Genomic DNA, 54,242 nt, shown 5'->3' on the forward strand with positions numbered 1-54,242 from the left:
CTGCCTATCTTTTTTTACCACAAGTTGGCTCAATCCTTACTAGCTATGGGTTTTGGGTGGGTTGTCACCCCCCCAGGATTATACCGTTGATTTGTTTAGCAATAGTATTTATGGAACGAACCGCGAAGACGCGAAGGAAGAGAAGAGAAGAGAAGATGATAGGTAATCTCGACTGAGTTAATCTGAATGAATTTTTGTAAAAGATTTGCTGAGACTTACACGATCGACTAAACTATGTCTAACCAGTCGGTTCTAATGGGGAGCAGCCGTTAGAGGAAACGGGGAAAGTTCGGTGCAAGTCCGGCGCTGTCCCGCAACTGTAATGAAAGTCTTGTCGCTTTCTGAGTCAGGATGCCCGCCGATGTGTTAGTTTACATAGTCTCATCTGCGAGGTTCAGTGTGAAGGCCAGAAATCGGAAATTAGTCAGCTTAGGATTGATGGCTGGCTTGAGTTGTTATATTGTCCTGGGTTCGGCAACGCCCGCCGCAGCTATGCACATTTCGGAAGGTTTTTTGCCGGTGCAGTGGGCTGCGTTTTGGTGGATGGTGGCGTTGCCTTTTTTTGCAGTAGGTTTGCGATCGATTACTCGTATTACAAAAGAACACCCCGAACTTAAACTATTGTTGGCTTTGGCGGGTGCGTTTACTTTTGTGCTTTCTGCTTTAAAAATTCCCTCGGTAACGGGCAGTTGTTCTCACCCGACGGGTACGGGTTTGGGGGCAATTTTATTCGGCCCTTCGGTGATGGCTGTACTGGGGGCTTTAGTCCTGTTGTTTCAAACGTTACTGTTAGCGCATGGTGGCTTGACAACGCTGGGAGCGAATATGTTTTCGATGGCGATTGTCGGCCCTTTCGCGGCGTATTTTATCTATCAATTGCTGTTGCGAACTGGTAGCCAGCGGGCGGCAATTTTTTGTGCTGCGGCTTTGGCCGATTTACTGACTTATGTGACGACTTCGATTCAATTAGCATTAGCTTTCCCAGCAGCTAGTGGCGGTTTTATAGCTTCGTTTCTCAAGTTTGCTGGCATCTTTGCTATCACTCAAGTACCTCTGGCTATCAGTGAGGGATTGCTGACTCTATTGGTCTGGAACTGGCTGCATTCTTACGGGAAGCCGGAGTTAGAAACTTTGAAATTATTGAGACAGGAGTGAGGCGCCGTGAGTCAAAAAACTACAAAAAATCACCAATCTACTTCGCGGCAAAATTGGCTGTTGGCTGGCGCTGTGATTGTTCTGGCAGCGTTTCCTCTCGTTTTTGTCCGGGGTGAATATGGCGGTGCCGATGACCAAGCTAAGAAAGCAATTACTGAAATTCAACCGGGCTATAAACCTTGGTTCAATCACTTGTTTGAGCCGGCTAGCGGAGAAATTTCAAGTTTATTGTTTGCGTCTCAAGCGGCGCTCGGGGCTGGCGTAGTTGGGTACGTCATTGGGTTGTATAAAGGCCGATCGCAATCTCGGCAGCAGTCTGATAATAAATCGTCGGAATGAACCATCAGATTGATAGTCTGGCTTATACAAATCGCTTGCGGGGGTTGCCGCCATCTCACAAGTTATCATTTGCGATCGCCCTTTTAATGCTGTCTCTAGTTTCTGGGGCGATCGTCCAATTGTTGATCGGCCTTTGGTTGGCAGTCTGGATCGTCGTCTATGCGGGTATTCCGGGGAAACTGTATTTGCGGTTGCTGTCGCTACCGTTGATGTTTTTGCTGACAAGTTTGCCTGCTTTGGCGATGGGTGCGGTTGGGGGCGATCGTATCCCTGCAATTGGGTGGGATATTTGGCAAGGTTGGGGGATTAGCATCGGCACTTTTTATCTGTATGTGAGCCGCACTGGAATATACCAAGTGAGCTTGTTATTTGCCCGCGCCTTCGCATCGACAAGCTGTATGTATTTCATTCTCTTGACGGTTCCATTTACCGAAATCTTGCAGATTCTCAGACAATTACGCTGTCCAGAGTTGGTCACAGAACTGCTATTACTAATGTATCGGTTTATTTTTAGCTTATTGGCGATCGCCGATGAACTTTGGATCGCCCAAAACTCCCGCTGTGGCTACCGCACTTGGAAGCGGGGAATGCAGAGTTTAGGCATTTTAATCGGGCAATTGCTTCAGCGAACTTTGGAAAAATACCGTCAAGTTTCGTTGAGTTTAGCGTCGCGTGGCTTTAATGGAGAACTGCGCGTTTGGAATTCTTACCCTTACAAACCTTCACGAAGATATACATTTGAAGCCGTGTTTGGTTGCACCGTTTTAAGTTTGTTAAGTGTCGTATTTCAACGCTAAATTTATTAGGAATATTAATATAACCCACAGTTAGTACACGGCACTGCCGTATCCCTACAATTAATCGGGCGATGGTTACATCTTTAGCGGGGATGAGCAATGATTGTGAGGTAGGGAAACGGCACTGCCGTGTCCTCCGACAATTAATCGGGTGATGGTTAGATGCGAGGGGAGCGATCGATTATTTTGGGGTAGGAAAACGGCACTGCCGCGTCCTCCGTTACTATTTAGGGGTACGGGTTTCAACCCCTGCTGGACTGAAGGTATGACTTTTATGAACTTAATTAATGAATTTAATGAATTGACCTAAAAAGACAAGTGTTGAATACTAATAGTAATCAACACTTGTCCTATACAAATTATATGATAAATAAAAGACTCGTCAAAAAAATAGTTTTTTTCTTAATAGCTTCATTAAGCCTATTTCTGGTAACTGTTACCCATGCAGCAGCCCAACAACTACCGTTTTACTGGGATAATATCAACGTCACACTCGACGTTCAGACAAACGGAGATATGTTAGTTACCGAAACGCAAAAATATGTGTTCACAGCAGACTACAAAACTGAACGATATCGCTATATTCCTCTAGGTAAGGTCGATGAAATTAAAGATGTCATAGTTCAAGAAAATAATCAAATAATTCCGAGTAGCACGGGAATTGAAAACAATGAACTTTGGATTCGTTGGCAACATCGATTAAAAGCGCCAGAATCACATATTTTTGTCATCAAATATCGCGTGGTAGGTGGATTGCAGGTAGATGGTGAGAATACTCTAGTTTATTGGAAAGCTATTGCAGCGGGTCGCAAATCTCCAATTAATAGCGGAAAAGTTACGGTTAAATTACCCGAAGCTTTGTCAGGTAAAGTTCTCTCGTTTACGAATTTTGGTACAGCCGCAGTTCCTCGTCAAGTAGATCCTAAAACATTTGAGTTTGTGGCAAGTCAGCCTATTCCACCGGAACAAGAATTAGAAGTGCAAATTGCATTTCCGCAGGCGATTCTGAATGTACCTCAAGCTGGTTGGCAACAAAGTGGTAATCAATCTCAATCGACTTCGGGACAAAGCTCTTTGACAAAACCCAGACTTCCTTCTCCAGTGCTTTGGATATTTGGAATAATCATTACTATATTCATGATTAATGGCGGTGGCGGTGGGAGTGGCGGTAGTATCGGTGGTGGTAGTTGGGGTGGTGGTGGTGGTTGGGGTGGTGGTGGTGATGGCGGTGGTGATGGCGGTGGTGGTGGTGGTGGTGATGGCGGTGGTGGTGGTGATGGCGGTTAATATCACGGCCCTGGACGCATCACAACCAAAGAAACCGGGTTTTTACTGAATCTGTGGACTATAACGAAGCATTCTCGCAAAAAACCCGGTTTCTGATCACCCGTTGATATATGGATATTACCCAGATTCAGGACACTGCCGTGCCGTTTCCCTACAAATAATCGGGGTAGGGACACGGCATTGCCGTCTCCTCTTTTAAGCATTTGGTGAAACTTTGATTCCCTGATTTTGAGATGAACCGATCGCACTTCCTGCACAATCATATTCCAAATATGACTTTTATGAACATAATTAATGAATTTAATGAATTGACGTTCAAAGAAATCTATTGAATACTGATTGTAGTTAACAATTTTTCAGTACATTTGAGCTTAAAACCAGTTAAAAACTATGACTAAATCACGTTGGCTTCGCAAACTTTTACCCTTAGCAGTATCTTTCGCAACCACGATCGCAGCAGCAGGCGCTTTTGCCCCACCAACTTCAGCCCAAGTCAAATCGCCACCTCCGCAAGCTCAAGAAGTTCAACTAGCCCAAGTTGAAGGAATTAGCATTCCGATTTGGATATATCCCGTAGGAGCAATTTTCTTAATTTTCATCTTTATACCCAAGATTGGCTGGACTTTGGGACTGATCGCGATCGGCGAACGAGAAGTGGGAATTGTTGTCAAGAAATTCTCCCGCAAAAATTTGCCATCCAGTAGATTGATTGCTCTCGATGGCGAAGGAGGTTTGCAAGCAGATACCCTTCCTCCCGGCTGGCATTTTGGTTATTTCCCCTGGCAATATAGCATTCGCAAAGAACCAGTTGTGGTTGTCCCTCAAGATGAAATCGGTTTAATTATTGCCAATGACGGAGCCACCATTCCTCCCGATCGCATTTTAGGCAAAGTCGTCGATTGCGACAATTTCCAAAATGCCCGCAAATTCCTCACCGACGGTGGAGAAAAAGGACGGCAACTAGCAATTATTACAACTGGCACTTATCGGATTAATACGGCTGTATTTGAAGTCATTACTTCAGCTAATGCCACTGCAAAGGGTATGCAGCCGTCGGAATTTCAACTATACAAACTTGCTCCAGATCGCGTGGGAATTGCGAACGTGCTAGACGGGATTCCGATTGATGAAGGTGAAATTGCCGGGCCGATAATTCCCGGTCACGACAATTTCCAAAAAGCGCAATCTTTCATCAAGGGTGGCGGGCGCAGGGGCTTGCAAGAACAGGTGATTTTATCCGGTTCTTGGAACCTCAATCCCTGGTTTGTGCAAGTAGAACAGGTAAAAATGACAGAAGTGCCGATCGGTTATGTAGGGGTCGTAATTTCCTATGTGGGAAAATCGCACCAAGATGTAAGCGGCGTGGCTTTTACCCACGGCAATCTTGTCAATAAAGGCGATAAAGGTGTGTGGGTCGAACCGCTTTACCCAGGCAAACATCCCATCAATACAAAAGTGATGAAAGTAGAACTTGTCCCCACTACGGATGTTGTTTTAAACTTCACATCGCGGTTCAGCGGAGAACACGGCTACGACTCCAAGTTAAGTGCTTTGAAATTGCTTTCTTTTGACGGATTCACCTTTGAGTTAGAAGTTTTTCAGATCATTCATGTCGGTACTTTGGATGCACCGAGAGTCATTTCGCGGCAAGGTTCGATGCAAAATCTAATCGACCAAGTGCTGCGTCCAATTGTGGGCAATTATTTTCGCAATTCTTCTCAAGAATATACAATACTCGATTTTCTAATCGCGCGCAGCGAACGCCAAGCAGAGGCGGCAGAACACGTTCGTCAAGCCCTGCGGGCCTATGATGTGCAGGCTGTTGACACGCTGATCGGTTTGATTTCGCCGCCAGGAGAGTTAATGCAAACATTGACCGATCGCAAAATTGCTCAGGAACAAGAAAAAACTTACGAAGTGCAGCGCATTTCAGAGTCGCAACGTCAAGAATTGGTGCGTGCAACTGCGATCGCAAACATTCAAAATCAGGTGGTGGCGGCAGAACAAGGGGTGAAAATTGCCCAACTGAGTGCAACTGCTGCGATCGAACACGCTAGTGGTGAAGCAGAAGGGATTCGCCTGATGGGACAAGCAAAAGCGGATGCTTATCAAGTTGGTGTCAACGCTTTGGGTACGCAGAGTTACACGCTGTTGCAACTGATGCAAGCTGTCTCAGATGGTAGCGTTCGCGTCGTTCCCGATGTCACAGTGAATGGTAACGGCGGTAGTGGGGGTTTGCTGGACGGTTTGATGGCAATGTTGCTGCGGAATGAAACCAGTAAGAATGGAGAAAATGGAGCACATTCACCTGTAATTAATGTCAAGAAATCTAAGTCTGTAGTTGTGGAAAATGGGGTCAAATCACCAGTAGTAAATGTGCATTCGGTGAAGTCGCCGGAGTCTCCTAATCATTCACCAGTTGCTCAATCTGTGGCTGTTGCGGAGATTGATATCGATTCGGCATTTGGTGAATTGTTAGATATTTGAGTTGATGTGTGCAGTTTGTAGAGAGGACGATCGTCCTCTCTGAAAGCTTTTCGTCTAAAAATTTACTTTTCAGAGAATTAGAGGTGCAAGATTATGAAGTTTCTAGTTGGAGACAAAGAGATGAATTTACCCAAGTCGATCGCAATTACTTGTTTTACTCTCCTAGCATTATCTGGAAATGGGTTATCTGCGCTCGCGGCACAAACGCAACCCGCAAACAAAAAATTTGGTGATTGGTGTCGCACAAAAGCTTCTTTAAGTCCAGAAGCTAGACATACTGTTGAGGTGATGTTGAAGGAAGCAGGGACTACTGAGTGCAATGCAGCTAATCAGAAACTTTCGAGTCTCACGCAACTCACCCTCGACAACAAGAAAATCAGCGATATTACACCGCTAAAATCCTTGACTAACCTGACTATGCTTGGTCTCAATAATAATCAAATCAGCGATCTCAAGCCCTTGCAATCCTTGACTAACTTGATTGCGCTCAGTCTCGGAAAGAATAAAATCAGTGACATTAAACCCTTGGGCTCCTTGACTAAGCTGATTTCGCTTGCTCTGACCAATAATAAAATCAGCGACATCACACCGCTAAAATCCTTGACAAACCTGCATCAGCTCTTCCTCAATGGTAATCAAATCAGCAACATTACACCCTTGCAATCCTTGACTAAACTGAGTGTACTCTACATCAGTAGCAATAAAATCAGTAACACAAAACCCTTGCAGTCTTTGACTCAACTGACGAATATCTTTCTGGGCGACAATCCGATCGCTCCGGAAACTTGCCCTGTCAAGCCAGAGTCTATCTGTAATTGGCAAGAAGTATTGGTGTTCTAAAATTTTACATTTCCGAAAATGACGAGTACAAAATTATGACGTTTATAGTTGGAGACAAACACATGAATTTACCAAGGTTGATCGTGGTAGTTGCTTTTAGTGCGATCGGTCTAGGATCATGTGGAAATGGACTTTCGGTTTTAGCAGCAGAAACGCAAAGCGCAAACAAAACATTTGGTGATTGGTGTCGCGAAAAAGCTTCTTTGAGTCCGGAAGCTAAACATACTGTTGAAGTGTTGTTGAAGGAGGCTGAGACTACTGAGTGCGATGCAGCTAGTCAAAAAATTTCGAGTCTCACGGAACTCGAACTCAGGAACAAAGAAATCAGCGATATTAAACCATTGCAATCCTTGACTAAACTGACTTGGCTCGAACTCAGCGGTAATCAAATCAGCGACCTCAAACCGCTAGAATCCTTGACTAACCTGTCTATTCTCGAACTCCAATATAATCAAATCAGCGACATCAAGCCATTACAATTTTTGACTAAATTGAATACTCTCTTACTCAGCGGTAATCAAATCAGTGACATTCAAGCCTTGCAATCTTTGACTCAACTGAATACTCTCTTCCTCAGCAACAATAAAATCAGCGACATCAAACCCTTGCAATCTTTGACGAACCTGGTGGACAATCTCTCCCTCAGCAACAATCAAATCATTGACATTCAACCCTTGCAATCTTTGACTCAACTGATTGATCTCTCCCTCAGCAACAATAAAATCAGTGACATTCAACCCTTGCAATCTTTGACTAACTTGTATAATCTCTCCCTTAGCGATAATCAAATCAGCGACATCCAACCCTTGCAATCTTTGACTAAACTGTCTGGACTCGTCCTTGAAAACAATCAAATCCGCGATATTAAACCCTTACAATCTTTGACTAGACTGACTTTGCTCAATCTCAACAACAATCAAATCCGCGATATTAAACCCTTGCAATATTTGACTGAACTGACTAATCTGTACCTCAAAAATAATCAAATTAGCGATATCAAACCCTTGCAATTTTTAACTAACTTGACTCAGATAAAGCTGCACGGAAATGCGGTTGCCGTTATAGAATTATCTAGAAATAGATCTTCTTCAGTCACTCAGAAACAATCAGAATACACTGGACAAACATTTGGTGATTGGTGTCGCGAAAAAGCAAATTTGAGCGCTGAAGCTAAACATACTGTTGAAGTTTTGTTGGAAAAAGCTGAAACTACTGAGTGCGATGCAGCTAATCAGAAACTTTCGAGTCTAATGGAACTAGACCTCAATAGTAATGAAATCACTGACATCAAACCCTTGCAATCCTTAACTAACCTGACTAAACTTTTAGTCCACAAAAATCAAATCAGCGATATAAAACCCTTGCAATCATTGACTAATCTGACTCATCTCGGTCTCAGCGATAATCAAATCAGTGATATCAAACCATTGCAATCTTTAACCAAGCTGACTAATCTCGGCCTCTACAACAATAGGGTCGGCGATATCCAACCATTGCAATCTTTGACGAACCTCACTGAACTCGGTCTTGAAAACAATCAAATCAGCGACATCCAACCATTGCAATCCTTAACTAACCTGACTAGGCTCGGTCTCATAAACAATGAAATCAGCGATATAAAACCCTTAGAATCCTTGACTAACTTAACTACTCTAAACCTCCACGTCAATGAAATTACTGACATCAAACCATTGCAATCCTTGACTAACCTGACTGTTCTCGGACTCAGCGACAATAAAATAGGCGATCTCAAACCTTTAGAATCTTTGACTAAACTTGAATGGCTCGAACTCCAAAACAATCAAATTAGCGACATCAAACCGCTAGAATCTTTGACCAACCTGACTAATCTCATCCTTAAAAACAATAAAATCAACGACATTAAACCCTTGCAATCCTTGAATAAGCTTGTGTGGCTCGAACTTAATGACAATAAAATCAGCGATATCAAACCCTTACAATCCTTGACTAACCTGATGTTATTTCACATTGGTGGAAATCCGATTTATCCCAAAATTTGCCCGATAAATCCCGAGTCTACCTGCGATTGGGCACACTGGAATTAAATGCTCAAACTTTACAGTTCGGAAAACTAGAGACACAAGATGATGACATTTACAGTTGGACACAAATACATAAATTCACCAAAGTCGATCGCAATTACTTGTTCTACGATCCTAGCATTATCCGGAAATGCACTGTCTGCGATCGCACCAGAAACGCGATCGCGAAACAGCCCATTTCCCTGAAACTCTTGTGGGGTGGGCATCCTGCCCGCCCCAAAGATACAAATATGACTTTTATGAACTTAATTAATGAATTTAATGAATTGACTTTCACTTGGGCTTGTTTGATTATGTTAATAACATTAGCTGGAAATTAATTAAATATGAAATCATGAAAGAAACATCAGACAAGCTGGAACTGCGAGAGACGGCGGGATTTTGGATGAATCTATTCGTTGGGGGTAGTTTTTTGGCATTTGGTTTGCCTTTTGGTTGGTATTCCGGCAGTGTTTTCCTTTATTTATTTGCTGTAATTGGTTTGATGTTGGTGATATTCTCACAGATTGAGAGCGTTACATTTGATAAAAATCTCGGTCATCTGACTTTCAAGTGGGAACAACCACTCATTTTCAAAATCAAAGTGGTCAAACACCTGATTCAAGATATTTCAGGTGTGGAAATACAGAAGATTGAGGATAGTGAGAGTATTAAGTATCGTGTATGTCTGGTGCTGGAGTCAGGCAAGCGGTCTGTGCCTTTAACTTCATACTTCACCACTGGTTTGGGAGACAAGCATAAAAAAGCCGAAGTCATTGCGACATTTCTGAATATCAAAAATTACGGTCTCGAAGGCTTTCCCAGACAACAAAATTCTAGTGAAGAACTTCAATGGGAGACTATAGAGGAGGAGATTGTTCACTGGGAAAGTGCAATTAGAAGTGACTCCAATGATGCTGATGCTCACATCAGATTGGCATCGGCTTTGCTCAACCAAGACCAAATAAAAAACAAACAACAAGCAATAAGCCACCTAAAACAGGCAGAGGCTATTTTCAAAACTAAAGGCTATGACGAGGAAGCAATGCAGGTTTTCCAACTTTGGGGCGCGCTCTATTGGGGACTTCTGGGAAAGTGAGGTTTAGATGGAATTTTCTCTTCCCAGGCTCTGCTGGGAATACTTACCCCGAGGTTCGGCCTCCAAACACTATCAAAATAAGGAGAAAAAATCATGTATCAAGATACTAACAAAAGAAACAGCCCGCCGCCCATTGTTTTTATTATTGTACTCGGTTTAATTGGGTTTGGCGCATACAAGTTCCTTCCCGGTTTATTGAATGCCAAAAGTTCAAATACATCTACACCGACAACGAGCGCATCGGGAGCGATCGCAAGTCGCATCAGTTTAGGAAATCGGCTATTGGTGACATCCCAAACAACAGCAGAAAAAAAAGCCGGCGTTGAAGCTTTTGTCAATGGAGATTACCAAGCAGCCGTCAAAAAATTTCAGGATTCGCTGCAACAAAATCGCAACGATCCCGAAACGATTATTTATTTGAATAATGCCATTATTTATTTGAATAAGACCCCAGCCAGCAATGGTTCCCCCTTAAAAATTGCTGTCAGCGTCCCCATTGGTAGCAACCCCAATGTCGCCCAAGAAATCCTTCGAGGTGTCGCCCAAGCTCAGGATGAAATCAATACTAGCGGTGGCATAAACGGCGCCAAACTGCAAGTAGAAATTGTCAACGATGACAACAGTCCCCAAGTGGTCAGAGAAGTTGCAAAGACATTGGCACAAGATCAGAATATACTAGCAGTAATTGGACACAACGCTAGCAATGCGTCTCTGGAAGCTGCTCCCATATATCAGCAAGAAAAACTGGTAATGGTGACACCGACGAGCTTTGCCAACAATCTATCAGGATTTGGCAGCTATATCTTTCGGACAGTACCCAATATTAGCTTAATGGCTGCTCCCTTAGCAGAATATGCAGTGAAAACAGCAGGCCAAACTAATATTGCCATTTGTTATGACTCCCAAGCACCGGATAACATATCATTTAAAGATGAATTTGTTGCCTCTCTTACTGCTGCTGGTGGCAAATTAGTTCCCACTGTTTGTGACTTTTCGTTACCCTCTTTTAATCCCGAAAATGCCCTCGCCGATGCTGTCAGCAAAGGTGCACAAGGATTGATGGTAGCGCCCCACATCGATCGCATTGACCGTGCGATTTCTCTGGCTCGCAGCAATCGAGGCAAATTGCCACTCTACGGCAGCACTACGCTCTACACCTTTCAAACTTTAAAAGATGGGCAAAAAGACGTTGACGGGCTTGTTTTGCCCGTTCCCTGGCATCCTGAAACTAATCCCGGTAGCCGTTTCCCAGAAAATGCCCGCCAGCGTTGGGGAGGCATTGTGAATTGGCGAACAGCAACGAGTTTTGATGCGACTCAAGCTGTGATCGCTGGCTTGCGGCAAAGCAATACGCGGGAAGGATTGCAACAAGCACTCAGAAATGCGAGTTTTTCGACAGCAGGATCAAGCGAGGATGTGAAGTTTTTGCCCACGGGCGATCGGGCGGGGAAGCCGATTTTAGTACAAGTTAAGCAAGGAGGAAGCACTGGCTATAACTTTGTCCCGCTGCGGTAAGTTTGTTAAGTGCGATCGCACTCACATCTTGCATATTCTCAATCAGCCTTTCAGGGGCGGGCAGAATGCCCACCCCACAAAAAAATTCCCTCTTTGTGGAACAGGCATCTTGCCTGTTTCTTAGCATGATTAAATTCTCCTTTTCTGTTGAATTAGCAGAATTTTTAAGATAAAATGAAATGAGTAGATAAAAGGAGAGCGTCGTTTATGATCGCGCCAGTTGAAACCAAAACCTACACGGCTGAGGAATATCTAGAATTGGAAATCAATTCCCAGGAGCGGCATGAATTCATCAATGGGGAGATTGTTCTGATGGCTGGTGGCGCACCGAATCATAATGAAATTACAAGCATCTTAAATGCTATTTTGAGGGTGAGTCTCAAGGGTAAACCTTACAGTATTTTTGCATCGGATCAGCGGCTTTGGGTTCCGCAGCTTAATAATTATACTTACCCGGATGTGATGGTGGTAGCGCGCCCGATAGAACTGCAATCTGGACGGACGGATACAATTACCAATCCTCTGCTCATTGCTGAGGTGCTGTCTAAAGGTACCAGAGCTTACGATCGCGATGAAAAGTTTGCTGCTTATCGCACTATTCCTAGTTTTAAGGAATATTTATTAATCGACCAATATCGGCTACAGGTGGAGCAATACTCGAAAACTGATGCGAATAAGTGGATTTTTTCGGAATATAGCTGTATGGGCGATCGGCTGACTTTAACCTCTATTCCTGTGGAAATTTCGCTGACCGATTTGTATGAAAATATTGAGTTTGGTGAATAGGCGGACGCTTTTTTGTCAAATATCCCAAATAGTGGTAATATCCCCGTATATCGATCGGCTCTGATGGAGAACAGCCATCAGACGTAAGGGGGAAAGTTCGGTGCGAATCCGGCGCTGTCCCGCAACTGTAAGGAGATTCTTGCTTCTCTGAGTCAGAATGCCCGCCGATTTGTTTACCTGTTGTTTTTCATCTGCGAGGTATGGATGATGGTGAGTTTATTATTTTTTAAATTATTGGATTGGGTTTTTTTAACCGCAGATATCAGCAGATAAACACAGATGAACGCTGATGTAATTCGATTTGTGTTCTGAAGGGTATCTTATTTTAAGGGAAATGAAAAGAAATGCGAGTTGAAGATAGTGTTTGGCAGGGTAGTTTTGGCTACTGGCAAAACTTATTTATTCACCAGAATATTTTGCCGATCGGACATACTGCTTGGAATGGCTTTTTGCATCAAGGACGAGGCTTGGTTGCTTGCAAAATCAATACTCCCATTAACGGTTCTGTGAATTGGAGCGTAGATACTATCAAGTACGATCTGCAATTTATTTCTGACTTGGAGGCAACCGTTTATTTGCAGCAACTAGAAATAGAGGAAAACACTGTTTCTAATTTGCTCCAAATCATTGCTGGCTACGAACCTAAGAAAGTAATTATATTTTTGTCGATCGCCAACGGTCAGATTGATATCAATTTGTTGCAAAACTTGGCAATTTCTCCTGTTGAGTGCTATGAACAAGTATGCAAGCGCTGGGAAGAATTTCAACTCTGCCCGAAATCCTAAAACTTACTAAATTTTCCGAATGTCGCAGCCAAAATCCATCGAAATTTCCAAAGTAACTCGCTACCAAAATGCAGCGCTTAATTACTATTTGGGCCTGACAGATTCGCCCTACCTTCACTACGGCTATTGGGAAACCCTACCTGTGCCCGCTGACGAACTAACGATCGCACGATTGCGCCTGGCTCAGCAAGCTTATACTGTAAAACTGTTGGATGCAATCCCCAAAGGCACTCATACGATACTGGATGTGGGCTGCGGGATTGGCGGAAATGCTGCTTATTTGCTCGATCGAGGTTTTGGAGTGGAAGGGCTCGCACCCGATCCGTTTCAACAGCAGCGCTTTCTTAAGTGTACTGGCGATCGGGCAATCTTCCACCTCACGAGGTTTGAAGACTTCAAAGCAACCCATTTCTACGATCTTATTCTCTTTAGCGAAAGTAGCCAGTATATGTCGGCTGTTGATATTGCTAACGGTGCCGCCAAAATCCTCAATCAGGGTGGATACGTGTTGCTGGCCGATATGCTGCGATCTGATGCTAATTATAAAGAGGGAATGTTCTCTAATTGTCATGTTGTTACGGAACTTCATGCAGCATTAAAGCAGGCTGGATTCACTTTAGTAAAAACTGAGGATATTTCCGCCCATATTTTGCCAACAATCGATTTGTATGTCGATACTTTCCGCAGGTATGGACTGAATACAATGATATATGTTGCCGATTTGATTGCGATTACAGTTCCCCCCGTCCACAAATTCCTGCGCTGGATATTTCGCCGCTGGTTCAAGAAGTTGGTGGTTGAAGGATTGGAAGCGGGCAAACTTTTTGAGCAACATCTTTGTTATGAAATGCAACTTTGGCAGTTGTCAAAATAAGATCGAGGCTGACACAAATATAGCAATCCTAAATCATTTGTGAATTTCTTACTCCCTCCTTATCAAGGGGAGGGTTGGGGTGGGGTAAAAAGTTGACGACTGCTGCAAGGATTGCTATACAATGGAAATCGGTAATCGGTAATTGGAGGCCGAGCCTCCGGGTATTTATTCCCAGGCAGAGCCTGGGAACAAGGCTATAAAAAATAAAAAATAACGAATATGTCTGAATGGATTCTCGAATTCGCTGGCACTTCCTACTCCTATCCCTGCGGTTCGCGAGTGGCAATTCAGGGTTTAAATCTAAAAGTCCCCGCTGGCAAACGGTGCGGGCTGATCGGTCAAAATGGCTGTGGCAAAACTACCTTTTTTCTGTTAGCAAATGGCTTATATCAACCGCAACAGGGAATCATTAGCTGGCAAGGTGAACCCTTTCGCTACGATCGCAAATCCTTGATGCAACTGCGCCAACAAATCGGACTCGTCTTTCAAAATCCAGAACATCAATTAGTAGCTTCGACGGTAGAAGAAGATATTTCTTATGGATTGTACAATTTAGGCTTAAAAGAATCCGAAATTGCTCAACAGGTGCAGGAGGCGATCGAGCAATTCGATCTAAGCGAACTCGCCCGCGAACCAATTCACAATCTCAGTTTGGGCCAGAAAAAGCGGGTTTCCATCGCCGATATCATGGTTCTCAAGCCCAAACTGCTGCTGTTAGATGAACCTACCGCCTATCTCGATCCGCGTCACACCCGACAACTGATCGGTTTACTTCAACAAATTCACAGCGCTGGAACCACTATTCTTTTAGCAAGTCACGACCTCGATTTCATCTACCGCTGGGCTGATTGGGTGTTTGTAATGGATCGGGGAAAACTAATTTTAGAAGGAACACCGGAAACCGTTTTTGCTCAGCGGGATGTCTTGGAACAATTGCAGCTTGGCGTACCGCTGGCGATCGAGCTTATGGAGCAAATAAGGGCGGTGTTTCCAACAGACGATCGCTCAAAAATCCCCGCTTTCGAGCAATGGCAACAACAAATTTTACAAGCACGTCGGCTGCTTTAACGAGACTTAGACAATTGATAATTGGCGTTGCTGATTCACGGGATGAATCACCTGTGATCGGAAGTTACAAAACTCATCCTCAAGCAGGTTTATAGCAATTGCGAAATCTTGAATTCATACCTGTATCCAGCAAATATTGTTAAATTCACGGCTCAAGAGTTGGCATTGTTCAAAAGAAGTAAAGGCTATCGCGTCAAGGCTTCTCGGAGCTTGAGCTTGCAGTTCAGAGTCGTTTGATGGCATGAGAACAAGAAGGCTGATTGCACAGAAATTATGTTCCCACAAATTCTCTGCAATCAGCGATCGTAATTAATGGGAGATAGAAATTCCGCCAGAAATAAAAGCAGCAGGGAAGCTGTCTGTTGGCTGATTACAAAGTTGCAAAGCTTGTTCTCTTGAAGTATCTAAAAAACGAATGCTGTCAGGACTTGAGTCTCTGATTCCAATAAATACCCATCTTTGTTTCCCAGTTACTTGTGAAGATCCGCTAACAATCGGCCCTGCAATAGTAACGATCGGTGTTCTGTTACTCCCCAGAAGAAAGCTCTTTACGCACTGGGCTTGAATACCCATCTGAAGACCATCTTGTTCTCCCCTATATTGAGCTGTCCCAGAACCAGTTCCAGATGAGTCTCCAAGAACGTTAATGTTAACCGAAAAAGTTAAATTCCCAGCTTTTGCTCGACCAGACCCCTGAATAGAAGTAGATTCAAAAAATGTTGGACGCAATGCCTGACTATTCGCTTGCTCTACCTGGGCAAACAAAGTAGTCATTGCGATGCCTGCAACTATCAGGCTCGAAAGCTTGTTCTTCACGGTTATCTCCTTTTGCGGTCTAACGTTTCTGGTCAGTGGCTGATAATAACCTTTGCAACACCACAAAAGAATTGGGTCAGTCCGCTGCACCAGGGTTGTTAGGCGGTACGTTAACATCTTAACTCAATGTGCAGTGACATCTTAATAAGAATTTGGGCGTTGCTGATTCACGGTATGAATTACCTTTTCGGTTGAATTTACAAAACTCACCCTCAAGCAGGTTTATAGCAATTGCGAAATCTTGAATTCATACCTGTATCCAGCAACGCCCCCCGTGGGGGTAAGTTCAGATTACACATTACCAATTATCAAAAATTGATTTAGGAAAAAGGCGATCGCCCCACTGCCGATGGGCACAGTCAGATTGTCAATTCCCAGCTTGGAAACCGACTCCAAAGTAGCAGCAGCCAAAGCTACAACAGCAGACACAGCCCAAGTTTGCCAAATATTGCCTTGAACCGCCAGCAAAATCAAACTGCTAACAGCAAAACTCACCAAATACATAGTTGCAGAACCTTCCCAACTCTTCTGTATTCCCCAAACTCGATAAATATGTTTGCCGTATTTCTGGCCGATGACAGCAGCCAATCCGTCGCCCCAAGTCATGACTAAAATGCCCAAAGCAGCGTACTCCTGATGCTGTAGCGGCCAAAACCAAGCTACGAGAACGCTGATACTAACAGCATAGAAAAAAGTCCCCAAACTCTTCCGGTTGATACTGTTAAGACTGGGCAAAATCGGAACTTGGTAAGAAATTAGGGCGATCGCACCTGCTAAAACCCCCGCCGAAATCCCCACCCAACCGGGTATTTCCAGCCACCAAGCCAGCAAAATCACGTTCCCAGTACCGATGTGAACCACCTTCCGCGATACCTCAGCATCCACAGAAGTAAAGCGATTTAACCCTTCAGCTACCAGTAAAATCAAACCCAACCAGACTCCCACGAGGGAAATTTGCAACCACACAGTCGGAATTTCAGAAAATATAGACACGATATTTAGGAAACACTTATTTACATCAGGCACTATTTACTACTTTAGTGGAAAGCCGATCGCTCTGTTCAGTGTTGGGAGGATTTTCAACCGTCGCTACGGTATAATTTACTCGTTCTCCTGTGGTCGGTTTTGGAGACAAGGTGAGTTAGTCTAATAAAATTATTCGTTTGAAGTTTTGAGAGGCTCAGAGAATCTGATTACTATGCAGTATGTCTTAATTATTCATGAAGTAGAAAATTATGAAGCTTGGAAACAGGTATTCGATCGTGCTGAAAGCATCCGAAAAGAAGCTGGCGAGCGCTCCTATCAGGTCTTGAAGTATGACAACGATCCGAACAAAATTGTTCATTTCTCCGCGTGGACATCAATCGCAGATGCTAGGGCGTTTTTTGAGTCGCCTAGACTGGTTAAAATTAGAGAAGAAGCCGGAGTTAAAGCTCCTGAGTTTATTTATCTAGACCAATTAGAGTCAGGAGTATTGTGAAAGACCTATTTGTATAATGTAAGTTGTTCAAACTATGTGATTATGTTTTGAGTATGTACGACGGTAGCTACTACCAGCTAATGGCTGAGTACAATTGCTGGATGAATCAAAATCTATATTCGGTCTGCTCGGCAATTCCTGATGAACAGCGCAAACAGGATATGGGTGCCTTTTTTAAGTCGATTCATGGCACTTTGAATCACTTACTGTATGGTGACAAAGCATGGATGGGTCGTTTCACTCTTCACCCATTTTCGGGTACCGTTATCGGTCAAGAACTCTATGCTGAATTTGAGGTTTTGAGAGCAGAACGGGAGACAACGGATCGGCAAATTATAGAATGGTCTAGACACCTTAATTCTGACTGGTTGAGTCAACCCTTTGAGTACACAAGCAATGTAGATGGTAAATGCCGCGTGCTACCGACGTGGGTTTTGGTGACACATATGTTCAATCATCAAACTCACCATAGAGGGCAAATTACCACACTACTCAAACAACTTGGCTACGACCCAGGCGTTACAGATATTCCCTGGCTACCCGCTATATCAATCGGATAATTTCTGGTTGTAAACCGACACACCAGAACACTCGGCGGTTAAAACCTCATCTACACTTGCCTCTCGTCCCAGCAGAGGGGGACTCAAGAAAATCAAGAATTTAAACTTGTTTCGGTGGGTTTTGTCTGTATAAACGTGATTTTAACCCCCGACTTTTCAACCCTTGCCTTGTGAGTTTTGTGTGTATAGACGCGGTTTCAACCGCCGCGTATTCTGTAGAAATCCTCCGCCTTCACAACTCCCGTTTCATCAACTCTCGCACAAACTCAAAGGCTTTTGGACGCAACTCGACGGGCAGCAACGACAATCCCAAACCCGCCCACATTTTCGCCGCAGAAACAGACTTTCCTGCCCGCACCATCAGGCGTCCTTTTGCAGTTTCCCCCACCTCAATCAGCCGCAAACCTAGCGCTAATTGAGTTTCTGCAATCCTTTTGAGCCTGACAGTTTCTAACTTCTCCGACTCAAACTCGTAGCCTGTTAAATAGCGCAATTTATCGCTTAAATACGGAATTGCCCGATCGACTCCTTGCTGTCCTGTATGAACTCGATACTCCATCAACAGCTCCGGCAAGTAATAGCACTTTTTGCCCGCAATCGCAAGTCTTACAAACAAATCGTTATCTTCGCAATTTTGCAAATTCGGCCGCAGAAATCCGACTTCTTCCAGCGCGCGGCGGCGAAACAAAGTTGCCCCTATTTGCAAACTCTGTCTCAGAAACACTGCTTCGAGCAAATCTTCAATAATTCCCGCCGACAACTCGGTGCGCCCCCACCGCTGCGAATTGAGTTTCGTCTGGTTTTCATCAATATAATTGTTAATGTCGATCACCCAGTGATCTGTACTGACAAAATCAATGCTGGGATCTTTATCTAAAATAGCAGATGTCCGCTCTAGAAATTGCGCGCTCAGGCGATCGTCATCGTCAAACTTGATAAAATATTTGCCCCTTGCTGCTGCAAAGCCCGATCGCATATTATTACTCTTGCCGATATTCTGCGGGTGGCGAATGTAGCGAATCCCGCGATCGACAAATTCCGACATCAACAGAGGAGTGCTGTCAGTAGAACCGTCATCACAGATAATTAATTCAAAATCTGTATAAGTTTGATCTAGCACGCTGGCGATCGCACTTGCCAACAAATGCACTCGATTGTAAGTAGGAATGCAAACGCTAATTTTCGGCACTACGACTATTTTCAATTTTAGATTGTGGAAAAAATTCGCACTTCAGTCCAGGAAAATAAACCACCAATGCCCAATGCCCAATGTCCAATGCCCTATGTATTTTAACTCAAACGAGCCGTACACTCCAGAATTAACTTTTGATTCACCAAAGCAAAAGGTTGAATTTCCAAAGCGCGACGAAAAGCTTGAATAGCATTTAGGTATTCTCCCAAGGCAGCGTAGCACAAACCCAGACCGTGCAACGCCCCAAAATGTACCGGGTTCAGTTTGAGGACAATTTCGCAGTCCTCGATCGACTTTTTATAATTTCCTTGAGTATAGTGAAGTACGGCGCGTCGGTTCCAAGCTTCCGCAAAATCCGGCGCTTCCGCAATCAATTTCGTCAGCAAATCCAAAGCGTGGTGAACATCGCCTGCATCCAGCGAAACTTGCGCTCGCCTGAGAATTTGCATCCCATAGTCACCCTTCTGGTTAAACCAAGTGCGCCAGAGTTCTGTAGTTGCCCGATCGCGAACACTTTCGTCGGGCTTTTTCAAGTCTTCGAGCAGCGCCTTAACAGATAATTCGTCCATAGGTGCGAAGATTGTTAAAAAGATTTTATCAATCAATCTTATCGTGCAAGCGGCAACTTTATTTATCCCACATCCCATGAAGATTTTAATGCTTTCCTCGACTTTTCCTTATCCGCCAAGCCGCGGAGGAACTCAGGTAAGGACGTTTAATTTATTACAATACTTGAGCCGGCGACATGATGTAATTCTCGGCACTGTAAGATCGCCCGATGTCACCGATGCACAAATCGACGCATTGCGCCAGCAAGTTACAAAATTGGCAGTTTTTCCCCATCCGCAGACACCCCCCCAACCCCCCCTTGCTAAGGGGGGGCTAAGACTCCAGCAGGAGACTGAGGAAGGATTTTTACCTCCCCCCCTTAACAAGGGGGAGACTGAGGGGGGGTTCTCTGAAATAATAGGAAAATTCCACAGATTCAGTCGATTTTTGTTGTCCGGGACACCTCCAAACGTACTCTCAAGCTACTGCCAAGCAATGCAGAATTGGGCAGACGAATTGGTAACAGCAGGCAAATGCGATACTGTCACCTGCGAACACAGCGTTAACGAGATTTACGTGCGTCCAGAATGGCGGCAAAAACTGCTGACAGTGGCAAATATTCACAGTTCCGTTTGGGGAACTTGCAGGGAAATGTTAGCAACCGGCACCTCCGAAAAACCCCTGCGCGATCGACTAAATTTACCGCTACTCGCCCGCTACGAAAAACGCTACTGTTCCAAATTCTCCCGCATTGTCGCGACAACATCCACAGACAGAGAGCAACTCCTCGAATTACTGTTGCCTCCGGTTCGAGTGCGAGGAAAACAAGATTGTTTTGTACCTTCCATAGATGTAATTCCTAACGGCGTAGATTTAACCCAATTTCCGTATCGGCCGATCGATCCGGGAGGACATACCTTAATTTTTGCAGGCGCCATGAACAATTTGCCCAATATTGACGCGGCGCGGTTTCTCAGTTTGCAAATAATGCCGCCTTTGCAGCAGCGCTATCCCGATGCTACCCTCACCTTAGTAGGGGCTTCGCCAGTCCCGGAAGTGCTCGCCTTGGGGAAACTCCCCGGAATTCAAGTAGTAGGCCGGGTGCAAAGGGTGGCAGAATATTTGCATCAAGCTGCTGTTTGTGTGGTGCCGATGCGGATAGGTTTTGGGATTAAAAATAAAACTTTGGAGGCGATGGCTGCGGGAACCCCTGTGGTTGCGAGCGATCGAGGTTTGGAGGGTTTAGCCGTCGATGGCGGCCCACAACCGAGAAGGGCCTTGCGGGCGAACAAAGTTCACGAGTATGTTGAGGCGATTACCAGTTTGTTTGAAAATCAGCAGCTAAGACAGGAGCTCTCTGTCAGCGCGCGATCGCTCGTTGAAAGCCAATACACTTGGGATATCATAGGTCGGCAGTACGATCGGCTATTGCAATTTTAAACCCTAAATTCTAAAATCTAAATTCTAAAATGGGACGATGGAACACAAAATTAACCCCTCAAAAAATCGAGCCTTACCCCCAGAAAATCGCAAAGTTGATCCTCCTCCGACAAGACGCCGTCGCCAAACCCGACGCCCCAAAAATCTTCAAGAGTCCCAACTTCCCATACCTACTCCCCGAACTCGCGCCAGATATCCCTGGAAAAGACTGGTAGCTAATTTGACAGCCCTCAGCGTCTTGGCTGGCTGTGCAGCTTTGATGGGAGGCGGCGCTTGGCTGAGTTATCAGCTAATTGTCGATCCCAATGGCAACAGGTTGATCTCTCAGTTTGTGCCGGAATGGTCGCGCCTGCCTACAGGTAGCAGAGATTCGATCCAAACTCTCGATCAAATCAAAGCCAGCATCCGCAAATTGGGATTCGTAACCGGAGAACCCCTGCCGCTTCCCGTCGATCAATCCCGCGATAATTCTATTTCCGATTTGCTATTGCCGGTAATGGTAGAAAGAACTGTTAAGGCTTCTACTGTTTGCAAAAATCCTTGTCGTCAAATTGTCGAACTTCGGGTGTACAAGCGGGTGCAGCTTCCCGATCGCAGTTCCGATAAAGAGCAGTATTTTCAGCTAGCAAGTTCTGTGAATCTAGAAGGCCCTGCGGAATCTTTTGTCATTACTTCTTTAGCTGACTCTACATCTGACAATCAAGCCTCGAATCAGTCCCTACCCCTAACAGAACTGCGCCGCTTTGACGGAAAGCCCCCCGCCTCTGGCATTTGGTTTAATGTCAGCGGTCAACTAAAGCGCGACGACAGGAAAATTCCCTACGGACAAGTCGTTCGCTACAACCCCAGCCAAAATCATTTAATGCCGCTGTTGGAGTGGGCGAGTGCGGCCGGACAACCGCCGAATTGGCAGCAAATTGTTAAGGGGGAAAACCCACAATTGGCGATCGACCAAACAGTTGGTTTAGAGCCACAATTTACCCTTTATCAAATTGGCCCGCGCAAATTTTTGCCGAACCCAGTTCAGTTAACGGCGATTTCTTTAGAAGAATTTGCCTTCAATGACGAGACTTACAAAAATGGGCTGCGACTTGCCAAAAGCGGCCTGTGGTCTCCAGCATTAAATGTCATGCGTGTGGCGAAGGGGAAAGCTGGCAAAAATTGGCCTGCAGTCGCGCAAGCTCAGCTAGAAACGATCGAATTTCACGCTAAAATTACTCGGGCTCAGGCGATCGCATCTTGGGCCAGTCCCGGTCAACAAGTTCTCGCAGAATTGATCGACGGCCGCTGGGCCGAAGCTTTGCAAGTATTTGAAGCCGATCCGAGTAACAGTCACGAAATAGCCACAACCCTCAAAAATGACAGCGGGCGGATCTGGAACCGCATAGACGCCGCCTTGAGAGTGAATGCCGCTGACGCCGATGTCAAGGCTTGGGGCGCCCTGATTGTAGCATCTCAAGACGGAACTCGTGAGGCGATGAATTGGCTCGACCAGCAATCAGATACTGACAGCGAAACAAGAACTCGAATTCGGAATTTGGTCAACAAACTTCAGGAAGCAGTTTCTCAGGCTGAAAGTTTAGAAGCCCACAAAAGTCAAATTATGGGTTCTGCTACTTTAATTAACAGTGTCAATCCCGCTGAGTGGCTGGAACCAGAACCCAACAATGAGTTAAAATTGGCAGGAGAACAAGTTTGGTATCAGGTGCAGGTAGCGAGTTTTTACGATGGTAGTCGCTGGGTTAATTCGCCATTTTCTGATGTAGAAGTGAGCTCTTTTCCTGCTACTCAAGTCAAGTGGCTCTGGGGGCGGCTAGGATTACAGGCTGACCCCAAGATTAAAATTGAGGTAGCGATGGCTAACGGTCAACAAAGAGTTGCTGTAGGAACGGTGAAAGCAGTGCAGATTCAAGACGGAAGTCTGCGCTTGCTGGCGGCGGTTGACAAGCGATCGTAATCTGGGAGAAAGCATTCGGCAGATATAACAGTCCCGGAGGCACTCTTGACACAAAGAAACCGGGGTTTTTTACCGTTTCTGCCGATTGCAACAGAAGTATTTTCGTAAAAAAACCCGGTTTCCTTGCACCCGTGCGTCCAAAACTAGGAATAAGGAAAATGCTTTCTTCTCCCCCTCCCGCAACTCCGAAAGAGGCGCAATCTCACAACTCCTCCCCTCTCCACTTATCGCTCTTGGACAACAATGCAGACAAAAATTTTGTTAATTTAATTAACACAAGTTGCACACAAAAAACCCAGAGCTCTTAAATCGCGCCCTTTTTAGAGAGTGCTGCAATCATCTGGCGTTTCACTGCTTTAGCCCAAAGCTCAAACTCCAAACTGTTGATATTCTGAATTTTCACTTCTTCAACAGGCTGAGTTGGGGCTTCTTTCTGTGCTGTAGTCTCCATTGTTTTTTCCCTCGTCAGAAAATGTTAGTAGTCGATCGCAAACGGTTAGCATCATACATCTATTTTAATAACTAATTCTTGCAATTAATCAAACTAAAGGCAGAGAATTTAACCATCAAATGCAGTAAATACATCTAGATTATGCAATTTACGAATTAAATGTAAGAAAACCCTACAACCCTTGTTATATATAGGCTTTTCTTGACATTAAAATTTTACAATTTACATTGTATGGCACTATCAAACCAATGCTTATGTTAGTAAACTTATTTTTAAATGAATGTATTGGCATATACAGCAGAAAATAATTTTATTGAATTCACATAGTGCCGTAAAGCCGATCGCCCGCATCTCCGAGTCCGGGTACAATATACCCGTGCTCGTCCAAACACTGGTCAACAGCAGCCGTATAAATCTGCACGTCAGGGTGTTGTTCGTGAAAGTGCCCCACTCCCTCCGGTGCCGCCAGCAAGCACAAAAATTTAATAGACTTCGGATTAACTTCTTTCAGCCTATCCACTGCCGCCACTGCTGAATTACCAGTAGCCAGCATCGGATCGACAATTAAAACATCTCGCTGTTCGATATCCTGGGGAACTTTGAAATAATATTCGATCACCATCCGAGTTGTCGGATCGCGGTACAAACCAATATGTCCTACCCTCGCAGACGGAATCAGCTCTAAAATACTATCTAACAGTCCCTGACCAGCGCGCATAATCGAAATAATCACAATTTTCTTTTCTGCAGCCAGCACCGGTGCATTCATTTTGGCGATCGGCGTTTCTATTAGTTCATATTTTAGCGGCAAATCTCGCGTCACTTCATAGGCTAGTAGCATTCCAATCTCTTTCAGCAATTGGCGAAATTTCGCCGTGCTCGTTTGAGTTTGCCGCATGAGAGTTAACTTGTGCTGTATCAAAGGATGGTCAATGACAGTAACTTTAGCACTCATTTTTTTGAATAATTAATTTGCTTTATTCTAACTTATCAGCCATCAACGCCTTCTTGACGAAAAAAAAATCGGTTTCTGTGACCCCTGCATCCAGGACTACTTATATAAAACCTGTATTTAAAACAGGAATACCGCGCGAATAAAATTCGCTTCTACACTTGCCTTTTTTCCGCGCAGCGCGACACTAAATATGCGAGGTTTGAAAATACACAAATATGTCATTCTCTCGTTTCCTCTCCTTCCGGCCCTCTGCCTGGGAACGCATGTCCGGGGACAAAAGCCTCCCGACTGGTCTCGCTCGCTTTCTCACGATCCGTCCAAGCCTGTTAACACAGATCCGGAGTTTCGCACCGAAATCTTCCGGAACTTTTAGGAGCAGACATGAATCATAGAAAGTATCAGCAGAAAACCTATTTTTTCGATTAATTAACTAATTGAAAAAACCTGACTAGGAACTTCACATGAGGTCATAAGCTTAGCTGTAATGGCTTTTCATTTTTCCACATGAAAGCCGTTACATCCCCGTCTAAAAAACATTACCTAAATTCAGTTCCAATTTTTTAGGGTGCTCCTAACACACAACTTTACTTATGAAGTAAGGAGAACATCCATGAAGTTTGTAAAACTATTGCTAGCTACGGCATTAATGACTGCTTCTATCAGCCCCGCCTTGGCTAATCCTGCCGTTCAAATTTTAGGTGCAAGCTACGGCGGTAGCGGTTGCCCAGATCGCTCCGCCAGCGTCAGCGTCAGCCCAGACGGTCAAGAACTGACCATCCTATTTGACAAGTTTGCAGCCCTGGGAAATGTCTCAGCAGAAAGCCGAAAAAGCTGCAACCTGAGCATTCCCATCAAAGTACCCCAAGGCTTCCAAATTTCTATCTACGATGCTGATTATCGTGGCTACGTGGCTCCTAAAACCACAGGCAACCTGCGAGCAGAATACTTTTTCGCTGGAACTCGCGGCCCAGTTTTTAATCGGAATCTCAGTGGCGAAACTAACTACAATGTTCGAGATAGTTTAGCCACTGTAGCGAATGTTTGGTCTCGCTGTGGTGACAGTGTAAATATGAGAGTAAATGCTGCAATGACAGCCCGCGGTGCCGGCATGGCCACCGTTGACTCCTTCGATTTGGCTCATCGCGGTTTAGTTTATCACGTCAAATATCGCACTTGCCGCTAAGCAGCTTGTTGGGAGTGTAGTGTGAGGTATAGTTTTCAGGTTTGAATTTTGAATTTTAAGTAGGAAGAGGGGATAATTTTCCCTCTTCCTTCTTGCTTCTTCCCTCTTCCTTCTTCCCTCTTCCCTTTTCCTTCTTCCTGACATCCGTTACATCCGTTACATCCGTTATAGAATCCGTTGCCGAACTTCCCTATTCCTTCTTCCTTCTTCCCTCTTCCTTCTTCCTTCTTCCTTCTTCCTTCTAAAACACAGTGCCGTCACTTTCAATCTGAATTGGTGGCACTCCACCAGCCCTCAATTCTGCCGCAATTTTCCGCCCCGCCGCCCAAGTTCCTCCTTGCAAAATCTTCACCAGCGGCAATTCTGTCGCAGTCAAGTGCAGCTTTTCTCGAATAGCTGCGGCAATTTTATCTAAAAGATTCACAGTCAGCGATCGCCATTCTACTATAACTTCCGAACCAGGCAAGTAACTCTGCTCAAAAATAGCCGAATCTTTTGCCCGCAGCAGCCCGATATCCAAACATAAACCGCCGTTGCGATACTCCGGTAATCCCGTTAACTCATCCAATCCCGCGACTTCTAAACCAAGTTCTTGCAGCGGTTCCAACAGCGAATAAGTCAACCACTGCGATAGTTTGTGAAACGGCACGAATTCATCTCCCAGATTTTCTCCTGTTAAAGCCGGATGCCGCCAAACATCGCCTAAATTAACGCCACCAATTGCATATCTTCCTGGCCAAATTTCCCCAAAACCTGTCAAAACAGCGCTCAATACTTCAGAAGCATTCACAGTTTTGCCTCCCGAAACCCCACTGTTGAGCAAGTATGTTGCCAAATTGCCGGGACGCGGGTTGGCGCTACCAAATAATAATGGATGCTGGCAAATCGCATTTCCCAAACGCTGCAGTAATTCTAATCTGCCTGTTAAACCAACTAGCGGATTGTCTCGACTTACCTGAAATCCAGCAGCTAAGGTTTCTAGTTTTAATTCAGAAAGTCCCCGATAATCAGCTTGCCAAGGAAAATCGGGATTGCTGGAAAAAACACCTTGACAAAACATCCGCAAGCTGGCTATTGCTAACCCTTCAGAACGGCGGTAAACCTGCCCGGTTTCTGGTTCACAATACTGCCAATCTGCACCAGCACCGGCATCGAGCAAAACGCTGACAATTGCTAAATCAAATTTTATCTTAGCTTTTTCAACCTGTGCAAATTCTGCTAAAGCTGCATCTAATTCGGCGAGTCGCGACAAGTTGCCAGCTTCAAAATGTCGCCAGCGACTGTGAAAGGGAATGTTAAAATCGGGATAGTGTTGGCGCGTTGTGTCAATTACATAATTTGCTGCTTTGTCGAGTTGGGATAAATCGACGCGGAAGTAGCGAAGTTTGTCTTGGCTGGCTAAATCAAAAAGCCGATCGCACTTTTGGCGAATAGCAGCCGGCGTTCTCAGATATTCTACAATCTCAAGCTCAAAATTGTGCAACTTCATACAACCAAACAGCGGTAAACATCGTTTTCTTGAAAAAAGTCAAACTGACTGTAATCTAAAAGATTATCTAAAATCGCATTTTTATCGATTTTGATCAGCTTATATTCCCACTTCGACCCACTGACTTCGCGTTTTATTTGATCGGAAACTATCACCGAGTTTTTTTCTTTCCCCGGAGATACTATTTTACTTAAATCTTCCAGCCTGTCGGCTATGTGAATATCTTTTCCGTAAGTGCAAGACCTAAATATATATAGATTTCCTTTCGCAACTCCCACGGACAAGCCACAAGGTATTTGATTGGCGTCAATAAAAAGTTTCCAATTCTCGCACAGACTTTCCATTGCTGCTAAGGCTGAGTGAGCTTCCGGGAAAGTCAACAAATGCGAATCCCCAACAATACTGCGAATTGTGCCACCGTATTCTTCGCAAATTGTTTTTTCAAAAGTATCAAAGTTGGTGAGCAAATATTCCACATCTTTGATAGAATTAGATTCTTGATAAGCTATAAAACCTCTCAAATCTGCTTTAATTATTGCTTGATTCTTGATGATTCGCGTTTTGTAACTTTGGTCAACTTTGTATACTTTTTCAGGTTCGCTCATCCCTTTCAAAGAAAACTCGTTGACAAAAGACGTTTGCACTTCTGCTTTGTTGAGCGCCAGCCATGCTGCTTGGGACAAATATATTTCATCCGGCGGAGTTACTGATTCTATGCGCGCTGTTAAATTCACCGTATCGCCAAAGATATCTTTATCTTGATGCAAGACATCTCCTAATGTAATCGACACGCGAATAGCCAATCGTTCGTCGTTCGCTTTGCTAGATTGTTGCGCTCTCAATTCTTGCTGCATTTCTATGGCTGCTACTGCCGCTGCTGTGACGCTGGGAAAAATTATCCAAAATGAATCACCTTCCCCTTTGATCACGCTGCCTTCATTTCTGGCGCTAATATCTGAAACAAAAGTTTTATGCTCGTTCAACAAACTACTTAAGTCCGACTGAGATAATTTTTTGACTCTGGCGGTATATCCACAAATATCTGTTTTTACGATCACACTAGAACGCAAATTAGCCATAACCTACCCTGACTGATCAAAAACCAGCAATAAATTTCATTTAGCAAAGACGCGATTGTTCGCGTCCCATCGGTCGCGTCTTTGCCCTCTTAATCTCCTAAATCGCGTCCGATCGCTTCTGCAAGAATTGTAGCATCTGGCACAGGGTCAGGCGTGTAGTATCCGGCGGCTTTTTTGGCGACAATTTCGACTTGTGCATCTGCGGGAATCCAATCTTCAGGAATAGGGATGCGATCGACCACCTGAATGCCAGAATTGATAATCGCATTGTATTTCATATCGCTCATCGAAACTAAACTGTCTATTCGAGAGATCCCCAACCAGTGCAGCACGTCTGGCATTAGTTCTTGAAACCGCATATCTTGAACTCCCGCCACACATTCAGTGCGTGTAAAATAGGCATTAGCGCGATCGCCGCCTTCCTGCCGTTTTCTGGCATTGTACACCAAAAACTTAGTCACTTCCCCCAAAGCTCTCCCTTCCTTACGGAAGTAAACAATTACCCCAGAACCGCCTGATTGTGCCGTTTGGATGCAAATTTCCATCCCGTGTACCAAATAAGGGCGACAAGTGCAGATATCGGAACTGAAGACATCAGAACCGTTGCATTCATCGTGTACCCGTACCGCCAACTGCTTATCCGGGTCAGAAATATTCGCGACATCGCCAATAATATAAACCGTAGTTCCGCCAATTGGTGGCAAGAAAACGTGTAAGTCTGGCCGCGTCACTAAATCCGAGAACATTCCCCCTGTTTGCTCAAACAGGACACGGCGGAGAACGCTTTCCTGAGCCCCAATCCTCCTCGCAATTCCCGGCAAATACCACACCGGATCGATCGCAACTTTAGTTACTGCTAAATTGCCACCTGCTTTGACTATTTTGCCATCAATTTGCACTCGCCCCTTAGCGATGGCATCTTGCAATTCCGGCATATTAATGTGAGCTTTAGTGACCGCAATTGTCGGTCGAATATCGTATCCTTGCTGGATAAATGAAGTATAAACTTCGCTGACCAAACCCCCAAAGGGATCGAGAGAAACAATCAAATTGCGATCGCCCCAACTCACGTGCGGCCCGATGTGTGCGGCCGGAGAGGTGTTGGTAAAATCGGGGCGGTGATCTGCTTGGAGTGCGCCGGAAGCAACTGCTAGCGCGCGATAAACAGAGTAGGAACCCGAATGAGTGCCGATCGCATTCCGGTGAGACGATTTGGTAAGGCTGCCAATCACAGGCCCCCGTTTCAGCGGATCGATTTCTCCCCAGTGGATGGGATGAGGTTTTGTGCCGGATCTGTCGGGATGGGATGTTAAAACTATATGCTTGGGTTTTGACACAGTTGTTTTTGGCTCTTACTATGGATGCTGCTGTTAGTTGAAAGTGAAATTGCAATTTGAAGCAGTGATTTATGATACCAACAGTACACACCTCCAGGGTGGAAACAATCGCGCTACCCACACACAACCTTTTCTCGGCTTGGGTTTCACGATAACAGGAGGTTTTCGTCGGATTTGATATAAGTCCAGAGTTCAATCTTTCCCAGTATAGCCAACACCAAAGCCAGCACAACTGCCCAACGCCAACTTTGAAGTTTTAAGATATGTGCGAGAAAAAAAGATTTGAGATTCTGAGTCGCCGACGTGCACTCAATCTCAAATCTCAAATCTCAAATCAAATACTTTTGGTAAAAACGTCTTAATCCAGGCTTTGAGGGTGACAGAATTCCATTATAATTCCCTCACCTTCGCCGCGCGAGTCCAATTCCTTCGCCATGCGATCAACACGTTCTTCAGAAAGGAACAAGCGAGTAACTTTGTGCGGTACAAACCACCGATAGCGCAGCCACAAACAGATAGAGTAACGAAGGCTATCCGGCAAAGAGTATGTGTAATTTCGCTGAATTGCCAAACCTGCCTTTTCGCCGGCTAGAGCCAAGGTTTTTGGAGTGTAACCGATCAGATTGTAAGGATAATCGGTGCTGTGCCAGCGCCAGCCCAGTTGCCGCGCGTATGGGCTGTCCGCGTTCGGTACAGCCACCCAAATGTAACCGTTTGGAGCCAGCAATTGCCTCATGCAGTCGAGTGTTTCTGCAGGCAAAGGCGTTGCTCCCAAAACGTGTGAACAGAGTATGACATCAAACTTTTCGTCAGTACCTTTTTCTGCAACGTATTCTTCTACAGTGCCAGTGAAAACATCGATACCGCATTCCCTGGCTGCTGCTGCTGCTGAGGAGCTAGGCTCAATTCCTGCCACCTTAACTCCGAGTTTTTTGAAGACTTGGATAATAGAACCTCCCCCGCATCCTACGTCTAACAGCCGCTTGCCTACAGGGATAGGAATGTGTCGGTATTCATTGAGTTTTTTGGCTTCTTTTACTACGTCTTCTTCGTCTGGTACGTAAGTATTGTAGCACTGCCAGCCCTCGGGGTAATAATCGCTCAGTTCATCCCATGTCGGGCGGGGATTTACGAATACTAAGCCACAATCTTCGCATCCGTAAACTGACCATTTAGGAGCCTCTTTAGGGTGGCGTGCTGTCCCCGCTGTGTAGAGAAAGCTGATTTTTTGGGAGCTGCAAACTGGGCACTTTGTAAATTTTTGCATGGTTCAGTTTCACGATTTGTACAGTTGCTAAGGGCAGTGGAACGACCACAATTTATTACCATTAGCTGAGCTGGTAGAGTACACCCATGCAAGCAGATCGAAAACTAGGTTTATTTGCAAATCAGTGTTTATAGATGCTCGGCTTGTTGGCCCTCGACCCCCGATCGATCGGCGTTGTACAATTTTATGTCTAAATGGTTAGACTGAGAAGGTAGCATTTGTTACCGATAAGACAACTGACGCTCAACAGACAATGATTGTCGGTAGCATTTTTGCGGTTGCGCCAAATTCTTAGGAAAATACTAACTCACAAAATTAATGTTGCCAAGTACATCTAATTATTTGCTCAAAAATGCTCGCGTGCCCGCGTCTCTTCTAGAGATGAAATCGATCGCCCTCTCAGCTTGTACTGTGGCGACAACGGGGAGTGAGAACAATTTTTGTTTGGTGGATTTGGAAATTGCAGCAGGGAAAATCACCCACATTACTCCAGCAGGTACAAAACCTGTATCCTCCTCTGGATATATCCCAGTTATAGATTTGCAGGGCGGCTTAGTTTGGCCTTGTTTTGTGGATATGCACACCCATTTAGACAAAGGTCACATTTGGGAACGATCGCCCAATCCCGATGGAACTTTTGCCAGCGCTATCGAAGCGGTAGGCGCTGATGCCCAAAAAAACTGGAATGCAGAGGATGTTTACCGGCGAATGGAATTTGGCCTCAAGTGCAGCTACGCCCACGGAACCAAGGCCATCCGCACTCACATCGACAGCGCGGGCGAACAGGGAACCGTTAGTTTAGAAGTATTTGAAGCGCTGCAAGCCGAATGGGGCGATCGGCTGATCTTACAAGCAGCTTCCTTGGTTTCCCTCGACTATTACCTGACACCCGCAGGCGAAAAATTAGCCGATCGCATTGCCCAAATTGGCGGCATTCTCGGCGGCGTCGCCTATATCAACCCCGACTTAGACAAACAACTCGATCGAGTTTTTGCCTTAGCCAAAGAACGAAATTTAAACCTCGACTTCCACACCGACGAAAACGACGATCCAGATTCAGTAACATTGCGGGAAGTCGCAAAAACCGCCATCCGCCATGAATTTGGGGGTCAAATAATCTGCGGACACTGCTGTAGTTTAGCCGTACAACCGTCAGATTTAGTAACAGAAACTCTGGAATTAGTCAAGGAAGCAAATATTGGCATTGTCAGCTTGCCGATGTGCAACCTTTACCTGCAAGACCGAGAATCTCAGCATACACCGCGCTGGCGGGGAGTGACACTGCTGCACGAACTCAAAGCAGCAGGAATTCCCGTTGCAGTTGCTAGCGACAATTGTCGCGATCCGTTTTACGGATTTGGCGACCATGATGTTTTGGAAGTTTTTAATATGGCAGTCCGCATCGCCCATTTAGATAGACCTTGGGAAGATTGGCCGCGCACAGTCACAAAAACACCAGCAGACTTAATGGGATTGCCGAATCTAGGAAAAATTGCGGTTGGTTTACCTGCTGATTTAATTTTGTTTAAAGCGCGGAATTTCAGCGAATTGTTATCTAGAGCGCAGGGCGATCGCACAGTTTTGCGGCAGGGCATTAAAATTGATACAACTTTGCCCGATTACCGCGAACTAGACGACTTGTTAGCAATTTAAATCTGACATTTTGCAGGAATATCAAGAACAGGCAAGATGCCTGTTCCACAAAAGATGAATTTTCTTTCTACTCGTTACTAGGCTCTGCCTGGTAACGTATATCTGGAGGCTCTGCCTCCACTTCTCCTGACCGTAATGCGAGGCAGAGCCTCTAGATCTCGGTTCCTAGGCTCTGCCTGGGAACCAGTTAATTTTTAGGTAAGCTGTGCAGGGCCTAAGCTACATTTAGATGTTCTACACAACTATTATTATTGTCAATTTGCGACTAATTTGATATAAATATAAAAGCTAATTTTATTGAGGATGTTTTAAGTGAAAGCAGTTATTTTATTGTCGGGAGGGCTGGATTCCTCAACTGTTTTGTATCAAGCCAAAGCCGACGGCTGCGAGTGTTACGCTATTTCCTTTGACTACAAGCAAAGACATCGGCAGGAGTTGGAATCAGCAAGGGCGATCGCACTTTCGGCCGGTGTTAAGGCACATCAGATAGTAAACTTTGACTTAACACTGTGGGGCGGTTCGGCTTTGACGGATAATCAGATGGAATTGCCGATCGATCGCACTCTGGGAGAAATGTCTCAAAACATCCCCAGTACCTACGTTCCTGCTAGGAATACGATCTTTCTCAGCTTTGCCCTCGCCTACGCAGAAACCCTAGAAGCCGATCGCATTTACATCGGTGTCAACGCTTTAGATTATTCCGGCTATCCCGACTGCCGCCTCGATTACATCCAAGCCATGCAGGAAGTATTTCGGTTAGGAACAAAGCAGGGCAGAGAAGGAAATGCTATTAATATTATAACACCTTTGATCGAACTTAAAAAAACCGAAATTATTCAATTGGGTAACAAATTGGGAGTGCCTTGGGAGCAAACTTGGTCTTGCTACGCAGGCGGCGAAACTGCGTGCGGTGTTTGCGATTCTTGTCGCTTGCGGCTGGCGGCTTTTGAGGAATTGGGCTTTAAAGATCCGGTGGCTTATGCTTAAACGTGACTGACCCGCGACGGCCCAGAAACCGCGTTTTTTCGCGACAGACAATACATTAGACCTCTCCAATAATTGTGGAACAGGCATCTTGCCTGTTCAAGACTGGCTTTTCTGGAGAGGTATATTACAGATGGCAGAAGCGGCAAAAAAACCGGTTATGAAGGTTTTGATGCGTCACTCCTACACAACTAAAATTTTTAAAATTGATTGTTAGTTAGTTTTGAATCAGCCAAATACTTATTTACCTTCCGGCTCATCCTCAACTTCCGGTTGACCCTGGTCTTCCTGTTCAAACTTAATTTCATTTTGCAGCGAATTCAATGGAACTAAAAGCATATCAGCTATTTGCGATTGTCCTCTAGCCCTGTAGATATCTATCGCTTTCTGAAAATCTTCAACTCCCCCCTGTTTTTCTCCAATTACAGATCGAATACGAGCACGGATAATATAAGCTTCTACAAAGTCAGGATTGAGATTAATTGCTTGAGTAAAAGATTCAGCAGCTTCCTTATACAGTTCTCTGCGACCGAGGTCGAATCCTTGTTGATAAAGTTCTTGAGCTTTCATAGCAATAATGATAGAATAAAAAACCGAAATTACAGCACTTTTGCTGGGTTTCTAGCTACGAGCGCTCGTGGTGTACTTGACTAACCTGGAATGTGCTGTAACCCTCTTTTGTCACTTTCGGCAGAAAATAATCTGGGATGGTTATAGCATAAGACTTTTACCAAAAACCTTGATTTGGGCCATTCTGTTAGAAAATAAATGCTCAAATCCTTGATATATCTACAGTTGAAAATTTGGTTCTCATTTTTAATTTCCCAGAGTGACAAAAGAGGGGTAATTACGAGTGTTTCACTATTACTGGTAATTAAATATTATTATAGTTTACTTAATGGTGAAAAATATGTCTATTGAAGAGCGCCGAGGTATTGAATCAATTGACAGAAACCAAAATCTACTTCTCGTTCGCGCTCCTATTGAATCAGTGACGGAAAGGTTTAGTAGGGCGAGACGTGCGGATGTCTGGGAACGGGATATATACGATCGCGAAATCGAAATTACCGCCGAAAGCTATATTGTTTTTCAGTTCCGAGGACATCCTTGGACGATCGTTGAACAAGTGAAGTATCAGCCCGGTGGCCTTGTATTTGGAGAAGGAGATGCTATCACCCTTTCTAACTTCCTATCCACTCGCGCCATCTACTACAAATGCAGCGACACTTGCGGTTATATTGGTTATAACTGCTACGACGGAGGTGCATTTGCAGAGATGCTGTACTTTGAGGAAGAAATAAGTTTTCTATTCGTATCTGATTTTCGCGAGGTTAAAGCTGAGGACATTGACAGTGCCTTTCGCTTTACTTACGCTTTTATGCAGGAGCAAGATATCTATATTCCCTACGCACATTACGAAAATGTGAAGGTGGGCGATCGCATTAATTTGCGCCCCAAAGGCCCAACCTTAGATGATTTAGTACGCAGCGACTTTGAGCGAGTAGATTATATAGGCATTAGCTAAAATACTCTTAACTCGAAAATTTTCCCACACTACTCAACCCGCTATTCTTTCGCCCTTTCCCCGCAACTTCCTCATCGGCTGCTGCAACTTCATCTAAAGCTCGATCGCCCGCAGCGTCTTCCAACAAGTGAATTTGAAGTTGATCCAACCGCGGCCCGCACACAGAAACAACCGTAAGTTCCACATTTTCGCCGCGCCAAACTTCCCCCACATCCGGCATTCTTTGCAACTGATAGCTCAGAAAACCTCCGATTGTCTGATATTCGTCAGTTACTGGCAAATCCAAATTTAATATTTGATTCACATCATCTAAATTTAACTGCGCTTGCACCAAAAAAGTGCGATCGTCTAATACTTGCAAAGCAATTTCTTTGCTGTCTGGCGACTCGTAGCTGCGGCCGATAATTTCGGCAATCAAATCCCTCAGCGTCACTAACCCGGAAATGCCGCCAAATTCATCGACTACGATCGCAATTTCTTCCGACGAACTCTGCATCAAAGGCAGCAGTTCCCCCAGCAGCATCATCTCCGGCACAAACCTCACCGAATCCATCCAAGGTAAAATTGGCGTGTCGGGAGATAGCAAACCTTCAGCTAAGGGTTTCGCAAGTTGTTTGAAGCCAATAATGCCGATAATGTCGTCTAAAGAATCTCCCGTCACGGGATAGCGGGAATGGTGAGAAATCGCCATTTCGTCGAGCAAAGTTTGAAAGGTTGCTGTCTTGGGAAGTGCGACAATGCTAGGCCTCGGCACCATTACTTCTTCTACCCAAACTTCGCCAAATTCAAACACGTTGTTGAGCAATTCTCGCTTTTCTGCTTCCAAGCCGCTCGATTCGCTGGAAGTAGCTATAATTAATTGCAGTTCTTCGGGAGTAACCGGGCGATGCCTTAGATCGTATTCAATGCCCGCAAACCGCAAGAGCGATCGAGTAGATTGATTGAGAAACGACACAAAGGGCTTGAACACACGGGCAATCAATAAACTCGGAGGCCCTAAAGTTCTGGCTAGCTGTTCGGAATACAGTAAGGCTACAGATTTGGGAAAGAGTTCGCCCAGTACGATTTGCAGGTAAGCTAGCAACAAAAAAGTTACTATTGATATGCTAAAAGAATGGGCGATCGCCGACTTGATGTAAATTGGCAGCGGCAAATAGCCGATCGACATTCGGACTAGCACGGCAATCGTACTTTCCCCAATCCAGCCGAGAGCTAAACTAGAAAGAGTGATTCCCAACTGCATTGTCGAGAGCAATCGCTCAATACTTTGCTGCAAAGATTGCACAGTTAAAGCTGCAACGTCGCCAGCTTCCACTAACTGATTGATGCGCGATCGGCGTACCGTCACCATCGAAAACTCAGCCGCCACAAAAAAAGCATTAATCGCAATCAGCAACAGCACTGACAGCAACCGCGACAGCACCTCTGTCGAACTCATCGCGGGTAAATCAGATATCTCCTGCACTCTCGCCCCTAAAAGTGACACAATGCTCCCTAAAAAAACTTTCTAGATCAAACCTGAGAATCCCTCTGCAGGTTTGGTCTTCTTTTATTTTACTTCGCCACTGGAATGCCAGATATTTGCAACTGAAGTTTTTGACCTGGATAATCTGTCAGCGTCAGCGAAACTTCTTTAGCATTTTCCAGCAAAGCTGTGGGAATACTCACCGTACCGTAAAACACCTGCCCGTTGGGGGGCAGTTCCGACGGCAAATCCTCGGCAGTCGCGCTCAGGGCCCTGCCACGATCGTCAGTGACGTTCAAGAAACTGTAGAGAAACCTCACAGCTTGGGAGCCTTCATTTTTCATGCTCACGTCTAGCAGCATGGAATTGTTGCGCTGACTGGCCGCGCTCACTTCCAGGGTTATTCCTCCGTCGCGACTGTTCAGAGGAAACTTGGCGCTAGCATTTTGTGCAGCGGGTTTTTTGGCCGCGGCTGGTTTAGAGCTTGCCTTCTCTGTTTTAGTATTTGCCCCGGCCGTTTTTTCGGGATCGCGACCTTCTACCCGTGCTTTGACGGTTGTGAGAATGTCTTTTTCTTTCAAAATGCTCACTTGGTCTTTACTAGCCGTCTTTCCAGGCTTGCCGCTGCCAGCATTGTTGCTGGGACGAACATCGGGTTGAGTCGTTCCTTGCAAGGCTTCGCGACCTATAGTAAATCCCCAAACAGAACTCGTCACGCCTGCTCCAAACATGAGAGCGAGCAGAATTAGAGTCAGAACTACCGTCGAATTCACTGCCATTGCCTATAAGTTTATGCCGAGTCCTAGAAACTGCTTTGCCCGGTCGATCGGCTTGCCTAACATTGGCTAACAGGCGATCGGGACTCAGCAGATCTAAAGATTTTGATTTTTGTTCTCTAGTTCTAGCACGGACTGAGAAATTATGTTATAATTCATTTTGAGTTAGATCGAAGAAATCGATTTAACGGCAGTTGGCCGAGCGGTTTAGGCAGCGAACTCATAATTCGCCCCAGGCAGGTTCAACTCCTGCACTGCCGATTTTCAATAAATCAAGACGCTCCGCGCAACGGCGAAAAACTAGGTTTCTTCCTAGAGGCTTGCTTACCCAAGCCCCTATTCTGGTAGAAACCTGGTTTTTTACGTTGTCAGCGGGCGGAAACGAAGTATTTTGCTCAGTGATGGACGCAAAAAGTGGTTTGACGCGCTACTTACAGCGCACCCTATAGCAATCCTAAATCATTTGCATAATTATCGTAGGGGCAATCCCCCCGTGGTTGCCCGATAGATAGGGGGTAGGCACGGGGGCAATCCCCCCGTGGTTGCCCGATAGATAGGGGGTAGGCACGGGGGGATTGCCCCTACTGAATCATTTAGGATTGCTATACTTAGTTTATTTAGCTTGAGTTGGTTTAACACTCAGTTGTGCCCAATCTAAAATCTAAAATCTAAAATCTAAAATCTAAAATCGTATCAACCCTTAATTAACTCTACTCCGTCGCGCCCGTCGAGATCTTGAACGTAAACCTTAACTTGTTCTTCCTTTGCAGTCGGCAACTTTTTACCCGTAAAATCCGGCTGAATCGGTACTTCTCGGTGGCCACGATCTACTAATACCGCTAACCAAATTTTTTCCGGCCGCCCGTAATCGTTGACCGCATTCAAAGCCGCTCGACTCGTTCTGCCTTTATATATAACGTCATCTACCAACACCACGGTTTTGCCTGTCAAATCGAAAGGAATTTCTGTTTTAGCCGGTGTCCGCATCGCAACTCGATCCAAGTCATCTCGGTAAAAGGTAATATCCAAAGCGCCCACGGGTACTTTGACTTGTTCAAGGACTTCAATTTGATCTGCCAAAATTTGAGCTAAAGGCACTCCTCTACTATGAATGCCCAACAGCACTAACTCCGAGGGATTCCCTGATTTTTCGACAATCTGGGAAGCGACGCGGGTGAGAGTGCGCCTCACTTCATCAGGGGATAAAATTTCGATAATTTTAGTCATGGGTTGCTGCAAGCTAATTGTTGGCTGTTGGCATATCGAACAATTGGAGATTGGAGATTGGAGATTTGAGATTGACTTGACAGAGGAATCTGGGGGTTTGAACAAAGGTCAAAACTTTTTTTTGCTCCTGTCGGTGGCTGATCTCTGTCTTCTGCTGGACTTAGCCCGAATGGATGAAAAGCAGATGCTGCGATTGCTTGCAAGCGGGCGAACAATGACAGAAATACGTTATTTATGTCTCCTGGACTGTTCGGGTGAGGTCATCAGTTAGCGGCTCAAACATAATAAGGTATAAAAAAGCAATGATAGTCCCAACCAAATCAGAAAGCAATACCGAGTTAATTGCAATGCTTGGCAAATTAGCGGCGCTGTGATAGGGTGATCCGGCTCGCCTAACAGCGGTTTGTGTTTGAGAACTCCGCGATAGGAATTAGTACCTCCTAGTTGTACTCCCAAGATGGCGGCGTAAACGCACTCGCTCCAACCGGAATTGGGGCTGGCATCTTTAACAGCATCTCTCTGACAAATTTGCCAAATGTAAATCGGTTTGCCAGATATAAGGGCTAAAGTAATCACTGTTAGCCGGCAAGGAATCCACGTCAGCACGTCTTCTAATTTGGCGCTAAACCATCCTAAATCTGTGTATGGCGCTTCTTTGTAGCCGATCGTAGAATCTAATGTGCTGGCTGCTTTGTAAGCGATCGCCAAGGGGACTATAGCACTCGCCCACATCGAGTTAGGATCGATCTGCGAACCGGTAACACTTAATAATAGATGCGGCAGAGCGAACCCAAGTAAGGCATAAAATAGCGGTGCTGTCACGCCATCGACTGCATTCTCTGTTACAGTTTCTAACAATGCTCGCAGAATTTCTGGCTCGGATAAGTTTTCGGTATCCCGGCCGACGTAAAGGCTCAACCTTTCTCGCGCCTTGACTAAATCTCCAACATTTAAAGGTGCTAGCACATCCTCTGCAGCCGCCCTCAAACTGCGACCTGCAAAACAGCTTGCCAGCAAAATGGTCTGTATGGCAATACCTAAAAGAGGATGCACCCAACTAGCAGCTTGGACGATCGACCAACTGACAGTATAACTGCCTAGAATCAGCCCGATCGCTAGTATTGTACCAGCACATCGTAGCAGCAGTTTGTGCCGATCGCCAGCGGGACGATTCTCTGCTTCAGGCATTTTGCCTGCGGGATTATTCCATATATTAAAGACAAGTCGAGTATAGCGGTCGATCGCCCAACCCATCGCCTGCACGGGATGCGGCCAACCCCAAGGATCGCCGATCGAATAATCCAACACCGCAGCTAAAATCAAAACAGGAAATTCATCCGGCATCATTATATATTTTGTCAAACTTGATAGTCCGTCCGACCAGGAGCGATCGCAATGGTAGCGCAGGTTTTAACTGCTGCTACCTTTGGGGACTTTAATTTTTTAGCAGCAATTTTAACTGCTGAGATTACTTTCGTCGCGGAGCAAGTATACGTTCTCCTCCCAATTAACACCGTCAAAGGGTAGTATCTGAAAGTGTTTGATGGCATCGTCGTCAAGACAGCGGACGTTGACATCGAAATGATCGGGATGCGATCGGGGGCGATAGAACGAGTGAATGCCGCAAATTCCGCAGAAAGTATGTTGAGCAGTTCCTGTATTAAATGTATAGGTGGTCAAAACATCTTGGCCACTGAGCAAGGTAAAACGTTCCGGCGGCACAATGAGGTGCAAAAATCCCTTCTTTTTGCAGATAGAGCAGTTGCAATCTGATGCTTCGTGTTTGTCAACGGCGACACGGAAGCGGACAGCTCCGCAGTGACAGCCACCAAAGTAAGTAACAAGTGTTGCGTCCATGTGTGCTTGCTGGCGATCGAATGAATGAACTTACCATTTAAATGATAAAGCTAGTTTCTTCCCCAAGAGCCGCTTGCCAACTGCGGACATCATAGTATAAGTCTTCGAGGGAAATACTGTACAGCGCTTCGGCAAGTTTTTTGTGCAATCGGTTCCACAAACTGAATGTTACCCAGTCCTCTGCTTGCGTCGCGTCGGGAAAATGTCGAGGTAAAGGTTCAATAGTTTCACCTACAGCCTCTAAGATTTGTCCTAAAGAGATTTGAGCGGGCTGGCGGGCCAATTGATATCCTCCTTGGGAACCCCGAACAGATTGGACTAAACCGGCTCGTCGCATTTCAATCAGCAATTTTTCTAGATACGGAGCAGGTAACTCCTGTCGCTTCGCTATCGATTTCACCGATGTCGGGCCATAGCGAGGTTGCAAACTTAGATCCAGTAATGCTTTGACACTGTAGTGTCCGCGTGTGGTTAACTTCATGGGATTTTAAGAGCGGGGCAAATATTCAGCTAGCTGATAGCTGATAGCTTATGCTACCGAGTTTAGAGATTGCTCGCATCGGTTGCAGCTACTCCTCAAGAAATACTGCAGGTTGTTAAAAATATTTAGATAATAGTGGTTAACAATTGAGCCGATCAGTGTAATATAGTTTTACGACCAGCTATAAAGCTAAAGTTTCTTGGTCAAACCAAAAACCAACCGAGAAAAAATCCGTACACCAGTTGAATATTTCAGGACTCAGTAAATGGCTAAAAAGAAAAATATCGAACCCCTTGAAGGCGAAGATCTGATCAAAAAGGTCAAAGACCTAGAGAACCTTACCAAGGAAGAAAAAGCTAGAGCCTGTGGCTACTACACCGTTACCAAGAACGGCGTAGAACGGGTCAACATGATGAAATTCCTGAATGCGCTGATTGATGCAGAAGGCATTCAGCTAGACGGGAAGCAAAACGGCAATGGACGTGGCGGACGCTCTGCCAGCTATCGGATTAGCGTTCAATCTAACGGCAACTTACTGATTGGAGCTGCCTACACCAAACAGATGGAACTCCAACCAGGAGATGAATTTGAAATCTCTCTGGGACGCAAGCACATTCACCTGCGCCAAATTGATCGAGAAGAAGAAGTAGCCTAGGCCTTTACGACTTGCTTTGACTTCTTGCTTGAACAGGTTGGTTTGGCTTCAAGTATTGACTGCAAGCAGACAATTGGCTCTGAAATCTTTCTGTGAGCCTCAAACAGTATGGCTTCTATAGATGGCAATGGCTCGACAACAGCCACTGCCACTACTTTATATTTTCCGAGAATACCTATTCTCGCCCCTCGCTCTATCCGTTTGGACAAGCGGGGGATTTTCCGCGTAGCTTTTAAAGAGAAGTTCGGCAACGGATTGTGTTACCGGATGTAACGGATGTAACGCATGGATGTTCACCAAGGGATTGTATAGCGGATTTAAGGGATGAATGTTGAGTTTCGATGGTCGAGGTTCCAGGCAAGAAGCAGGTTTGGTTGAGCTAGGAAACTCACGAAAGCAAGAAAATGGCGGAGGTATTCTCAGCTAACAGTGCGTCATACCCGTTGAAAACAAGAGTGCAACTGTAGCGAAGCTCGAAAGCAAGAGCTTCATCATTCATTCGGAATTATTTAATCTAAAATCTAAAATCTAAAATTGTATAAGTCTCGTGCTTGCTCCTGATTTGTGTCTGTATGCGAGGGGTTTTGAGGGCAAGGAAACACCTCGATCGCCCGTGAGTGAAATTACAGGCTAGAACAGTTAAAGTGTTAGGGAGCAATTAGTCATCAGCCTATGCCGTTGCCCCGATTCGCGAGTAAAACTTCTCAACACCAAACAAAAATCTCCCTGCGTCACCTTCTAGTGGCCTCTTTTGTGCTGCAAATTGTCGCCGTAGTAGGGATTGTCGGGTATCTGTCCTTTCGCAACGGAGACAAAGCAGTCGAAGAACTCGCCGATAAATTGATCGCGGAGACGGGAAAGAGAGTTGAAGAAAAGCTGATTTCTTTTCTCGAACCTACCCAGTGGGTAAATAAACTTAACGCTGAAGCGATCGAGCGCGGTGAATTAAACTTACAGTTAGAAAAACCGCAGCCTCGGGGAGAGAAGTTCCTTTGGCAGCAAATGCGATCTTTTAAAAGCATTCAATGGATATCCTTCGGTGCTGCAAAATCAGGAGAATATCTTGGCATTTGGCGCAACCCCACGGATAACAGCTTGCAAATTGTCGCGGCGAACCAGTATACTAAGTTTCAGACCATATACTACGCTACAGACGGCAGAGGCACTCGCACCGCTAAATTAAAGGCAGAACCCGGAACCTATGATGCCCGTCTCCGCCCCTGGTACAAGGAAGCTGTCGCAGCTAATAAACCGATTTGGACGAGCATTTATCCGGGTTTTACTCCTGGGACTGTTTTTATTGCTGCCAGCCAACCGATTCGCGATCGAAATGGTAAATTGCTGGGAGTTAGTGCCGTACACTTTTCGCTCTTGGAACTTCAGCAATATCTCCATCGCATCAAGCTTAGCAAAACGGGACAAATTTTCGCGATCGAACGATCGGGCTTGCTGGTTGCCAGTTCAAGTCAAGAATCAGCCTTTAGAAAGATGTCTGGAAAGCCGCAACTGCAGCGGGTGAATGTTTTAGACAGCCAAACTCCTGTCATTCGTACCGCAGCTAAATATTTGTACGAACACTTCGGGGGCTTTGGCGACATTAAGCAGCGGCAGCAACTGAAATTTAGCCGAGACGGGCAGGAATATTTTGTGGAAGTGCTGCCGTTTTCTGATGTTTATGGTTTGAACTGGCTGATTGCGATCGCAGTTCCCGAATCGGATTTCATGGGGCAAATTAACAAAAATACGCGCACTACAATTTTACTTTGTTGGGGGGCGCTGCTGCTATCGACAATTGCTGGAATGCTGACAGCGAGGTGGGTAACGCTGCCGCTGCTGCGGCTCAACGAAGCAGCTAAAGATATTGCCGCCAGAGAATTTGATCGCCCTGTTGCTTTCAGTAGGCTTGAGGAAGTCGGCGAATTAGCCGAGTCTTTCAACGAGATGGCAGCTCAACTGAAACAGTCTTTTCAAGCTTTGGCAGAAAGTGAAGAAAAATTTGCCCAACTGGTAGAAAATTTGCCTGTTGGAGTCGCGGCGATCAATCCGGGCGGCGCAGTTATTTTCATGAATTCGGCGGGTGAGCAGATATTGGGTAGGGGAGAAATGCCCGATGCTACCGCACAAGAGCTACCACAAGCTTATCAAATTTATATAGCAGGCACTAATCGATTGTACCCGGCCGAGCAAATGCCGTTTGTGCGGGCGTTGAGTGGCTTCGAGGTGATTGCGGAAGATATGGATATTCGCCGAGACGGGAAAAATATTCGTTTGGAAGTGCGAGCGCTGCCGGTGTTGGACGGTGCGGGGAATATCCTTTATGTTCTTAATGTTTTTAAAGATATTACGGCTCGCAAACAGGCAGAGCAAATATTGGCTGACTACAACCGTACTCTGGAAATTGAAGTAGTCGATCGCACGATCGAGCTAGCCTCGATCAATGCCCGCTTGCAGCTCGAAATTGAGGAGCGCAAGCAAGCTGAAAAAATTATCCGTCAAGAGCGCGACTTTAACTTAAAGATTATCGAAAATTCTCCGATTTTTTTTGTGGCGATCGACTCTGAGGGTAAAATCCTGCTGGCGAATAACAGTATGCTGGAAGCTGTGGGCTATACTGCCACGGAAGTTGCAGGCAAAGATTACTTAGCTACATTTGTACCCGCAAGCGATCGAGCCGGATTACATTCAATTTTTACGGGCGTAACAGCGCGGGAGCAAACGGTTAACGAACATCGCATTCTCACTTCTGACGATCGGACTTTGTTAGTCGAGTGGCACGGCACACCAGTGCTCGACGAAGGTGGCAGCCTGGATTTCTTGTTTGGATTTGGGATTGATATTGGTGATCGCAAACAAGCACAATTAGCCTTGCAAAAAAGCGAAGCTCTGTTTCACAAATTAGCGAACACTGTTCCCGGAGAACTTTACATATTCGTGCAGCATCCCGACGGCTCAGTCAAGATGGAATATATCAGTCCTCTATGCCGAGAAATTCAAGAATTAGAGCCGGAGGAAATCCAGAACAACTTTGCTTTATTCTACGAACAAATACACCCGGACGATCGCTCCAGCCACTTCGAGGCACTTGTCAAAAGTGCCACTGATCTAGAACCATTTTCCCACGAGTGGCGGATTGTGACAGCATCGGGAAAACTCAAATGGCTGCAAGGTTATTCTAGACCCGAATTGCGCGAGAATGGAGATATTGTCTGGCACGGCATAATCATTGATACGAGCGATCGCAAACAAGCAGAACAAGAACTCCAACAAGCCAAAGAAGCCGCAGAAGCTGCCAACAAAACTAAAAGCCTCTTTCTCGCCAACATGAGCCACGAATTGCGAACCCCCCTCAACGCCATTCTCGGCTTCGCTCAATTAATGGAACCCAGCACTAATTTAACTTTGCCGGAAAAAGAAAATATCAAAATTATTCGCCGCAGCGGAGAACACCTGCTGCAACTGATCAATCAAGTCTTAGACTTATCTAAAATAGAAGCTGGGCGCATGACACTCAACGCCAAAATTTTTGACTTGTACCGCTTGCTGGGGGAAGTGCAAAATATGTTTCAAATTGCGGCGATGAATAAAGGATTGCAATTAATTATTGACTACTTTTCCGATGTTCCCCAATACGTGCAAACTGATGATGTCAAGTTGCGACAAGTGCTAATTAATTTATTAGATAATGCGGTTAAATTTACCCAATTTGGTTCAGTTTTAGTCACAGTATGCTCCAAGAAAAAAGGAATAATTGAGCATATAAAAAACGATTTTTTAAATATTGAAGAACCTCAAAAAACTATTTTTATTGGTTTTGAAATAGCCGATACAGGAGTTGGTATTTCCCCGGAAAAATTAGAAAGCATATTTGAATTATTGGTGCAAGCTTCATCAGAAAAGCAAGTTCAAACAGGTACGGGTTTAGGATTAAACATCAGCCGCGAGTTCATAAGATTAATGGGCGGCGACATTACCGTCGAGAGCGAAGTGGGACAAGGGACTGTCTTCAAGTTTGATATTCAAGTTGTTACCGCAGTGGGTGCTGGTGAAGTCATCAATAAATATGTTGAAGTCAATGATTTATCGCAGAGTTCAAGTATGGTACAAGAAAAAATATCTGATAGTGCTGCAATATTTACGCTGGACTCCAAGCCGAAAGTTTCCCCAGAATGGACGAGCAATCTAAAACGGGCAGTTCGTGAGGCTGACTTCGACTTGATTGCCACAACTATTGAGGAAATCGGCAGCGATAATGATGTTTTTGCGGAAGTTATGAGGAATCATCTCTATAATTTTGATTATCAAAAAATACTAGATTTGATTGCTGAAATTGAGCTGTAGATTGCTGAGTTTTCGGGGGCGGCTAAGCTCACCTTATCTATAAAGTAGCTGTTCTGCATTGATGCTCCCAGAACAGTTATTTGAGCGACTGCCACAATAGTCATGATAGGGCATAAAATCCTCGCTCAGATGCTCAATACACTCCGATAATTATCATGCTGGATTTGCTGCTAACAATTGAGTGTTTGACTTGACTTTTTTCAAGCTAGAGTTAACCCCCCCGATCGCCATTTTGGTAAGGGGAAATCGAGGGGGTTAACTATTATTTGTCAAGTATCGGAGGATATCAAGCAGGGTTCGCTTCGGCTCGTCTTTGTAACAGGCGGGCAATTTCAGCTTTTTCTACAAGTCCTACGAGAACGCCGTTTTCGCGAATGACGGGGAGTTCTTGTACTTTGAGTTGTTCTAGGAGGGTGACGACTTCGAGGAGGGATAATTCCGGTTTGACGGTGGTGGAAAATTCGATCGGCTTCAGGAGTTCTTTGACGAAAACTTGGGGCCAAGTTCCGGTAGGAATGGTTTTGAGGTCGTCTAGGTCGATCGCACCTACCAATTGTCCGGCATCATCTGTTGCCAGGAATCTGCGCCAGGTTTGAGTGCTACCGATCACGTAGTTGTTGGCAAATTCTCTGAGGGACAAGTCTTGCGAGACGATCGGACTTTCGGGGGTAACAGCATCTGCGGCTGTCAGGCCTGCCAGTTGATTTTGGACTGTGGCATATTGGGCAGATTGACCGGCATTTTGTAGTAAGAACCAACCGATTACTAGATTCCAAATATTGCCGAATACGCCTGTAGCAATGGCAATCCAACCAATTATTTGACCTACGCGGCTAGCAAAAATTACACCTTTGTAAGGGTTGCCAGTAATTTTCCAGACAATTGCTTTGAGGATGTTGCCGCCGTCAAGGGGCAAACCGGGAATTAAGTTAAATAAGGCTAAAACTAAGTTAATGGAAGCTAAAAGTCCGACGATGGCGGCTGCGGGGCCTGTGAGACCAGCACCGATGCCGATCGCTGTTAACAAACCGGATAAAAATAAGCTGACCAACGGGCCTGCAATGGCTACCCAAAATGCTTCTGCGGGGGTTTTAGATTCTCTTTCTAAATTAGCCAGTCCGCCAAACAGAAATAGCGAAATCGATTTCACGCCAATTCCCTGTTTAATGGCTACCCAACTGTGTCCTAATTCGTGGGCTAAGACGGAAGCAAATAACAGTAACGCTGTGAATAATCCCAGCATCCAGGGCGCTACGGGGCCCAATGTGGGAAACAGGGCAGCTAGTGCACCGCCGTACTGCCAGGTTACTAAACCCAGAACTAAAAACCAAGATGCGTTGACAAAGAAGGGAATCCCAAACAGGCTGCCGACGCGAAATGTACCGTTCATAATCGCTACCTCTGACTTTACGAATGAGAGGTTTTTCTCTCTGTCTCCTTATCGTAACGAAACGTAACGGCGATGTTAATGCTTCCATTAGGGTGTTATCCGTCTGTGGAGGTTCGGTTTGCGGAATAATCAACGCCGACTGCGGTTTGGCCCGCTAGGGGTTAAAAATCCTTATCTCAAAACGGAAGTTTTCGCTATGAGGCTTGAGGAGGATATTTGTTTTAGTTTTCTGTTTTAGTTTGCAATCTCTTTTAACTCACGCCCAGAGCACCTCTGTCATGAACAGGCAAGATGTCTGTTACACAACAGATGAATTTTCTTTCTTGTGGGGAGTAGGAGTTGGGCATTCTGCCCGTCACGAACAGGCAAGATGCCTGTTCCACAAAAATTAAATTTTATTGTGGGGTGGGCACGCGAGCCCGCCAATAAAAGCCTGATTGAGAATGTTGCAACCTATGAGTTTCAAGCAGATTTAGCTATAATGACTTACCCTAAGAATAGTTTAGGTGCTAATAATTATGCCAGAATCTTTTTTGCTCGGTCGGCTGCTGCTGCAATTCAACAGCGAAGCGGCGGATATTATTACAGACTTATCCGCTGTTGCTTTAACTCCCGATGGCAATTTGTGGCTGGGTTCAGATGAAACGACTTCGATCGAGCGTTTGTCGCTTGTGGCGCCTCATATTTTTGGAGAACATCAAAGATTTGCGATCGCGGATTTTATCGATCTACCTGGAAAATCCGAAATCGATATAGAAGGAATGGATTTCAGCGGCGATTATCTGTGGCTGATGGGTTCTCACAGCACAAAACGCAAAAAAACTAAAGGCAAAGACGCAGACAAAGACATTGAAAGATTAGCACAAATCGAGACTGAGGTCAACCGCTATTTGCTAGCGCGCATTCCTATGAAAGACGGGATTTTGTGCGAGTCAATTTCCCCTTCAAACAATCCCGAAACCCAACTGAAAGCGGGATGTCTTCAGCGGACAGAAACAGGCAATTTGCTGACAGATGCGCTCAAAGATGACAGCCACATCGGTTTGTATTTATCTGTGCCGATTCCGAGTAAAGAAAATGGCTTTGATATTGAAGGGTTGGCGGTGCGCGGAAATCGCATTTTGCTCGGTTTGCGGGGGCCGGTGCTGCGGGGTTGGGCGATAATTTTAGAGATAGAAGTTGAAGAGGCTCAAGCGGGAGTTTTAAGGCTTAAGGAAATTGGGGAAGGAGGGAAATTGTACAACAAACATTTTGTTGATTTGAACGGTTTGGGCGTGCGAGAATTGTGCTGGAACGGGGAAGATTTGATTGTTTTAGCCGGGCCGACGATGACGCTATCTGGGGCGACGAGGGTTTTTCGGTTAAAGGGGATTTTAGGGCGATCGGGCGACAGTATTACTGGGCAAGATGGGGGAGATTTGGAGGTATTGTTTGACTTGCCTTTTAAAGTGGGTACGGACAATGCTGAAGGGTTGAGCCTGTTTCCGTATTTGGGGGAGCAGAATTCGCTGTTAGTGGTTTACGATTCGCCGGATGCGGGGAGAATGGTTGAGGAAAGTGCTATTCTTGCTGATGTTTTTAAATTAGGTTCGTAGTAGTATGGTGCGTGATAACGGGAGATATTTGGGATAATTAATCAGCCATTAAGTGACGCACCATGCGATTAGGAAGATGCGTCAGGTGTAATTGTTTCGAGAATTAATTAGACATTAACTGACGCACCCTAGAAATTAAGTTAATTGTCGATCGCATCCCTCCGCCGCTGGCTGTAGCGTTTCAATTCATCAATTAAGTGAGTATCGTTAGAAGCTGTTCTCGCGCCCGCTTCCGCCGCCCAGCGCTTCAAATCTTCAATTTGCGATCGCGCGATCGCAGCTAAAGGTACTGTATCCTCGATCGACCTCAAAATATCCTCCGTCATCAAATCCCGGCGCTGTCCGTTTACAAAAGTTCCAAAGGCCCGATACAATCCATCTATTACCACTTGCTCAATTTCTGCACCGCTAAAATTCTCAGCGCGTTTCGCCAAAACTCCCAAATCAAACTCGCGCAATCTAGTCGGCCGCAAACGCTGCAAATGCACTTTAAAAATATCTTGCCGTTCCAATTCAGAGGGCAAATTTAAAAAGAAAATTTCATCAAACCTGCCTTTTCTCAGCAACTCTGCCGGCAAAATCCGTACGTTATTTGCAGTTGCAACAATAAACACCGGACTTGTTTTTTCCTGCATCCAAGTAATCAAACTGCCGAATACCCGGCGCGAAGTTCCTGAATCGCCGTCGCTACCGCTGATAATGTTGCCGAAGGCTTTATCTATTTCATCGATCCACAAAACGCAAGGTGCGATCGCCTCTGCTAATTGTATCATTTGCCTGACGCGGCTTTCGCTTTCCCCGACCACGCCGCCAAACAATCTCCCAGTATCCAAGCGCAACAGTGGCAAACGCCATTCGCAAGCAATAGTTTTCGCAGATAAAGATTTACCTGTGCCTTGAATTCCTACTAACAAAACGCCTTTCGGATTGGGTATACCGTAGCGACGCGCTTCGTCAGTAAAAGCATCTTGCCGCATTTTTACCCACTGTTTCAAATTCTCCAAGCCGCCCACACTTTTTAGGGATTCTCTGGAGTTAAAAAACTCCAAAATTCCCGTTTGGCGAATTGCTTGCTGTTTTTCCTCCAAAACTCCGTCAATATCTGACTCGTTAATTTGCTGTTTTGCAGCCAAAGCTTTAGCTAAAACCCGCCCGATTCTAGCGCGGCTCAAACCCTGACAAGCTTTAACCAACTGTTCCCTTGCTAAACCGCTAACTTGCAACTGTTGCGGCTTTTCCACAACGTGGGAAATTAAACTGTCGATTTCTTGGACGTTGGGCAAAGGAAAATCAATTACTGTTACTTCTTCTTTCAATTCTTCAGGTAATTCCAGCGTGTGAGAAGTAAGAACTATAGTTTTTTTGCTGCGCTTCAATTCTCGCGTTAAATTCCGCAATTCTCGCACTACCGCCGCGCTTTTTTCGCTGTATGGATATTTCAAAATTGGGTGCAAATCCCGCAGTACAAATATGGTATATTCTTCAACAGCAGTTTTGCTGACGCGATCGAGCGCCGCCATTACCGAACCTTTCCCTGAACCGTTATCCTCCCAGCCACGCACAAGATCCCAGAACAACACCCGGCGCGCGGGAGTTACTTGCAGCGCTACTTGGTCAATTACAGCCTCGACCGGTTCCTCCTCCGCGCTGACAATGTACAGCAGCGAATAGCGGGCGCGAATCATCAAATCTAGTCGCTTTACCAGTGCCTCGAAATGGTTATTTTTACTGCCATTGACGACATCTAATTCTTTGGGGTCTGGGTAATTTTCTGTCATTTTAGTGGATATTTTAGAGTAAAATTAAACTTTATTAAATATTTTTTTGGCAGTACGGACTTTAGTCTTTAAAAAAATTTAACCTAACTAAAGGTTTTCACTAAGGACTTGAGTCCTTAACAACTATTTAACCACACTAAAGTCCGTACTGCAAACGTTAAAATTATAACAGAATAGTAGGCAATTGACTACTTAGCAACTTTTCGAGCTTGTTTCACCATATCAATGAGAGTGTGATGAGCATCTTCGGCGTCTTTTAAAGTGCGATCGAAATTTACTCTAACAGGCACTGTTTCGTCGTTGACTTTAGCGGTTAAATCCATGCCATTGGCATCAATAGCGAGCATTTGAGCTTCCGTTGCCTGCGGTTGGTCGCCAAATGCTTGAGCGTACAGCACGACAGCACTAGCATGGTCTTCGTTCATGTGAGTGCAGATGCGATCGCTAATCTCAGTGGAAAACTGTTCTGACATAGGGAGATTCCTCAGATGCAATATCGATCGATTGTACTGCGATCGGAGTTGACCAGACACTTCGCAATTTGCTAAGATAACATTAAAACGATTCTAGCGGGAGTCTCATCGATGCGTAAATTTGTTTGTTATCCAGGAAACGTATGCACGTTATCTCTCAATCAGCGCTTAGGAAATTTTGGGAAAAGCATCCTGATGCCGAAACAAGCCTGCGCTATTGGTACAAAATTGCGACAATAGCTGAGTGGTCAAATCTAGCTGAAGTGAAATCAGTTTTTTCCTCCGCCGATCGAGTTGGCAACTTTACTGTGTTTAACATCAGAGGTAATAATTACAGACTGATTACTTTCATAGATTATGAATTTAAGCCTAAAAAATTTTTTATTAGAGCTGTACTTACACATGAAGAATACGACGAAGATAAATGGAAAAAAGACCCGTGGTATGAATAGACATCTCGAATAATTGTCGGGAGTAGGGGTTAGGCATCCTGCCTTCCCTTTACAGGCTTTTCTGGAGATGTCTAACGATCGTGTTCTACTTTCTTAATCTTGCATACTCACATGAAAAATTCTAGCGCTTATATCGAACTACTCAAAACATTTCCTCCCCGACCCATAACTGCTGAGGAGGAATTAATTGCAACTCAAAAAGCGATCGATTCTTTGTTGGACAAAGGCGACCTGACTCCAGACGAACGCGACTACCTCCATGTACTAGGAACTATGGTTTATGAGTACGAGCGAACTTTAGAACCCATACCTGACATTTACGGAGTAGAACTCTTAAAGGCTTTAATCGAAGATTTTGAACTCAGACAAAAAGACCTCGTTCCTATTTTTAAAACCGAGTCTATTGTCTCAGATATCCTCCGTGAAAAGCGCCAACTTACAACAGAACACATACAAAAACTTGCAGAGTTTTTCGGCGTATCGCCCGCTGTTTTCTTTCCGTTGCATCGAGTTAAAACAACTGCTTAAAATTAAATGGAGCGTTTTGGGCGGCCTGGTTTTAATAAAACTTTGGGTAATGCTATGAAAAATTTATGTTGCATAGCTTTTCATAATTAATATTATTACCTCCACCCTTGCCACGGGTTAACTTCAAGCACCCCAGAGGGTTTGAACACTACCTGAAACTGACTAAAAAGCTTTGGTTTACGAGCAGCTTTACGACAGGAAGGAAGAGAAGTTTCTGGGAGAAAATCCACCGCTTCGTGGTTAAGTGGCTGATAATCTATAATTGCCCCTTCTTCATTCACGGTAACGCGATAAACTAATGAAGTGTTGAAGCTGGGAGTCGAGCGCCAATTGTTGTCAATGTGGTCGTAAAGTTTCCGGTTCAACTGTGCAATTTCACCGGGGGAGATAATTTCCGAAGGTGCTGCCTCTACCTCTGGCGCAGGAGAGTTAACCTGAGTTGCAATCGGGATAGGTACAGGCCAAAGCTTAATAGTTTCATCTGCGCTGCCGCTGGCTAAAACAGGATTTTGAGAGCTAAAAGCGACAGACCAAACAGCCTTAGAATGATCCGCAAAATTTGTCAGAATTTCACCTGTTTTCAAGTTCCACAGCTTAATAGTTTTGTCGTAGCTGCCACTAGCTAAAGCCTGTCCATCCGGGCTAAAAGCAACTGAGAGCACCGGGCCGGAATGTCCTGTTAATGTGTGGAGAACTTTGCCATTTATAAACTGCCACAGCTTAACAGTTTTATCCGCACTGCCACTGGCTAAAGTTTTCCCGTCTGGACTGAAAGCAACAGATTTCACCGGCCCGTAATGCCCAGTCAGCGTGTAATTGCCGCCATCATCAAGCCACCAAATCTTGATAGTTCCATTCTCGCTGCCGCTTGCTAAAATTTTACTGTCTGGGCTAAAAGCGACAGATTGAATCCAGTCTGTATCTGGAAGTGTGCGGAGTAGTTTGCCATCGGGAAACTTCCACAATTTTACAGTTTTGTCGGTACTTCCAGAAGCGAGTAACTTTCCATCAGGACTGATACTTATTGCCTTGACATCATCCGCATGACCTTTCAAGGTATTGATTAGTATGCCAGTTTTGAGATTCCACAATTTAATTCGGTTATCCCAACTCCCGCTAGCCAGAAGATTGCCATCAGGACTAATGGCGAGGGCTTCAATTGCATCGGTATGTGCTTTTATGGTGTAAAGTAATTTGCCGGTTTGCAAGTTCCAGATTTTGATAATGCCGCCATAACAGCCACTGGCTAAAGTTTTGCCGTCTGGACTGAGTGCGATCGCATAAATCCACCCTGAATTATCTTTAAAACTGCTATAATATTTAGTGAACAACCCCGATTTAAACTGCGATACAGTTGTTTCCAATTCCGCAAAATACCTATAGAAGCCGATGCCCGCCGCCGTTACAACTGCTGTTAATGTCAAGGCTAAAGTTTTCCATTTAACTGCTTTTGATATCATCAACATGACCTCCCAAACTAAGTTTATGTAAAATAAACTTCCCGCTTCCAATTTCACAAAATTATTACTGAGGTTTTGGCTGAATTCTTAGTTGGATAAATTCTATCCAACACTTTTATTTAGCACTGTTACTTTGTCGGCGGTTGGGTGATGTTTTTGTGGTCTAGATTGGCGCTGAATCCAGGTGCGACAGAGGAATAAAACTATTATGGCGGTTATAGCTGCAATTCCAACAGGCGTTAAATATGTCCAGTGACCGGCCATTTTATCCCAGATGTGCCAGGTTACTAAAAACATAGCAAGGTAAGTGAGACTCTGCAATTTTTTCCAATTTTTCTTGAGCCTTTTCACACTCCAATCATTAGACGTGATAGCCAAAAGAGTAAAAATAATGAATGTTGCTACTCCCTGGAAGTAAACAAAATAAGTTTTGATATCTTTGATATCAAAGTTTCTTTGTTTGAAAAATATGAATCCGTGAGCTACAGCTAAAAAGAAAGAGAGGAGACCAATGAAACGGCGATATTTCAGCAGCCATTTGGGAAAGATATTTTTTCTTGTAAGAGGGAAAACAATTATCAAATTTGTGGGAAGCAGTGTGAGAATATAGGCTGTTAAGGCAGCGAATCCCAGGAGACTCGCCTGAGAAAATGTATCTAAATTTATCGTTGAAAATTGCATAACTTACCCTCACTGCTAAGTAAGCTGTCAAACATCTAAACTGCATTAACTAAGTTGCCTTTATTTTTTATCTTTCGGTTCCATTTCATAATTAG

50 protein-coding genes, 1 tRNA gene and 2 riboswitches are annotated in these 54,242 nt (G+C 44.9%); of the genes, 28 read left to right on the forward strand and 23 right to left on the reverse strand.

Translation table 11 applies throughout. The features are described 5' to 3' along the window. Positions 1 to 230: 230 nt before the first annotated feature. A riboswitch (cobalamin riboswitch) is annotated at positions 231 to 377 on the forward strand. Between the two features lie 61 nt (positions 378 to 438). The 7 genes from QUA10_RS18725 to QUA10_RS18755 all read left to right on the forward strand — a co-directional run bounded on the left by QUA10_RS18725 (position 439) and on the right by QUA10_RS18755 (position 8,971). Next, the gene (locus QUA10_RS18725; protein ID WP_333084045.1) at positions 439 to 1,155 is read left to right on the forward strand and encodes an energy-coupling factor ABC transporter permease; all 717 of its coding nucleotides are present in this window, start codon (positions 439 to 441) and stop codon (positions 1,153 to 1,155) included. A 6-nt stretch (positions 1,156 to 1,161) separates the two neighbouring features. After that, entirely contained in the window at positions 1,162 to 1,494 is a 333-nt protein-coding gene (locus tag QUA10_RS18730) for an energy-coupling factor ABC transporter substrate-binding protein (protein WP_333084041.1), read from the forward strand. Next, complete coding sequence (gene cbiQ / locus QUA10_RS18735; RefSeq protein ID WP_333084040.1) at positions 1,491 to 2,291, forward strand: cobalt ECF transporter T component CbiQ; 801 nt, start codon at positions 1,491 to 1,493, stop codon at positions 2,289 to 2,291. The genes QUA10_RS18730 and cbiQ overlap by 4 nt, the downstream gene beginning before the upstream one ends. Positions 2,292 to 2,609: 318 nt before the next feature. Continuing rightward, positions 2,610 to 3,578 (forward strand): DUF2207 domain-containing protein, encoded by a 969-nt coding sequence (locus QUA10_RS18740; protein ID WP_333084039.1) that lies wholly within the window; start codon positions 2,610 to 2,612, stop codon positions 3,576 to 3,578. 390 nt (positions 3,579 to 3,968) lie between these two features. After that, the gene (locus tag QUA10_RS18745) at positions 3,969 to 6,065 is read left to right on the forward strand and encodes an SPFH domain-containing protein (RefSeq protein ID WP_333084038.1); all 2,097 of its coding nucleotides are present in this window, start codon (positions 3,969 to 3,971) and stop codon (positions 6,063 to 6,065) included. A 93-nt stretch (positions 6,066 to 6,158) separates the two neighbouring features. Beyond that, positions 6,159 to 6,905, forward strand: a complete 747-nt coding sequence (locus QUA10_RS18750; protein ID WP_333060207.1) for a leucine-rich repeat domain-containing protein — start codon at positions 6,159 to 6,161, stop codon at positions 6,903 to 6,905. 35 nt (positions 6,906 to 6,940) lie between these two features. Next, positions 6,941 to 8,971 (forward strand): leucine-rich repeat domain-containing protein, encoded by a 2,031-nt coding sequence (locus tag QUA10_RS18755; RefSeq protein WP_333084037.1) that lies wholly within the window; start codon positions 6,941 to 6,943, stop codon positions 8,969 to 8,971. A gap of 26 nt (positions 8,972 to 8,997) precedes the next feature. On the opposite strand, the gene QUA10_RS18760 is transcribed toward QUA10_RS18755, so the two are convergent. Next, on the reverse strand, positions 8,998 to 9,174 hold the full coding sequence (locus tag QUA10_RS18760) for a hypothetical protein (RefSeq protein WP_333084035.1): 177 nt from the start codon (positions 9,172 to 9,174) through the stop codon (positions 8,998 to 9,000). 128 nt (positions 9,175 to 9,302) lie between these two features. Here QUA10_RS18760 and QUA10_RS18765 point away from each other — a divergent pair, with 128 nt between their 5' ends. The 6 genes from QUA10_RS18765 (at position 9,303) to QUA10_RS18790 (ending at position 15,074) form a co-directional block, all read left to right on the forward strand. Next, positions 9,303 to 10,046: a hypothetical protein gene (locus QUA10_RS18765; RefSeq protein ID WP_333084033.1), complete on the forward strand. Its 744-nt coding sequence runs from the start codon at positions 9,303 to 9,305 to the stop codon at positions 10,044 to 10,046. A 93-nt stretch (positions 10,047 to 10,139) separates the two neighbouring features. Further along, positions 10,140 to 11,561: an ABC transporter substrate-binding protein gene (locus tag QUA10_RS18770; protein WP_333084031.1), complete on the forward strand. Its 1,422-nt coding sequence runs from the start codon at positions 10,140 to 10,142 to the stop codon at positions 11,559 to 11,561. Positions 11,562 to 11,768: 207 nt separating this feature from the next. After that, complete coding sequence (locus QUA10_RS18775; RefSeq protein WP_333084030.1) at positions 11,769 to 12,347, forward strand: Uma2 family endonuclease; 579 nt, start codon at positions 11,769 to 11,771, stop codon at positions 12,345 to 12,347. A 38-nt stretch (positions 12,348 to 12,385) separates the two neighbouring features. Then, positions 12,386 to 12,530: riboswitch (cobalamin riboswitch) on the forward strand. A 161-nt stretch (positions 12,531 to 12,691) separates the two neighbouring features. Further along, the gene (locus QUA10_RS18780; protein ID WP_333084028.1) at positions 12,692 to 13,132 is read left to right on the forward strand and encodes a hypothetical protein; all 441 of its coding nucleotides are present in this window, start codon (positions 12,692 to 12,694) and stop codon (positions 13,130 to 13,132) included. 19 nt (positions 13,133 to 13,151) lie between these two features. Beyond that, positions 13,152 to 14,006: a methyltransferase domain-containing protein gene (locus QUA10_RS18785; protein ID WP_333084026.1), complete on the forward strand. Its 855-nt coding sequence runs from the start codon at positions 13,152 to 13,154 to the stop codon at positions 14,004 to 14,006. Between the two features lie 219 nt (positions 14,007 to 14,225). Then, on the forward strand, positions 14,226 to 15,074 hold the full coding sequence (locus tag QUA10_RS18790) for an ABC transporter ATP-binding protein (protein ID WP_333084025.1): 849 nt from the start codon (positions 14,226 to 14,228) through the stop codon (positions 15,072 to 15,074). A 309-nt stretch (positions 15,075 to 15,383) separates the two neighbouring features. On the opposite strand, the gene QUA10_RS18795 is transcribed toward QUA10_RS18790, so the two are convergent. Together QUA10_RS18795 and QUA10_RS18800 are read right to left on the reverse strand one after the other, a co-directional pair. Continuing rightward, positions 15,384 to 15,890, reverse strand: a complete 507-nt coding sequence (locus QUA10_RS18795; protein WP_333084022.1) for a hypothetical protein — start codon at positions 15,888 to 15,890, stop codon at positions 15,384 to 15,386. Positions 15,891 to 16,181: 291 nt separating this feature from the next. Further along, a complete protein-coding gene (locus QUA10_RS18800) occupies positions 16,182 to 16,883 on the reverse strand; it encodes a diacylglycerol/polyprenol kinase family protein (protein ID WP_445243590.1) in 702 nt (233 codons plus the stop codon). A 205-nt stretch (positions 16,884 to 17,088) separates the two neighbouring features. Between QUA10_RS18800 and QUA10_RS18805 the strand changes: the two genes are divergently transcribed. Beyond that, the gene (locus QUA10_RS18805) at positions 17,089 to 17,370 is read left to right on the forward strand and encodes an antibiotic biosynthesis monooxygenase (protein ID WP_333084020.1); all 282 of its coding nucleotides are present in this window, start codon (positions 17,089 to 17,091) and stop codon (positions 17,368 to 17,370) included. A 23-nt stretch (positions 17,371 to 17,393) separates the two neighbouring features. Then, positions 17,394 to 17,930 (forward strand): DinB family protein, encoded by a 537-nt coding sequence (locus QUA10_RS18810; RefSeq protein ID WP_333086337.1) that lies wholly within the window; start codon positions 17,394 to 17,396, stop codon positions 17,928 to 17,930. A gap of 232 nt (positions 17,931 to 18,162) precedes the next feature. On the opposite strand, the gene QUA10_RS18815 is transcribed toward QUA10_RS18810, so the two are convergent. After that, entirely contained in the window at positions 18,163 to 19,119 is a 957-nt protein-coding gene (locus QUA10_RS18815) for a glycosyltransferase (RefSeq protein ID WP_333084018.1), read from the reverse strand. 101 nt (positions 19,120 to 19,220) lie between these two features. After that, positions 19,221 to 19,691: a tetratricopeptide repeat protein gene (locus tag QUA10_RS18820; protein ID WP_333084017.1), complete on the reverse strand. Its 471-nt coding sequence runs from the start codon at positions 19,689 to 19,691 to the stop codon at positions 19,221 to 19,223. A 76-nt stretch (positions 19,692 to 19,767) separates the two neighbouring features. Between QUA10_RS18820 and QUA10_RS18825 the strand changes: the two genes are divergently transcribed. Continuing rightward, on the forward strand, positions 19,768 to 21,111 hold the full coding sequence (locus QUA10_RS18825; protein WP_333084015.1) for a glycosyltransferase family 4 protein: 1,344 nt from the start codon (positions 19,768 to 19,770) through the stop codon (positions 21,109 to 21,111). Between the two features lie 37 nt (positions 21,112 to 21,148). After that, positions 21,149 to 23,068, forward strand: a complete 1,920-nt coding sequence (locus tag QUA10_RS18830; RefSeq protein WP_333084014.1) for a hypothetical protein — start codon at positions 21,149 to 21,151, stop codon at positions 23,066 to 23,068. 304 nt (positions 23,069 to 23,372) lie between these two features. On the opposite strand, the gene QUA10_RS18835 is transcribed toward QUA10_RS18830, so the two are convergent. Next, positions 23,373 to 23,519 (reverse strand): hypothetical protein, encoded by a 147-nt coding sequence (locus QUA10_RS18835; RefSeq protein WP_332946242.1) that lies wholly within the window; start codon positions 23,517 to 23,519, stop codon positions 23,373 to 23,375. A gap of 319 nt (positions 23,520 to 23,838) precedes the next feature. Continuing rightward, positions 23,839 to 24,474, reverse strand: coding sequence for a uracil phosphoribosyltransferase (gene upp, locus QUA10_RS18840; RefSeq protein ID WP_333084012.1), 636 nt, complete (start codon positions 24,472 to 24,474; stop codon positions 23,839 to 23,841). A 610-nt stretch (positions 24,475 to 25,084) separates the two neighbouring features. On the opposite strand from upp, the gene QUA10_RS18845 reads away from it, so the two are divergent. Then, positions 25,085 to 25,657, forward strand: a complete 573-nt coding sequence (locus QUA10_RS18845; RefSeq protein ID WP_333084011.1) for a DUF4360 domain-containing protein — start codon at positions 25,085 to 25,087, stop codon at positions 25,655 to 25,657. A gap of 241 nt (positions 25,658 to 25,898) precedes the next feature. Here the strand turns inward: QUA10_RS18845 and QUA10_RS18850 are convergent, their stop codons facing one another. The 4 genes from QUA10_RS18850 to QUA10_RS18865 form a co-directional block, all read right to left on the reverse strand. Next, positions 25,899 to 27,146 carry a URC4/urg3 family protein gene (locus QUA10_RS18850; protein WP_333084009.1) on the reverse strand — a complete coding sequence of 416 codons (1,248 nt, stop codon included), beginning with the start codon at positions 27,144 to 27,146 and terminating at the stop codon, positions 25,899 to 25,901. Continuing rightward, positions 27,143 to 28,225 carry an adenylate/guanylate cyclase domain-containing protein gene (locus tag QUA10_RS18855; RefSeq protein WP_333084008.1) on the reverse strand — a complete coding sequence of 361 codons (1,083 nt, stop codon included), beginning with the start codon at positions 28,223 to 28,225 and terminating at the stop codon, positions 27,143 to 27,145. Before QUA10_RS18855 ends, QUA10_RS18850 begins: the two co-directional genes overlap by 4 nt. A gap of 89 nt (positions 28,226 to 28,314) precedes the next feature. Then, positions 28,315 to 29,562 (reverse strand): GTP cyclohydrolase II, encoded by a 1,248-nt coding sequence (locus QUA10_RS18860; protein ID WP_333084007.1) that lies wholly within the window; start codon positions 29,560 to 29,562, stop codon positions 28,315 to 28,317. A gap of 358 nt (positions 29,563 to 29,920) precedes the next feature. Continuing rightward, positions 29,921 to 30,829 (reverse strand): class I SAM-dependent methyltransferase, encoded by a 909-nt coding sequence (locus tag QUA10_RS18865; protein ID WP_333084005.1) that lies wholly within the window; start codon positions 30,827 to 30,829, stop codon positions 29,921 to 29,923. Between the two features lie 318 nt (positions 30,830 to 31,147). On the opposite strand from QUA10_RS18865, the gene QUA10_RS18870 reads away from it, so the two are divergent. Together QUA10_RS18870 and queC are read left to right on the forward strand one after the other, a co-directional pair. Next, positions 31,148 to 32,482 (forward strand): cytosine deaminase, encoded by a 1,335-nt coding sequence (locus QUA10_RS18870; RefSeq protein WP_333084004.1) that lies wholly within the window; start codon positions 31,148 to 31,150, stop codon positions 32,480 to 32,482. Between the two features lie 312 nt (positions 32,483 to 32,794). After that, entirely contained in the window at positions 32,795 to 33,469 is a 675-nt protein-coding gene (gene queC / locus QUA10_RS18875; protein ID WP_333084002.1) for a 7-cyano-7-deazaguanine synthase QueC, read from the forward strand. 237 nt (positions 33,470 to 33,706) lie between these two features. Here queC and QUA10_RS18880 read toward each other — a convergent pair whose 3' ends face one another. Further along, positions 33,707 to 34,036, reverse strand: coding sequence for a hypothetical protein (locus QUA10_RS18880; protein WP_333084001.1), 330 nt, complete (start codon positions 34,034 to 34,036; stop codon positions 33,707 to 33,709). A 340-nt stretch (positions 34,037 to 34,376) separates the two neighbouring features. Here QUA10_RS18880 and QUA10_RS18885 point away from each other — a divergent pair, with 340 nt between their 5' ends. After that, the gene (locus QUA10_RS18885; RefSeq protein WP_333084000.1) at positions 34,377 to 34,991 is read left to right on the forward strand and encodes a hypothetical protein; all 615 of its coding nucleotides are present in this window, start codon (positions 34,377 to 34,379) and stop codon (positions 34,989 to 34,991) included. Positions 34,992 to 34,998: 7 nt separating this feature from the next. Here QUA10_RS18885 and QUA10_RS18890 read toward each other — a convergent pair whose 3' ends face one another. Next, positions 34,999 to 36,477 (reverse strand): hemolysin family protein, encoded by a 1,479-nt coding sequence (locus QUA10_RS18890; protein WP_333083998.1) that lies wholly within the window; start codon positions 36,475 to 36,477, stop codon positions 34,999 to 35,001. Between the two features lie 68 nt (positions 36,478 to 36,545). Further along, positions 36,546 to 37,235 carry a hypothetical protein gene (locus QUA10_RS18895; RefSeq protein ID WP_333083996.1) on the reverse strand — a complete coding sequence of 230 codons (690 nt, stop codon included), beginning with the start codon at positions 37,233 to 37,235 and terminating at the stop codon, positions 36,546 to 36,548. A 185-nt stretch (positions 37,236 to 37,420) separates the two neighbouring features. Between QUA10_RS18895 and QUA10_RS18900 the strand changes: the two genes are divergently transcribed. After that, positions 37,421 to 37,493: transfer RNA gene (locus tag QUA10_RS18900), tRNA-Ile, on the forward strand. A gap of 432 nt (positions 37,494 to 37,925) precedes the next feature. On the opposite strand, the gene pyrR is transcribed toward QUA10_RS18900, so the two are convergent. From pyrR to QUA10_RS18920, 4 genes are all read right to left on the reverse strand, one after another. After that, a complete protein-coding gene (gene pyrR / locus QUA10_RS18905) occupies positions 37,926 to 38,459 on the reverse strand; it encodes a bifunctional pyr operon transcriptional regulator/uracil phosphoribosyltransferase PyrR (RefSeq protein WP_333083995.1) in 534 nt (177 codons plus the stop codon). Between the two features lie 267 nt (positions 38,460 to 38,726). Next, positions 38,727 to 39,806, reverse strand: coding sequence for an adenosylcobinamide-phosphate synthase CbiB (gene cbiB, locus QUA10_RS18910; RefSeq protein ID WP_333084042.1), 1,080 nt, complete (start codon positions 39,804 to 39,806; stop codon positions 38,727 to 38,729). 108 nt (positions 39,807 to 39,914) lie between these two features. After that, a complete protein-coding gene (locus tag QUA10_RS18915; protein ID WP_333083994.1) occupies positions 39,915 to 40,316 on the reverse strand; it encodes a GFA family protein in 402 nt (133 codons plus the stop codon). Positions 40,317 to 40,353: 37 nt separating this feature from the next. Next, complete coding sequence (locus QUA10_RS18920) at positions 40,354 to 40,797, reverse strand: Rrf2 family transcriptional regulator (protein WP_333077293.1); 444 nt, start codon at positions 40,795 to 40,797, stop codon at positions 40,354 to 40,356. Between the two features lie 265 nt (positions 40,798 to 41,062). Here QUA10_RS18920 and QUA10_RS18925 point away from each other — a divergent pair, with 265 nt between their 5' ends. The 3 genes from QUA10_RS18925 (at position 41,063) to QUA10_RS18935 (ending at position 45,790) form a co-directional block, all read left to right on the forward strand. Further along, the gene (locus tag QUA10_RS18925; RefSeq protein WP_333060228.1) at positions 41,063 to 41,452 is read left to right on the forward strand and encodes an AbrB family transcriptional regulator; all 390 of its coding nucleotides are present in this window, start codon (positions 41,063 to 41,065) and stop codon (positions 41,450 to 41,452) included. Positions 41,453 to 41,560: 108 nt separating this feature from the next. Further along, positions 41,561 to 41,725, forward strand: coding sequence for a hypothetical protein (locus tag QUA10_RS18930; protein ID WP_333083993.1), 165 nt, complete (start codon positions 41,561 to 41,563; stop codon positions 41,723 to 41,725). Between the two features lie 399 nt (positions 41,726 to 42,124). Next, a complete protein-coding gene (locus tag QUA10_RS18935; RefSeq protein ID WP_333083992.1) occupies positions 42,125 to 45,790 on the forward strand; it encodes a PAS domain S-box protein in 3,666 nt (1,221 codons plus the stop codon). 286 nt (positions 45,791 to 46,076) lie between these two features. Here QUA10_RS18935 and QUA10_RS18940 read toward each other — a convergent pair whose 3' ends face one another. After that, positions 46,077 to 47,180 (reverse strand): site-2 protease family protein, encoded by a 1,104-nt coding sequence (locus QUA10_RS18940; RefSeq protein ID WP_333083991.1) that lies wholly within the window; start codon positions 47,178 to 47,180, stop codon positions 46,077 to 46,079. A 518-nt stretch (positions 47,181 to 47,698) separates the two neighbouring features. Here QUA10_RS18940 and QUA10_RS18945 point away from each other — a divergent pair. Then, positions 47,699 to 48,775, forward strand: a complete 1,077-nt coding sequence (locus QUA10_RS18945) for a DUF3616 domain-containing protein (protein WP_333083990.1) — start codon at positions 47,699 to 47,701, stop codon at positions 48,773 to 48,775. Between the two features lie 140 nt (positions 48,776 to 48,915). On the opposite strand, the gene QUA10_RS18950 is transcribed toward QUA10_RS18945, so the two are convergent. Next, positions 48,916 to 50,553 (reverse strand): AAA family ATPase, encoded by a 1,638-nt coding sequence (locus tag QUA10_RS18950; protein WP_333083989.1) that lies wholly within the window; start codon positions 50,551 to 50,553, stop codon positions 48,916 to 48,918. Positions 50,554 to 50,741: 188 nt separating this feature from the next. Further along, positions 50,742 to 51,026, reverse strand: coding sequence for a DUF2470 domain-containing protein (locus tag QUA10_RS18955; RefSeq protein ID WP_333041199.1), 285 nt, complete (start codon positions 51,024 to 51,026; stop codon positions 50,742 to 50,744). A gap of 143 nt (positions 51,027 to 51,169) precedes the next feature. On the opposite strand from QUA10_RS18955, the gene QUA10_RS18960 reads away from it, so the two are divergent. Both QUA10_RS18960 and QUA10_RS18965 read left to right on the forward strand, forming a co-directional pair. Next, entirely contained in the window at positions 51,170 to 51,478 is a 309-nt protein-coding gene (locus QUA10_RS18960) for a type II toxin-antitoxin system HigB family toxin (RefSeq protein ID WP_333083988.1), read from the forward strand. Between the two features lie 111 nt (positions 51,479 to 51,589). Beyond that, positions 51,590 to 52,006 carry a transcriptional regulator gene (locus QUA10_RS18965; RefSeq protein ID WP_333083987.1) on the forward strand — a complete coding sequence of 139 codons (417 nt, stop codon included), beginning with the start codon at positions 51,590 to 51,592 and terminating at the stop codon, positions 52,004 to 52,006. 95 nt (positions 52,007 to 52,101) lie between these two features. Here QUA10_RS18965 and QUA10_RS18970 read toward each other — a convergent pair whose 3' ends face one another. Then, a complete protein-coding gene (locus tag QUA10_RS18970) occupies positions 52,102 to 53,466 on the reverse strand; it encodes a WD40 repeat domain-containing protein (protein WP_333083986.1) in 1,365 nt (454 codons plus the stop codon). A gap of 102 nt (positions 53,467 to 53,568) precedes the next feature. Continuing rightward, the gene (locus tag QUA10_RS18975; protein WP_333083984.1) at positions 53,569 to 54,147 is read right to left on the reverse strand and encodes a ferric reductase-like transmembrane domain-containing protein; all 579 of its coding nucleotides are present in this window, start codon (positions 54,145 to 54,147) and stop codon (positions 53,569 to 53,571) included. Between the last annotated feature and the right edge of the window lie 95 nt (positions 54,148 to 54,242).

The organism is Microcoleus sp. Pol8_D6, from assembly GCF_036700965.1.
In the GTDB taxonomy this organism is placed as follows: Bacteria; Cyanobacteriota; Cyanobacteriia; order Cyanobacteriales; family Microcoleaceae; genus Microcoleus.

Coding starts and splice junctions, on each gene's coding strand:
- QUA10_RS18885 (WP_333084000.1), top strand. CDS start 34,377: ATGTCTATTGAAGAGCGCCGAGGTATTGAATCAATTGACAGAAACCAA.
- QUA10_RS18975 (WP_333083984.1), bottom strand. CDS start 54,147: ATGCAATTTTCAACGATAAATTTAGATACATTTTCTCAGGCGAGTCTC.
- QUA10_RS18850 (WP_333084009.1), bottom strand. CDS start 27,146: ATGAAGTTGCACAATTTTGAGCTTGAGATTGTAGAATATCTGAGAACG.
- cbiB (WP_333084042.1), bottom strand. CDS start 39,806: ATGATGCCGGATGAATTTCCTGTTTTGATTTTAGCTGCGGTGTTGGAT.
- QUA10_RS18785 (WP_333084026.1), top strand. CDS start 13,152: ATGTCGCAGCCAAAATCCATCGAAATTTCCAAAGTAACTCGCTACCAA.
- QUA10_RS18750 (WP_333060207.1), top strand. CDS start 6,159: ATGAAGTTTCTAGTTGGAGACAAAGAGATGAATTTACCCAAGTCGATC.
- QUA10_RS18945 (WP_333083990.1), top strand. CDS start 47,699: ATGCCAGAATCTTTTTTGCTCGGTCGGCTGCTGCTGCAATTCAACAGC.
- QUA10_RS18895 (WP_333083996.1), bottom strand. CDS start 37,235: ATGGCAGTGAATTCGACGGTAGTTCTGACTCTAATTCTGCTCGCTCTC.
- QUA10_RS18955 (WP_333041199.1), bottom strand. CDS start 51,026: ATGTCAGAACAGTTTTCCACTGAGATTAGCGATCGCATCTGCACTCAC.
- QUA10_RS18835 (WP_332946242.1), bottom strand. CDS start 23,519: ATGGAGACTACAGCACAGAAAGAAGCCCCAACTCAGCCTGTTGAAGAA.
- QUA10_RS18755 (WP_333084037.1), top strand. CDS start 6,941: ATGACGTTTATAGTTGGAGACAAACACATGAATTTACCAAGGTTGATC.
- QUA10_RS18825 (WP_333084015.1), top strand. CDS start 19,768: ATGAAGATTTTAATGCTTTCCTCGACTTTTCCTTATCCGCCAAGCCGC.
- QUA10_RS18820 (WP_333084017.1), bottom strand. CDS start 19,691: ATGGACGAATTATCTGTTAAGGCGCTGCTCGAAGACTTGAAAAAGCCC.
- QUA10_RS18790 (WP_333084025.1), top strand. CDS start 14,226: ATGTCTGAATGGATTCTCGAATTCGCTGGCACTTCCTACTCCTATCCC.
- QUA10_RS18930 (WP_333083993.1), top strand. CDS start 41,561: ATGGCTTCTATAGATGGCAATGGCTCGACAACAGCCACTGCCACTACT.
- QUA10_RS18760 (WP_333084035.1), bottom strand. CDS start 9,174: ATGCCCACCCCACAAGAGTTTCAGGGAAATGGGCTGTTTCGCGATCGC.
- QUA10_RS18845 (WP_333084011.1), top strand. CDS start 25,085: ATGAAGTTTGTAAAACTATTGCTAGCTACGGCATTAATGACTGCTTCT.
- QUA10_RS18780 (WP_333084028.1), top strand. CDS start 12,692: ATGCGAGTTGAAGATAGTGTTTGGCAGGGTAGTTTTGGCTACTGGCAA.
- QUA10_RS18870 (WP_333084004.1), top strand. CDS start 31,148: ATGTTGCCAAGTACATCTAATTATTTGCTCAAAAATGCTCGCGTGCCC.
- QUA10_RS18970 (WP_333083986.1), bottom strand. CDS start 53,466: ATGATATCAAAAGCAGTTAAATGGAAAACTTTAGCCTTGACATTAACA.
- pyrR (WP_333083995.1), bottom strand. CDS start 38,459: ATGACTAAAATTATCGAAATTTTATCCCCTGATGAAGTGAGGCGCACT.
- QUA10_RS18935 (WP_333083992.1), top strand. CDS start 42,125: ATGCCGTTGCCCCGATTCGCGAGTAAAACTTCTCAACACCAAACAAAA.
- QUA10_RS18805 (WP_333084020.1), top strand. CDS start 17,089: ATGCAGTATGTCTTAATTATTCATGAAGTAGAAAATTATGAAGCTTGG.
- QUA10_RS18830 (WP_333084014.1), top strand. CDS start 21,149: ATGGAACACAAAATTAACCCCTCAAAAAATCGAGCCTTACCCCCAGAA.
- QUA10_RS18960 (WP_333083988.1), top strand. CDS start 51,170: ATGCACGTTATCTCTCAATCAGCGCTTAGGAAATTTTGGGAAAAGCAT.
- QUA10_RS18855 (WP_333084008.1), bottom strand. CDS start 28,225: ATGGCTAATTTGCGTTCTAGTGTGATCGTAAAAACAGATATTTGTGGA.
- QUA10_RS18775 (WP_333084030.1), top strand. CDS start 11,769: ATGATCGCGCCAGTTGAAACCAAAACCTACACGGCTGAGGAATATCTA.
- QUA10_RS18920 (WP_333077293.1), bottom strand. CDS start 40,797: ATGAAGTTAACCACACGCGGACACTACAGTGTCAAAGCATTACTGGAT.
- QUA10_RS18765 (WP_333084033.1), top strand. CDS start 9,303: ATGAAAGAAACATCAGACAAGCTGGAACTGCGAGAGACGGCGGGATTT.
- QUA10_RS18880 (WP_333084001.1), bottom strand. CDS start 34,036: ATGAAAGCTCAAGAACTTTATCAACAAGGATTCGACCTCGGTCGCAGA.
- cbiQ (WP_333084040.1), top strand. CDS start 1,491: ATGAACCATCAGATTGATAGTCTGGCTTATACAAATCGCTTGCGGGGG.
- QUA10_RS18950 (WP_333083989.1), bottom strand. CDS start 50,553: ATGACAGAAAATTACCCAGACCCCAAAGAATTAGATGTCGTCAATGGC.
- QUA10_RS18745 (WP_333084038.1), top strand. CDS start 3,969: ATGACTAAATCACGTTGGCTTCGCAAACTTTTACCCTTAGCAGTATCT.
- QUA10_RS18965 (WP_333083987.1), top strand. CDS start 51,590: ATGAAAAATTCTAGCGCTTATATCGAACTACTCAAAACATTTCCTCCC.
- QUA10_RS18940 (WP_333083991.1), bottom strand. CDS start 47,180: ATGAACGGTACATTTCGCGTCGGCAGCCTGTTTGGGATTCCCTTCTTT.
- QUA10_RS18770 (WP_333084031.1), top strand. CDS start 10,140: ATGTATCAAGATACTAACAAAAGAAACAGCCCGCCGCCCATTGTTTTT.
- QUA10_RS18925 (WP_333060228.1), top strand. CDS start 41,063: ATGGCTAAAAAGAAAAATATCGAACCCCTTGAAGGCGAAGATCTGATC.
- QUA10_RS18865 (WP_333084005.1), bottom strand. CDS start 30,829: ATGCAAAAATTTACAAAGTGCCCAGTTTGCAGCTCCCAAAAAATCAGC.
- upp (WP_333084012.1), bottom strand. CDS start 24,474: ATGAGTGCTAAAGTTACTGTCATTGACCATCCTTTGATACAGCACAAG.
- QUA10_RS18915 (WP_333083994.1), bottom strand. CDS start 40,316: ATGGACGCAACACTTGTTACTTACTTTGGTGGCTGTCACTGCGGAGCT.
- QUA10_RS18725 (WP_333084045.1), top strand. CDS start 439: ATGGCTGGCTTGAGTTGTTATATTGTCCTGGGTTCGGCAACGCCCGCC.